This is a genomic window from Apilactobacillus intestinapis, assembly GCF_049166695.1.
Lineage (GTDB): Bacteria > Bacillota > Bacilli > Lactobacillales > Lactobacillaceae > Apilactobacillus > Apilactobacillus kunkeei_C.
In genome coordinates, this window is sequence record NZ_JBMHFD010000007.1 from 1 (window position 1) to 57,671 (window position 57,671).

The window sequence follows — 57,671 nt, forward strand, 5'->3', positions numbered from 1 at the left end:
CTGAATAAATTGTTATTTTATAAGCGAATTGACTTCGCAATGTTTAATTCTTACAACCAAGTTGTAAGTTCCTTACACATCATCGATTATCAATCTTGTTCAGTTTTCAAAGATCTACCTTTTATTAACTTGCTGTCTTAATTGACAACTCATTAATCATAGCAAATTATCAACACAGTGTCAATAACTTTTTTTATTTGCCAACGCTTGAAATCAACTGATTTAACGCGACTTGATTATGATATCAAAATCATCAATCACTGTCAACATCAATTTTTCAAGGTTATTTGAGAAGACTAAGTAATCTCTCTCAACAGCAATATTTATACTACCAGGAAGTCTTTTTACGGTCAAGTACTTATTTGAAAATTTCTACTTTGTTTACTAGAACATCTTCAACGGGTTTGTCACTTGCATCTACTTTAGCATCTGCAATCTTATCAACGATATCCATACCCTTAACTACTTGTCCGAATACAGTATGTCTGAAATCTAGCCATGGTGTTCCACCATTCTTAACGTAATAGTCAATGATTTCTTCAGGAAATCCTGCTTCATTCATTTGATCCATTAGTGTTTCAGGAAGTGTCTTATTTTGTACAATAAAGAACTGACTACCATTGGTGTTTGGACCAGAATTAGCCATAGACACAGCTCCACGTACGTTGTATAAGTCTTTAGAAAATTCATCATCAAATGGACGGTTCCAAATACTTTCCCCTCCTGCACCGGTTGCTGTTGGATCACCACCTTGAATCATAAAGTCTTTGATAACTCTATGGAAAGTTGTTCCATCATAGTAACCAACTTCTGCTAATTTCATGAAGTTTTCTACTGCTTGAGGTGCTTGTTTTTCAAACAAAGCTATTTGAATGTCACCATAATTTGTCTTTAGAATAGCCATCGGCTTATATTTATCATCTATACTTAATTGTGGATATTGAGTCATTTTGTCCTCCAAATATTTAATTGCTATATCTATTATAGCTAACGAAGTAAAAATGATTAAGTGTTTTTACTAAATTATTTTAAAAAAACTTTAATGTAAATCATGTAAATTTGTTAAAATATAGTTAAACAACAAAAGGAGAGAGAAATGCAACTTTTAATAGATTTTATATTACACATTGACCAACACATCATTAACTTGGTTAATTATTTTGGTGATTGGACCTACCTACTACTATTTCTAGTAATCTTCATTGAAACTGGAATCGTAATTATGCCCTTCCTACCTGGGGATTCATTACTATTTGCAGCAGCAGCTATCTCTGCAAATCCAAAATATCACCTAAGTATATTCATATTTATCATCCTATTCCTAATTGCTTCAATCGTCGGTGACTCATTAAACTTCTTCCTTGGTGAAAAAGTTGGTAATAAACTTACTAAACAAAAACATATTGGTAAGTTCATTAAACAAGAACAACTAGACAAAGCAAAAACTTTCTTTGATAAATACGGTATCTTAGCTATATTTATTGCTAGATTCATGCCAATCATTAGAACATTCGCACCATTCATTGCCGCCTCAAGTGGTTACAAGTACAGCAAGTTCGTTAAATATAACGTTGCTGCTTGTATCGTCTGGGTACTACTATGTTGTGGTGGAGGATACTTCTTCGGAAACATCCCATTTGTACAAGAACACTTCTCAGTGGTTGTACTTGGTATCATTCTGGTAACTTGTATCCCTGCTTTAGTAGCATTGTTCAAAAAAGAAAAGAAAGCATAATAAAAAGGACTCCTATGTTGGGGTCCTTTTTTATTGTGTTGATCTATTAATACATCGTAATAGGATCAAATAAAATACTGTTACAAATATAAATATAAAAGCAAATCCAATCATAAAGTACTGATCTGGAAACAGTATGATGATTGGTTCTTTTTTTGCATTAAAAATCCAATCATTGTTTCTAAATAGGATTTTATGGAAGAAGATAAACGCATCATTGAAATCAATTAAAGCAAACACAAAAAGAAATACAAAACATCCGTATATTTGCCTAAAAGCTGATTTTAAAAGCCATAAAAGGCGATTTTTCCTTAATCTAATCAATATTTTTATGACTATTGGCGTCATAACTACCATAAAGAGATTATTTAAAAGAATTAACCTTCTCACATCACCAAAGTGTACCTTTACCACGTTATTAATTGGCAACGTTGTTTGCATATCACTAATAAAGAATGACTGTAAATATCTAATAATCAATAAGTAATTATCACTGATTTGTCCTGAACTCATTTTAATGTCATGTTGTACGTTTAATACGTGGGCAACTGACGTATATATAAATGGCATGTTCATAAATAAAAATATCGAGCAAGTTATAAACCACAAGATGATTACTAACGACAATGCTCGATACTTCATAAATTCAATATTCAAATTAAACTTCCCAGTCATCCAATGAATCAATTTGATGAGTTGGTTGAACTTCTTTTTGTGCCACTTGTTCCTTGGTAGATAAACCAGTGTAGACAATTAAGGTATCCATGCCAAAGTTAATACCCGCTGAAATATCAGTCATGTAGTTATCTCCCACCATGACTACGTCAGACTTGCTCAAACCAATCTTATCCAATGCGTTTTGCATGATAATTGATTCTGGTTTACCAATTAAAACAGGTTTTTGTTGGGTTGCGTATTCAACAAGTTTTACTAATGAACCTGCTCCTGGTTGCATCCCTTTTTCAGTTGGAATATTACTATCTGGATTAGTACCAATAAACTTAGCACCATCCCTTACTAATAGAACTGCCTTACTTAATTGATTGTAAGTAACTGAACTATCTAATCCAACAATTACATAGCTAGGCTTATTATCAGTAATTTCAAAACCGTTATTTTGAAGAGCAGTGATTAATCCTTTTTCTCCAACTACATAAGCTGTCTTGTCTAATTGGTTGCTTTCAGCATCTTTTTTTACATAATCAGCAGTAGCTAATCCGGCAGTGTAAACGTTATCGACACTCACATGGATGTCGTGGTTATCACCTAGGTTTTTAACTACATCCTCAGGCATCTTAGTTGTGTTATTGGTTACGAAAAGAAAATCAATCCTGTTTGATTGTAGTCTTTCGATAAATCTTTTGGCAGCTGGAATTCTCTTACTTCCGGCATAAATTGTGCCATCAAGGTCAATGAAATAACCCTTATACTTTGTCATTAATATTCTCTCCTAGTCCGTTCTCTGTTTGATTGTAAAGTGTCTCTTGCCATGTCCCTTGGATTGGGTCACTGTCACGTGTTCTCTTTTATCTACACGAGGCTTTTCGTTAGTAACCTTTTCTTTGATAAAGGCATGACGGTTATTCTTATTGGAAGAACGACGGCCTCTTCTCTTATTGAAAGAACCGTTTGGTTTAGTCTTCACTTCTAGGTTATGCAAAACAAAATAGTCCGCACCCATGTTGGCATACTCATATAAATAATCTTGAATTGCCATGAATTGGTTTTGTAATGGTGTGTTACTACCATCGTCAGAAAATCCCTTTAGTCTTAATACGCCGTATCCGTAATCACCAACGATAAAGCTGTATCTGCTAAAAATGGGATTGTAACTAGCAGTGAAGTCATCAATATTAAAACAGTTATTACGATTACTGATGATTTCATATTTATGGCCATTAATTAAAATGGTCTTTTCGTCTTCAAGTTTTATGTTAGCTAGTGGTTTATAGTTACTGTTCTTTTCTTCGACTAGCTCTTCAATACTCTTACGATCCAAAATTATCCTCTCCTATTCTAGCGGATATTTCTTTGATAAGTATGATGCGAACACTTCTCTAAGTGTTTGATCATACAAGATATTATTATCACCCTTAATTGCAACCGTTGGGAAGAACGGAATGAAGATGTAATGATCTAGTAATGCAATTTCGTAGTTTTGATCAAAGTCAATCAATTTACCATCGAAGTAAACATTGTTTTGATCATCTACATCGATTCCATCATAGTTCAATTGGCCAAAGTACTTTCCTCTAAAGCCCATTCCCTTTTGTTCATATGCAATTAGGAATTTCCAATTCTTTTGCATTTCCATTACCATGCGCCATAAGTCGCTACCTGATAATGTTGTCTTAATTACATGCATAGAATGTGGCAAGATTTGGTGTAATTGGTTCTTATCTACAATGCCTTTTGGAAGAGCATGTAAGAACAATCCGTTATTAACGATTGCTGCTTTAGTTCCAGCTTTTTCTTTCATCGCAGATAGAAATTCGCTAACCATTCTTGGTTTACCACGAAGACCATTATCCATTTTTTCATCTAACTTAGCAACTTTAGATTGAGCTAAAATGTCTTGACCTCGTTTTTCTAAAGCATCAAGCCACTTACTGTCTTCTGGTTCAACTGGTAAGTCACTAGTTTTAACAACACTAGCTTCACTATTGATAACGTGATCATCTTCAACTTCTAGTGTTACCTTTCCAACATAGTATCCATACTTGCCGGCAGCAGCCAATAATGATTGATTATCTTTTTCACCATGTTCAAACAAATGGTGAGTATGACTTCCAATGATAACGTCAAAACGTGGAAATTTCTTAGCAATTAATCTGTCTTGAGTAACCCCTAAGTGGGATAACAATACTAATACTTCATCATCCTTATCATTATCCAACAATTCCGGAATCTTTTCTTGGTCGTCAATTGGGGTCCATCCCTCAAGGGTATATGTTGATTGATATGGAGCTGTTAAACCATAAATCTTAATATGATTACCAGCTGGGGTATCAATCATCTTAGTTTCATGAGCCCAATCCGGTCTCTTCTTAGTATCAGAATCAACAATATTAGCTAAAACGACGTCAAAGTTGGCGTCATCATACAAATGATTTAACTGTTCTTTACTATTGGTTAGACCTTCATTATTACCGATTGTGGCAGCATCATAGCCGATTTCATTTAATAATTCAACATTGGCTTTACCGTTGGTAGCATCGGTCAATGGATCAGCTCTATCTAAGGCATCTCCTAAATCAACTGTAATGACGAAATAACCTTGTTTTTCCAGTTTTTGTTTTTCGCTAATTAAATATCTTTTTATTCTTGGCCAATTTTCAAAGTGTGAATGTAAATCATTGGTATGTAAAATAGCAATTTTTTCCAAACTTACTTCCTCCTTATCGTCTTTTGGCAAAATCAATTTTCTTTTGTTCCACCATCTTAAAAATATCCTGTTCACTAAACGGAGCACCGAATGGCTTCTCATAGCCTAAATAGTCCTTTTCTGGACTATCTACCCCAACATTGATATTTTCCTTTACCGGCACTGAATAGTGATGAATATGCCCGTGGAGATCAATAATCGGTCCAACCTGGCCCATCATCAAAGGATAATGGGTCATATAGTATTGGGCATGATTCAGCTTAATCAATGCTCCAACATCGTGGAAAGAAAACTTTGGTTTCCCATTCAATTCATAGTTATTTTTCTCAATGAACTTAAACAAAGCTCTACTATCATGATTTCCTTTAATAAAGACAATTTGTCCATTCAATTGTTTTAAAATATCATAAATTTTTTCATGTGCTTTTCTTTGGGGCTTTTCATGACAGACTGCGATATCACCTAAATGATAAACAATATCACTGTCAGAAACTTCTTCATTCCAATTTTTAATGATATCGTTATCCATCTCATCCACAAAGAAATATGGTCGTGGCGCGAAATTCTTATTTCCTATCATGTGTTTATCAAGAAAATGCGTATCCGCTATAAAGTATTTCATTCTTGCCACCTACTTCCTTACTAATAGAATAAACTATTATTGAGCAAATGAAAAATAAAAAAACAGCTTCAAGCAAACTAACCACTTAATTAAGTAATTAGTTGTTGAAACTGTTTTATTTTTTATACGCGGTCTTTAACAACCTTAAAGATGTATAGGAATACAATCCATACGATTGATCCAATTAATGGAATCATTGTGTCTACTCTAAATAGCAATACAACTGCTACGAATAGTAGGAATGCTAATACGAAGTAGCTTGAAAGTGGGAATAAAGGCATCTTAAATGTTAATTTGTCTTCTTCCTTGTTCTTCTTAACAGTCTTTCTGTACTTGATGTGAGCAATTACGATTAATCCCCAAATGAATAGGAAGCATGTGGTAGCCACACTTGAAATTAATTGGAAAACACCGTTTGGCATAAATGCGTTTAAGATTAGTGAAATTGCGATAACAGCAATTGAGAATACAATTCCTGATGCTGGTAAACCGTTCTTAGTTAATGAACCAATCTTCTTACCAACCTTATTATCAGTACCGTAGCATAGTGAGTATGCCATTCTACCAGTTGTGAAGATTGATGAGTTACATGCAGAAACAGCTGCTGTCAAAACAACAAAGTTGATGATTGACGCAGCTCCGGCAATTCCAATGTTTTGAAATACTTGTACGAATGGACTTGATGAAGCATTGATGTAGTTCCATGGGTAGATGCACATTAATGCTACTAATGAACCAATGTAGAAAATTAAAATTCTTGAAGGAACTTCGTTAATAGCCTTTGGAATAACCTTTTCAGGATCGTGTGTTTCTGACGCAGTCATACCGATCATTTCAATTCCGGCAAAACTAAAAATTACCATTTGGAAACTCATTAAGAATCCTGAGATACCGTGTGCAAACATCTTGTGACCAAATAGGTTTGAAAGACTAGCGTGACCCACTGGAGTCTTGTAATTCATAATTACCAATATAATTCCTGTTGCGATTAAGGCTAAAATAGCAACAACTTTGATTAATGCAAACCAGAATTCAGTTTCACCAAATGCTGATACATTAATCGTGTTCAATAGGAACAAAATTATAATAAGAATTAATCCAGTTATCCATTGTGGCACACTTGGGAACCAATACTTTATGTACAAGCTGGCAGCTGTAATTTCAGCCATGGCAATTGTTATCCAGCAGGCCCAATAAGTCCAACCAGCAACAAATCCCATCTTTTCGCCTAAGTACTTTTCAATAAATTCGATAAATGAATGACAATCAACGTTTGATAATAATAATTCGCCAAGTGATCTCATGATAAAGAATCCTGCAATCCCAGCAATTAAGTAAGCTAAAATAATTGATGGTCCCGCAAATTGAATAGATTCCCCAGCTCCTAAGAACAAACCAGTTCCGATTGTTCCACCCAAAGCGATTAATTGAACATGACGATTTTTTAAACCTCTAGAAAGCTGTTGGCCTTCTTGTTTCGGTGATTCTTGCATTTCATCACCCTCCTCTAAATATTCTATGATTTTAATTATACATATTTTATTCGAACTGCAATACGTCCGAACCTTTATACAATAGTACTTAGCGACGTTTAATCCCCGACGTTTCAACGTTTGTTCATGTTATTTATATTTAATTGAATTATTTTCATCAATCCATGAAAATAAAAAAGAGACCTTATTCGGTCTCTTTTTCTTTATTTTTTAAGACGTTCGATATCTCTAACAATCATTAATTCTTCGTTTGTAGGAATTAATAATGTCTTAATCTTAGCATCGTCAGCACTGATATCTCTTTCAACGGCACGAATGTGGTTCTTTTCAGGATCGACCTTAACACCGAAGTAACTTAACTTATCAGCAACTTCTTGTCTGATACCAATATCATTTTCACCAACACCGGCTGTAAATACGATACCATCAACACCGTTCATTTCAGCAACGTATTGACCAACGTATCTAACGATTCTGTTCATGTACATGTTACGAGCTAGTTCAGCTTGGTGGTTTTCATCCTTAACTGCTTCTAGATCTCTCATATCAGCAGAAACTTCTGATACACCAGCTAAACCTGACTTCTTGTTTAGGATGCTAATCATTTCGTTAATATCTGAAATGCCTTCTTTTTCCATAATGTAAGCAAGTAGTGAAGGGTCAACATCACCAGATCTAGTAGCCATCATGATACCAGTTAATGGAGTGAAGCCCATTGAAGTATCTAATGACTTACCATGGTCAACGGCACAGATTGAAGCACCGGCACCTAAGTGCATAATAACTAGTTTTAAGTCTTCTAGTTTTTTGCCCATCATAGCAGCAGCACGGCCTGATACGTAACGGTAACTAGTACCATGTGCACCATATTTTCTAGCTTTGTGATCACGGTAGTACTTGTATGGTAAAGCATACATATAGTTTTCTTCTGGCATTGAAGTATGGAATGAAGTATCGAATACAGCAACACTAATTACATCTGGCAAAATCTTCTTAAATGCTTTGATTCCTAGAATGTTTGCTGGTTCATGAAGTGGAGCTAATTCTGATAGTTCTTCTAACTTACTTAAAACATCATCATCAATAACAACTGAGTCAGTGAAGTATTCACCACCGGCAACAACACGGTGACCAACACCTGTGATTTCGTTGTAATCAGCAATAATGTTTAGGCTTAGTAGTTTGTCTAATACAAGTTTGATGGCTTCTTCATGGTTTTGGATATCCATTGTCTTTTGGAATTTTTCGCCATCACCATATTTAATTTCAACATCTGATTTAGTTAAACCAATTCTATCGATTGCCCCGCTTGAAATTAATTTTTCTGAAGGCATTTCGAATAATTTAAATTTTAATGTGGAACTTCCTGCGTTAATTGCAATTGACTTTCCCATAATAGTTCTCCTAACTTTTTTTAGATAATAAATCCTTTTCTTCCCACTCAACTAGTTCTGCTAAGAATTTTTGGAAAGCAGATACTTCGTTAAATGATGGGAACTCACCAATCATAATTTTTTCAACTTGGTGGGCATCTTCACCATGCTTTTGTAGAATCAAAATTGCTTTTTGAGCATTTGCATTGTTAAAGATTTCTTTTGGTAGATTCAATAATGCTTGAAGATAAGCATTATCTTGAATCCATTTTAACAATGATTTTGATTCCGGCGTGTTAAAGATATTACTTGGTACTAAGAAAACCCCATAACCACCTGGTTTGATATGGTTCATCCCTTGTTCGATTAACAAGTGGTGAGCATATGAATGACCATCTGTTGATCTTGTCTTATAGTTAGTGGTATTTTCATCAATCGGATAATACCCAATTGGTAAATCAGAAATTACTAAATCTGCATCATCTACCAAAATATTGGCAACTGAATCTTGGTAAATAAGTTCAGTATTTTTATCGTTTCTTTGCATTTGTGTACTTATGCTTGAAACGGCTAACATGGAATCATCATTATCGATTCCAATAGCATGCAAATCAATATCCTTAACTGCATCCTTCAATTGATTCATAACCGTAGTTAATAGGTTACCCATTCCAACGGATAAATCCAGAATCTGTAGATGCTTGGCATTCTTAACTAATCTAATAACCAAATAACCCATGATAGAAGCTATTGTATCAGGTGTTATTTGGTGATTTGCTTGAATTGCATCCTCTTTGGTTGCTTTAATCATGCAAATTTGAATTGCCTTTCTTACAGTTTCTGCATCCATAGATTGATAATCTACGTCTCGGTATAATCCTTCTAACTTAGAAACTGTGTCACTATCTGGTATATCATCTTCAACATGAACTTGTCCGTCATTGATAAGGTTATCTCCAGTCTCGATAAATGCATCAAGATATGATACCCCTAGCTTGTCTTTCAAGATTTCAGCTGAAGAATTGAAAACTTTAAACAGAGTTTCTGTATCTTTCTCAGTCAGCACACTCAACTCCCTTAAAAGTATTATCACTTAATAACAACTTTCATATTACCAGATTTTTACAAGAAAATTCAAGATAAACCATTAATAACTTGCATATAAATTATCGTTATTCATAACTTTTTATCAATTTATCTATCGTCTGCATTTCAGCATTATATTTTTCATATTTTATCAATAAGAAAATTGATAAAACCGATAGAACGACAATTGCAATCAATGTCGCTGATCCACATTTTTTACTCATAAGATATTGAACTCACATCCTCATAACTTTCACCATTTGTAAATAACACATTTATTGCTAAATGCTTCTTTACTTCTTTAAAACTAACACTTTCAACATCATCTAAAAGCGGATAAAAGCCTCCATTGATTCCGGTTAAGATTATCATTTCGCCATTTTTATACATTTGATATTCTTTGGAGGACCTTTTACTCCCCATAGATAATAATTTCCCACCCACAATTTTATATAAAAAGTAGTGTTTTTTAGTTGATTCGATATTATTTAGGAATAGCTGAAAGTCCACCGCATGCATATTTTTTTGATTATATGATTTTTTCAATGGATTAATCATTGTAATCGTAAATGCAATCAAACCAAGTATCGTTAGTGCGATAATTGTTTCAATAATCGTAAAACCCTTTTCTCTTTTCATAGTCTAATCTCTTTTGTATCAAAGTTCTTCTAGCTTTATCGAGATTGTCATACATGTGTTGATTTGATTCACAGAAGAAAATCATCCCTACAGAAATTAAAGTCAATGCCGTAATCGAATCAATCATAATAAAGCCTTTATTCATAATACTTTTCATATATTTTATAAGTACCTCCACCAAGTTGTACTTTTAAATAGTAACGGGTATGTGTTTTATTGGAATACCACTCATAGGTTTGTGGTGGAACATATCCATCATTGTTAATAATTATTAATAAATTATCTTGCGAACGCATACCGTTGGGCATTCGGAGTTTATTATAATTGCCATCGTTCAAAAAGATAATGTCATTATTTTTCTCGTAAATATATGTCCTTAATCCGCTATATTCACTACTCTCAATTCCATGTTTCCAATACACATTAAAGTTTTCCCAAAAATCTTTTTCTAACTCTTTATCATTAATGTGAACACCTTGATATAAAAATATACATAACGACATAAAAATCGAGCTAATGATTAATACAATCAGCATCTCAATTGTAGTAAACGCCCCCTTATTCTTTTGCCACTGCTTTATTGTCCACAATTTGAATGCCTTCTTCTTGAGCTTGATCAGCTTGTTTTTGGGTTAGGTAACCATTTTTAACAAGAGCATCCATACTTACGTCTCCTTTATTTTCATCCGATGCAAATGAATCAATTTGACCTTGGACTAATGTTTGCATTGCATGGACGTGTACGTCTGTTGCATGTTTTCTTTGCCCTGAAACATTTGGTACAACAATTAAAATTAGTAGTGAAATAATAAATAATACAATTGTCATTTCAATTAATGTGAAGCCTGATTTTTTCTTGTTCATTTTTTAAATTCCTTTCAATGATGAATAAATTGGCATAAGAACAACTAAATATGCCAAAACAATACAAATTCCAATAAATAAAAATAATAGCGGTTGAATTAGATTAATTAGTTGATTTGAACGACGATTCATTTCCTCAAATTTAATCTGTGAAAAAGCCTCTAATTTGATTAATATTTCAGACACCTTTGACCCATGATGAAAAAATCCGTTAAATTCTGCTGGAATAAACGAATACATTCTAGTTAATTTACCAACGTCTTCACCATGATCAGCCAGTCGACGTGCCTTTTCTCCTAACATATACATAATCGTATTAGGTTTGAAGTCTTTTAAAATGCTTAGGATATTCTTTAAATCAATTCCGTTTTGAATCAACATTTTTAATTCAAGCGACAATATATATCCCATATAAGCTTTGTAAATTTTTCCGATAAACGGAATCCTCGATATAACGTCTCTTTTTCTGAGTAATGGTAATCGTTTGTACATTAGAGTTACGATTAAAATCCCTATAAATAGGCAGAATAAAATTATATATAGCCAACCTAAATCATAATGTTGCATAGAATTAATCGAACTTAATTGTGGTAGCACAAAGGCATTGATTGCATAAACAATCCCTATCAAAATAATCACTAATACAATTGGGTAAAATAATAAATCCTTTATTTTGGACTTGTTTTTTAACTTAATTTCAATAAAGTGACTTAACTCGGCTAAACAAGATGAAAGATCACCATATTTCTCACTAATCATGATCTGATTATAAAAATCGTTATGAACCAAACCAACAATGCTGTCACTGAAGCTATTACCTTCACTCAACTTATTAGCAATTTTTTTAATCGTTGACTGCCTACCACCTACTTCAGATAGAAATTGAAGAGATTCCTTAATCGTGAACCCCGCACTAAACAAATCACTCAAATTCTTAAATAGATAGTACTGTTTATTCAGCGATAGTTTTTCCATTGCCAACTATCCTTTCTTTTAAACCTGCAAAATCATTTCTAATATCCATATTCACTGAAATATCTCTTTGATTTCTTACGGACAACTTTTGAAATACAACTGAATTTAAACAGTTAAATAGATCACCATAATCACAACCCAATTGACCTAGTCTATTAATGACCCCGTCAATATCCCTGGCATGGATGGTAGTTAGCACCAAATGTCCTGATAGTGCGGCACGAACTGCGGATTTTGCGGTACTAGCATCCCTAATTTCACCAATAATAAAAATATCCGGACGGCTTCTTAGTCCGACCTTAATCAACTCGTCGTAACCCATATCAGCTGACTCATTAACCTGTAGCTGAAGAAAATTGGGATTAATAATTTCTACTGGGTCTTCAATGCTCATGATCAACTTATTGGCACTCATCGAATTAGCTAGATGATAAATTGACGTTGTCTTTCCTGAGCCAGTTTTACCAGCGAAAATAATCATCCCATTTTGTTTTGATAATTCCTTCAACCGATAAAATTGATTTTCATTGTCATAATTAATTGTCTCGTCATCCAATGAATAAATAATCCTAATCACCATGGATTCGTGATTTTTATAGTTTCCAACTGAGGAAAACCGTAAGAAGAATTTCTTTTGGTTATTGATAAACTCAAATGAACCAATCTGTGGTCTTCTACGCTCACTGATTGACATCCCACCAATATATTTACAGTAATTAATTAATTTGTTTGCTTTTTCATAATTAATACAATCATGATTCTCAATATTTAAGCCTGTGTGTTCCCTAACAATATAATTTTCGTTAATCGGCAGAAGATAAATGTCTTTAATTTTGTCTTCAATTGCTTGATTAATTAGATTATCGAAATAATTTGAAATATTCATAAAAAAACCTCCACTTTTTATATTCGCAAAAAGTGGAGGTTTCATTTATTTTTATACAAAAAAAGATGCACATATGTGCATCTCCTTTAATTATTCAGCTGCTTCAGGTAATTCAGCTGCTTCATAAACGTCTTGAACGTCATCGTTTTCGTCAAGTTCGTCAATTAGACCAGTGTATTGTGAAACTTTGTCACTTGGTACAGCAGTCTTGTTTTGAGGGAACATTGTAACTTCAGCAGTATCTAAATCATATTTTTCTTGTAAAACATCTCTAACAGCAGTTAGATCTGAAGGTGCAGTGAAGATTTCAAATTGGTCGTCATCTGACTTCATGTCTTCTCCACCAGCATCTAAAACATCCATTAACATACTGTCTTCATCAACGTCTAAACCGTCACGTAGGATAACGATGTATCCTTTACGGTCAAACATGTATGAAACAGAACCATTTGATCCTAGTGAACCACCATGGTGACTGAATGCTGAACGTACGGCAGCAGCAGTACGGTTCTTGTTATCAGTTAAGCAAGAAACCATGATAGCTGTACCAGCAGGTCCATATCCTTCGTAAGTAATTTCTTCGTAGTTTGCTCCACCTTGACCAGAAGCCTTATCGATAGCACGTTGAATGTTATCCTTAGGCATGTTGGCAGCATGAGCTTTATCAATCACAAGACGTAATTGTGGGTTACCATCTGGTTCTGGACCACCAGCTTTAGCAGCTTGGTATAAATCACGAGACAATTTTTGGAAAATCTTACCACGTTTTTTATCTTGGGCACCTTTACGTCCTTGAATGTTATGCCATTTTGAATGTCCTGACATAATCACAGCACTCCTCTCGAATTCTATTGTTTCATTAGTTTACAAACATATCAATTATATCAATCAGTATATAATTAATCAAGTTACTATATCAGCTATTTAGTTGAGTCGCGTTCAACTATTTCATAGCCTAAAACCACATAACGGTTATCAATCTCTTCTTTGTTCATAATCTTAGTCAATAATCTCATCGCTACCGCACCAATATCATACAAAGGTTGAGTGATTGAAGACAATTGTGGTCTCATCATTTTCGCTAATTTTGTATTATTACTTGTGAATAATTCAAAATCTTGTGGCACTGAAACTCCTCTATCGGTCATTCCATTTAAGATTCCGGCAGCCAATTCATCATTAGTGGCTACAGCTGCAGTAATCTTATCATTGATGATTCGTTCAGCCAAATCATAACCGTCTTCATATGTTCCTTTTGTTTCGAAAACTAACTTTTCATCAAACTTGATTCCGTTGTTTTCTAATGCTGAAACATATCCTTTTAGTCGGTATTCTTTATTAACATCTTGTTTCATTGAACCAGATGCAAAGGCAATTCTAGAATTACCATTTTTGATTAAACGTTCTGTTTCATTCTTTACAGCATCTGTATAATCGATGTTTACGCTAGGTACAGAGTTGTTAATATCAACTGAACCCGCAAGCACGATTGGACAGTCAGAACGCTTAAAATCAGCTCTTAAATCGTCATTAATTTCATTACCCATGAAGATAATTCCATCAACTTGTTTACTTAACAATGTATTTAATACTGATGCTTCCTTATCGGGATTATCATCCGAATTGGCTAGGATAATATTGTACTTGTACATAGTAGCAATATCATCAATTCCACGAGCTAGTGAAGAAAAGTATCCATCGGTTACATCGGGAATGATTACCCCAACCGTTGTTGTCTTCTTACTTGCTAGTCCCCTTGCCACAGCGTTAGGGCGATAGTCCAGATCATCTATGACCTTCAACACTTTTTCTTTGGTTGCTTGTCGTACGTTACTGTTACCATTTAAAACTCTGGAAACAGTAGCCATGGAAACACCAGATTCTCTAGCAACATCGTAAATAGTTACATTTTGCTTTTCCATTCTCTCAAACTCCTCTTTAAGTCCGCCTGGTTTGTTTTCATAGCGCTTTCAATATGTTTACAAATATATCAGATAAACGATGATTTAACAAGACTACCACCTCTTGAAAACACAAAAGAGGCCTAACAAAGTCAGGCCTCTTTTACAATTTAAAAATTATTTACTTAAATTGTCTTCTTGTTTTAAAGCATCTGGATCGATGACGATATCTTGGCTATCATCAGCGTTTTTTCTAACTTGGTTTCTCAAGTTGTCAGCTGCTTTGTGGAATTGGGTACTACCTTCATCGTAGTAGTATTGTGCTTTGTTAACTACATTGTCGTTAACCTTACCAGCAGCGTCTTTAATCTTTGACTTTGCATCTGAGGTCTTGTATTGTAGTTGTTCTTTTACGTCATCAACAGAATCTAAAGCGTAAAAAGCATAGTCTAATGCACGATCCTTTAAGTCGTTAGCAGTCTTTACAGTACTGTTAACAAATTCCTTTGTCTTTTCATCATCCATCTTACGGTATGCTAAATATGCAGCAGCGGCTGCACCGGTAGTTAATCCTAATAAAAATAGTCCTGTCTTTTTCATAAAAAACACTCCCTTTTATTTTTTAAACATTCTAAAGCCAGCACCTGCGGCTTTTTCCATAAATGATTTCTTGTTTCTGTTTTGGAACTTTTTGGCTAAGTTTTGAGTTGCGTTATTTAAATCGCTAACGCTTTGTCCAACATCTGCAGCAGCTTGATAAACTGGATCCAAGGTGTTGATTTTTTCATTAACATCCTTAACTAATGAATTTGAGCTAGCTAAAATATCTTCGGCCTGTTTTGATATTACATTAATATCTTGAGAAATAGAATTAATATTCTTATTTACCTCGTCAACAGTCTTAGATAACTTGATTAGTAGAACCGCAACACAAATTGCAATAATGAAAAATGCAACTGCAGCAATCAAACCAGCTAATCCTCCAATTGTCATGCAACCCCTCCTCATACGTTTATATGATTATAATAGCATTTACTATTTAATCTTACAATTAGTTTAATCTTAAGCCTTCCACCATTCATCAAACTTACTATATAGTTGTTTAATCGCATTTCCACGATGGCTTATCTCATTTTTTTCATGATCAGACATTTCTGCCATGGTCTTCTTCTTACTTGGTACATAAAATAATGGGTCGTATCCAAAACCATTATCACCTCTTGGGGCTTTTAAAATGGTTCCCTCTACAGTTCCATAAACAACGAATTTTTCACCATGTTGATTCAATAATACTAAGCAAGTTACAAATTTAGCGTCACGTTTGTCACTATTACCTAATTTTGCCAATAGCTTCTTATTATTTGCTTCGTCATCATGATCTCCAGCATATCTAGCTGAATGAATTCCGGGTTCATTATTTAATGCAGGCACTTCCAAACCAGAATCATCAGCTAAAACGGCTAAGTTAGTTCGCTCGAAAATGGCTTGTGCTTTAATGGTGGCATTTTCTTCAAATGACTCACCATTTTCAATAATTTTACCTAATTCTGGAAAATCTGCAAGTGTTTTAAAGTCGATATTTTTATCGCCAAACATTTCGCGAAATTCGCGGGCTTTATTTTGATTGTTAGTCGCAATTACAATTGTTTCCATAATCATAGCTCCTCTAGTTTTTTAATTGGTAGGTGTTTTGCGTGAACTTCGTAGTTAAGCCACTCGTTTGCAACCTGATTGAAATTGTCCGCATCCCCAGTAGTATAGAAGGAATACGTAGTATCACCCTTTTCATCATTTTCAAGATGATGTTGTTGTAAAATCGTCTTAATTTGTTTTACTGTTTCATATCCAGGATCAATTAGTGTAACGGAATCACCAACAGATTTTTGAATCATTTCGCGCATTATTGGGAAATGAGTACATCCAAGAATTAAAGTATCAACGTTATCTGTCTTGATAGTTGATAGATCATAATCGACCACTTTTTGTTTTTTTGCGTCTTTGTATTCTTGGTTTTCAACCATTGGGACAAATCTAGGACATCCCTGACTAAATACTTCGATATTATTATTAATCTTATTAATTGCTTTTTCGTAAGCACCACTCTTAACAGTTCCATTAGTGGCAATTAATCCAACACGATTGGTCTTTGTATTATTGACCGCTGCAATGCTTCCTGGGTTAACAACACCAATTACGGGGATAAGAAGATGCCCTCTCAAATAATCTAATGCGTATGAAGTTGCTGTATTACATGCAATCACCAGCATTTTAATATCTTCTTTTTCAATTAAGAAGTTTGCTATTTGTAATGAATATTGTTGAATTTCTTCTTTAGATTTTTCACCGTATGGTAAACGGGCTTCATCGCCCAAATATGCAATGTTTTCGTTTTGCAATTCTTTCATCGCCAGCTTAGCAACAGTTAAGCCACCAACTCCAGAATCCATAAAACCAATCGCTTTTTTGCTCAAAATAGTAACCCTCTTTTCAGTTCCACTACTTTTATATTACCATTTTTAGACCTTCCTGACATTTATTAAGGATAAACATTTTCTTTAATTTTACTTGGGATATATAAATTATGATAAATTTATAATATAATGTATTTGTATATAAGGAATTGAGGTTAACAAGTATGGATAATAATAATCTTTACAATAAAATAATTGATAATGATTCTACTCGTCCTCTATGGGGTCAAGAATTATTAAGAGACGTATTATTAAACGATTTATTGGGAAGTGATACCCACAGCATCATGTACTGGGCTGGTAAAAAAATTGCCAGAAAGTTCCCGTTAAAAGACGCTTTGGATACTGTCCTATTTTTCAAACAATCAGGTTTAGGCGACTTATCTGTTTCTTCTGAAAACAAGCACGAAATCAAATGGACATTGAGCGGAGATATCGTTGCTAAACGAATCGAAGCAGATCCAGATGCCGACTTCATGTTTGAATCTGGTTTCTTAGCTCAAATTGCTCAACAACAATTCGGAGTAATTTCTGAAGCTGAAATGAATCCTAAAGAAGAAAAAAATGGAACCGTCCTTATTAGAGTACATATGGATCCAAAGCATCCTGCTCCAGTAATTGAAGATTCCGTTAAAGAATTTGATTTAAAACAATAATAAAAAAGAACGCTTAGCGATATGCTAAACGTTCTTTTTTATTGTCTTATAGGTATTGGTTTAAGATCTTAGCAAGTTGTTCTTTGCTGTGGTAACCCACGATGCTATCTACAACTTCGCCATCCTTCTTTACTAATAAAGTAGGAATACTCATAATACCAAATTTTTGTGGTGTTTCTGGGTTTTGGTCAACATCCATCTTGTTGAATGTTACCTTGTCACCCATTTCTTCAGATAATTGGTCTACAACTGGTGATTGCATACGGCAAGGACCGCACCAAGTTGCCCAAAAATCAGTTAAAGTAACACCTTCGGCAGTATCTTTTTCAAATGTCTTATCTGTTGTTTCTGAAACCATATTAATAGCCTCCTTATTTTTCTTACTGAAAGTAAGTTTAGACTGTTTAGTAATTAAATGCAAAGAATAAGTCTTATACGATTTAATTTTCTACCTCAATTTTACCACTGTGGAACCGTCTCCTCCAGCATTTGCTGGTGAATAATTAAAGGAGTCAACTCGTCTATCACTGGAAAGCATATCTGTAACACCTTGTCTAAGTGCTCCGGTCCCCTTTCCGTGAATAATTGTGACGGAAGGATATCCCGCAAGCACGGCAGAATCCAAGTATTGATCAACTTCATGCATTGCTTCTTCATAGCGGTGACCACGTAAATCTAGTTTAGCAGACACACGTTTGGAAGAAGTTCTCTTAACCTTGGTATTAAATCTTTGTTCATCATTATCAACTTTGATTTTTTCAAGGTCACCTTCGGCAATTCTCATCTTAAGAATTCCTAATTGAACTTCCCATTCATTATCATCTAACTTCTTAACCAACACACCACGTTGTCCATATGACTTAACCATAACGTCGTCACCCTTATGGAAATCGTGTTTAGCTTTCGCCTTCTTTAATACACGATTATTAACCAGGTTAACGTCATGACGTAGTGAGTTCAATTGACCTTGAGCATCAATTAATTCATTTTCCTTGATGGTAACTTGGCCAACTTTACGTTGCTTTTCATGAAGATCCTTGATAATTGCGTCCGCCTTCTTCTTAGCAGCTTCAGCAATTTCATTTGCTTGTTGCTTAGCAGCAGTCACCAATCGATCCTTTTGGTTCTTGTACTTAGCGTATTCTTCACTTAAATCTTCATGTAACTTTGTAGCATCATCCAATTGAACCTTTAGTTCATCGGCTTCAACTCGAGCACGTTTAGTTTGTTCAGTTAATTCAACAATCATTGTGTTTAAATCTTGGCTGTCTTGGTCAACCAATGATCTAGCTTCTGTAATGATTGATTCATCCAAACCAAGTCTAGATGCAATATTCAAACCATTACTTTGACCAGGAACACCCATCATTAAATGATAAGTTGGTTGAAGGGTTTCACTATCGAATTCCATAGATGCGTTAATCGTTTGTGGACGGTTGTAAGCATATACCTTTAATTCGGGATAGTGGGTTGTAGCAACAACATCACAATCCTTTTCGGCAATCTTGTCGAGAATGGCGATGGCTAAAGCAGAACCTTCCTTAGGATCGGTTCCGGCACCCAATTCATCAAGGATTACCAAACTCTTCTTAGTAATTCCATTTAAAATATCAACGATATTATCCATATGTGATGAGAATGTACTTAAGTTTTGTTCGATTGATTGTTCGTCACCAATATCAGCGAAGACATTATCAAATACAGCAACGGATGAACCTTCGTTGGCTGTCACGAATAAGCCAGATTGAGCCATCAATTGAAGTAGTCCTAATGTCTTGATAGTGATGGTCTTACCACCGGTATTAGGACCGGTAATAATGATTGCCTTGTTATCTTTACCAATGTATAAATCATTAGCAACAACCTTATTCATATCAATTAAAGGATGTCTAGCTTGCTTTAAGTTAACATGATTTTCGTTTGATACAACTGGTCTGGTTGCTTTTAAATCTCTCGCGTATTTGGCCTTGGCATTAATCAAATCCAAGTGTCCTAATATCTTAGAGTTATTGATAATTTCACTTTGGTAAGGACGAATCAAATCAGATAATTCGATTAAGATACGTCTTTCTTCATGACGTTCTTCAATTTGTTTTTGACGAAGTTCTGTATTCAAACCAACTGTTGACGCTGGTTCAATATACAATGTTTGGCCAGAGGAACTGCGATCGTGCACAATTCCACCAAACTTATTTTTGTTTTCAGCTTTAACTGGTAACACCATTCTGTCTTCTCTAATTGTGACGATTGGTTCAGTTAAATCTTTACTGTGTTTTTGAGTGAATTGATTCATAATTGAACGCACTTCACCCTTAATAACATCCATTCGACGTCTGATTGCATTCAATTCCTTTGAGGCAGTATTCAATAATCTTCCATCGTCGTCAATTGAATCAGATAGTCGTTGTGAAATGTTTGGGACTGCCTGGATTTCATTGATTAGTTTATACAAACGATTCAATGATACTTCATCGTCTCTTAGGTTATTAAAAAATCTAACTAGATAGTTAGATGTCTTTAAAATCTTATTTATCTTTGATAATTCACTACCATTTAATGAGGCGTCGATCTTTAAACGCTTCATGTATGGAGTGACATCATCAAGCTTGGGAATAGAAATTTCTTTATCTAAACGTAAAATATGCGCCCCATCATCAGTTTCATCAAGCCACATATTAATAGTGTTAGGATTATCTACCGGTGATAGTGCAGCTAGTTCCTTTTTCCCGTTTCGAGTCGTTAAGTATTGCTCGATTGAGCTCTTAACTTTTTCATATTCTAATGTTGATAGAACTTTTTCATTCATTTATTTAATCACCTTATCTTAGCCATTTTTCATATAAATCGTGTGAAATAATTGGTGTTTTATGAACAATAAACTCAGCAACTGATGACTGATGATATTGTTTAGTTATTTGATTACTTGGTAGAACAGAAATCACATTTAAAATAAATAGAATTGATACGTAAGCAATTATCAATCCAATAACAGTTCCACCCAATGCATTAAGTTGGTGAATGACTGGGATATGTGTAATCTTATCTACGATTGAGATAATAATACGCACAAAAATCCCAGAAATTAAGAAAATAATGAAGAAGCTGATACTGTTACATAGGATTTGATCATTAATCAAACTACTGTTTGCAAAGATAGCTTGGCTCAAATCTCTAGCAAAGTATAGCGAAACAAATAGGCTAAACAAAAAACCAACAACACGTAATATTTCTTGTGCTAATCCACGGTGATATCCATCATATGCGCCATAGATAAGTAGTAGAAAGATAATAATATTAAAAAGCATTAGTTCATGTTTCCTTCTTCTTCGTTATTTTCGGTTAATTCATTTAATTTTTCTTGTAACTTAATTTGTTCTGAAAATGCGTTGAACGCCAATAAAATAGCAGCATCTTCGTCATTAATATCTGGTGACATTTCTTTTAATTGAACCAATTGACGATTCATTAATTCAGTCACTGTCTTCATGTGGTCTGCGGAACTCTTTCCTACAAATGTGTAGTTCTTTTTTCCAATACTAGCTTTAAAGCGTTGATTCGTGTCGTTCATTTTCGATAAACCTCCATTAACTTCATCACTATTTTAGCATGAAAAGGCAGACTATAACCAGTAAAGAACACAAAAAAAGACGCCGTTGCGGCATCTTTTTAGTTATTGTTTATTCTTCTTCATCGTCACCGTCATCGGTATCTAATAAAGTGTTTAGCACTGATTCAACCATTTCCCATTCTTCATCAGTTTCGATTAATTGTAAATCTCCACCTTGTGGGTCCATTGGATCATCGCCTTCTGGTAAGGCATATGCTTCAATGTTAACTTCTTCATCATCTGCTTTACCGGCTGGGTAAAGTAAGATGTATGATTTACCAAAATCATCAGATTCGAAAGTGAATAAAACATCGTATAGTTCTTCGTTTCCCTTTTCGTCAACTAATGAAATTTGTTGTTGTTCTTCTTCGTTGTTGTTGTCCATTGCTAACCCCTCTTTTCTTTATCTTGTTAGTTTACCTTTACCATCTAAATAGGTCTGTAAAATCAATTCAGAGGCAATTTTATCGATAACTTTTTTTCGTTTTTCTCTAGAAGTGTCCGCTTTTTCAATAAGCATTCTTTCGGCTTCAACCGTTGTTAATCGTTCATCAACAAAGTCTACTGGTAGGTTAAACTTTTCCTTTAACATTTCACCATATCGTTTTGAAGCTTCAACCCTAGGTCCTGAGGTATTATTCATGTTCTTAGGTAATCCTAGAACAAACCCCGTAATTTCATATTTTTCGACTAATTCGGCTACCCGATCTAATCCAAATTGTTCTTCGTCTTCATTAATTGGAATGATTTCAACACCTTGTGCTGTCCATCCCAATAAATCACTAACAGAAATCCCAACTGTCTTAGATCCGACATCCATCCCCATTAATCTCATATATTAATTTTCCTCACGATCATTATTCTTGTCCAAGTAAAAACGAACCAACTCTTCAATAATCTCGTCTCTTTCGTATCGACGAATTAAATTACGAGCATCATTAAATCGAGGAATATATGCAGGATCTCCTGAAATTAAATATCCGACAATTTGATTGTATGGATCGTATCCTTTTTCCTCCAATGCCTTAAACACGATTAATAGTGTATCATGAACATTCTTTGGAGTATTATTACTTAAATCAAAATACATTGTCTTATCTGAAGCACTCATTTATAACACCTCTAAATCTATGATGTAGGTTTATTATAATTCTACTTGGAACAAAATAAAACTTAAATATTAATTAATTTTAAAAGTTTTCTAACCAAGCCACTGCTGCTTCCATTGCCTTAGGTAATCCCTCAGGCTTTGAACCACCCGCTTGAGCCATGTTTGGACGGCCACCACCGCCACCATTAATTTCCTTAGAAATTGACTTAATGATGTCTCCGGCCTTCATGCCATCCTTAACCTTTTCATCACTAACAGCAACAATTAGGTTAGCCTTTTCACCACTTTGAGTTCCAAGAACTAATACGTCTGATAGGTTCTTGCTTCTCCAAGTATCAGCTAGTTGTCTTAATTGATCCATTCCTGAAACATTTAAGACACCAGTGATAATCTTGTTTCCGTTAACTTCTTTAACGTCATCGAAAACTGAGTTAGCTTGTTGGCTAGCAATCTTTGATTCTAACTTATCTTGTTTTTGTTGTAAGTCCTTGATTTGTTCTTGTAATTGAGCAACCTTGTTAGGAACTTCCTTAACTTGGATAGTCTTAACTTGATCAGCAACTTGTTTTAGAAGTGCTTCTTCATTGTTAAGGTAATCAAAAGCAGCCTTTGAAGTTACGGCTTCAATTCTTCTAACACCGGCACCAACACCTGATTCAGAAACAATCTTGAACAATCCAATTTGGCTAGTATTGCTTACGTGGTTACCACCACAGAATTCAACTGAGTAGTCACCGGCACTAACAACTCGAACCTTATCACCGTACTTACTATCGAATAAGGCGATGGCACCCATCTTCTTACCAGTTTCTTGGTCCGTTTCAACAGTTGTAACTGGTTCTGCTTTGAAGATTTCTTCGTTAACTAGGTCTTCAACCTTTTTTAGGTCTTCCTTAGTAACTGAACCGAAGTGAGTGAAGTCAAATCTTAAGTAGTTTGGTTCAACTAATGAACCAGCTTGTTGAGTATGGTCACCTAAAACGTTTCTCAATGATTGGTCCAATAAGTGGGTTGCAGTATGGTTGTGTTCAACCAATGCGTGGAACTTACGATCAACACTTAGTTTGTATTGATGGTCTTTTGAAAGACTAGTAATTACTTCAACAGTGTGTAGGTTTTGACCATTTGGTGCGTGTTGGACGTCAGTAACCTTTGCACATAAGTTACCATCTTCATCAACAATGGTACCTTGGTCAGCTACTTGCCCACCCATTTCAGCGTAGAAAGGAGTCTTATCAAAGATAACTTCAGCTTCACCGGCACCTACTTGATCAACTAGTTTTTCATCAACAATAATATCTAGTAATTTGGCGTCATCAACTTCTAGTTGTGAGTAACCAACGTATTCGCTTGGTGTCTTGATGTCGATTAACAGATCACGTTGAACACCCATTGACTTATCGTTTCCACGAGCATTTCTAGCACGTTCTTTTTGTTTTTGCATTTCTGCCTTAAATCCAGTTTCATCAACTGAGAATCCTGCATCTTCTAGGTATTCCTTAGTCATTTCTAATGGGAAACCGTAAGTATCGTATAGCTTAAATGCATCTTTTCCTTCGACAGTCTTTTGGTTAGTCTTCTTCAAGTTGTCCATTAATTCACCAAGAAGTTGCAAACCATCAGATAATGTTTCGTTAAAACGTTTTTCTTCAGAATGAATAACCTTTTCTAGGTAATCCTTTTGTTCCAATACTTCTGGGTAATATGACTTCATTATTTCACCAACAACTGGAACTAATTGGTATAAGAAGTCGTCCTTGATGCCTAAACGGTGACCTGACACAATCGCACGTCTGATTAAACGTCTGATAACGTATCCTCTACCAACGTTTGATGGAAGAGCACCGTCACCAATAGCGAAAGTAATTGCACGAGCGTGGTCAGCAATAATCTTAAAGTCGATATCGTCTTGAGCATTTTCACCATACTTCTTACCATCACTTAGTGATTGAGTCTTTTCAATGATTGGCATGAACAAGTCTGTTTCAAAGTTAGTTGGTGCGTCTTCGAAAATTGAAACAACACGTTCTAATCCCATCCCCGTATCAATGTTCTTTCTTGGAAGTGGTTCGTAAGTATCATCTGGTTTGTGGTTAAATTGTGAGAACACAATGTTCCAAACTTCAAGATATCTTTCGTTTTCCCCACCAGGGTAGTTTTCTGGATCATCCGGAGCTAAATTATCGTATTTTTCTCCACGGTCGTAGAAGATTTCAGTATCTGGACCTGAAGGACCCTGACCAATATCCCAGAAGTTGTCATCCATGTCGATTAAGTGGTCAGGTGCAACCCCTGCTTCTTGCCAGAATTTCTTAGCATCAGTATCTTCAGGATATACAGTCATGTATAGCTTTTCTTTGTCCCAACCAAACCATTCTGGTGAAGTTAGTAATTCAAAAGCCCATGTAATTGCTTCTTTCTTGAAGTAATCTCCAACTGAGAAGTTACCTAACATTTCGAATAATGTGTGGTGACGAGCTGTCTTACCAACATTTTCGATATCGTTAGTTCTAATACTCTTTTGTGAACTAGTTAAACGGTGGTTCTTTGGAACAACACTACCGTCAAAGTATTTCTTCATTGTGGCAACACCAGAGTTAATCCATAGAAGTGATGGATCATCCTTAGGTACTAATGAAGCACTTGGTTCAATTGTGTGACCATGTTGTTTGAAAAATTCCAAATACATAGCACGAATTTGACTACTATCTAATTTTTTCATAGAAATTCCCTCCAATAAGCACAAAAACACCGTTGCTAGTAAAGACGCTATATGCGCGGTACCACTTTACTTGCAACGATGTTTTTCGTATACCTCTTTAAGTCTCAATAACGCTGAGAAAGCGATTTAATTATTACTCGAGATAGCACTTGATAAACCCAATCATCTTTTTCACCAACCAAGATGTCTCTTAAAATGAAATTATACAAGCATGTTCTCTAATTTATATCTAAATTATATGGTTTATTAAAACCGGTGTCAAACGTTATCTATAACGTTGTGAACTGTTCTTCTTGGACTTTCTCTTACGACGTCCTTCTTCTCTTTGTTGGATACGACGATTCATTTCATCGTTTCGCTTAAGCTCTTGTTTAATCTTGTTCTTGTAACCAGGCTTAACGTTTCTCTTCTTCTTTTTAATCATACCAATCATGGTTGGTTCTAGCTTGTCATGACCACGACGGTGTGACTTTCTACGGTTACGATCATAAGTGTCTTCAACACGGCCACCACGAATAACCTTTGGCTTAAATGAAATGCCCATCTTTTCTAATGCATCAATTTCATCTTCTTCATCAGGTGCATAAAGTGTAACCGCAGTTCCAGGCATGTTATTTCTACCTGTTCTTCCAACACGGTGAATGAAGTATTCCAAGTCTTCTGGAATATCATCGTTAATAACATCAGAAACACCTTCAATATCAATTCCACGAGCAGCTAAATCAGTAGCTACAACGTATTGGAATTCAAGATTTTGAATTTGTTTCATAGTTCTCTTACGTTCACGTGGTGTTAAATCACCAGAAACAATTCCCACCTTTAATCCTTGGTTACGTAAGAATTCGTAAATTTCTTCGACACGTTTTCTAGTGTTAGCAAAGATTAATACAAGGTAAGGTTCACCCATGGTGATTAACTTGTAGATTAAGTCGTTCTTGTTTTGACCCTTAGTTGAAATTAACCAGTTATCAATTGTTGGACTGATAACAGTTCTGTTTGGAATGTTTTCAACGTATGGATTTTCTAGATACTTCTTCAAGAATGGTTTTAATTTTTGTGGAATGGTTGCTGAGAACACCATCATTTGAACATCCTTACCAAAGCTAGCAGCGATGTTGTCGATATCGTTTAAGAAACCAAGGTCTAGTGTCATATCGGCTTCATCAATTACTAGTTGAGTAGCTGTATGAACTTGTAGATGTTGACCCTTGATCAAATCAGAAATACGGCCTGGAGTTCCAATAACGATTTGTGGTTGTTCATTCTTTAGCTTTTCAATTTGTCTAACCTTATCAGTACCACCAACGTAGTTAGCGATATGAATGGTCTTGTCTGAATGCTTAGCTAGTTGCTTAGCATTGTTGTAAATTTGGTAAGCTAATTCACGACTTGGTGTGGTGATAACAGCTTGGACTTCCAAAGTGTCAACGTCTAAGTTATCAAAAATTGGTAACAAGAACGCATGAGTCTTACCACTACCAGTGGCTGATTGACCAACAACACTTCTACCCTTACGGATTTCAGGAATAATCTTTTCCTGAATAGCAGTTGGTTCTCTAAAGTTTAATTCATCTAAAGCATCCATGATGAATGGCTTTAAATTGTATTGCTTAAATGTACTTGGCATTTATTATTCTCCTTTGTAACTAGCGACTAATTCGTCTAATTTACTAATTACCGACTTGATTTCATCTTCGTCTTTAGCAGCGGCACCACTTGCCAAATCATGACCGCCACCGCCAAATTCTTTGGCTAATTCATTAATAGCTGGTCCTTTGGATCTCAAGCTAATCTTGTATGTGCCATCTTCTTTTTGAATAAAGATAGCCCAAGCGGTTACTTGATTGATATTGCCAGGAAGTGGCACAACGGCTGAAGTTCTTTCATTGCCTAAATTGAATGGTTCCAAAACTTCATCGCTTAATACGATATAAGCGGCTCCACTATCGGTAATGCTTAGATTTTCATATACATATGCGGATAGTCTAGCCATTGGTAAGTCAATTGATGATTCAATTGTGTTAACTTCACTAATTGAGAAGTCTAACTTAGCCAATTCTGATGCTACCCTAAATGTGTTTGATGAAGTAGATGGATATTTGAAACGACCAGTGTCACCAATAATACCAGCGTATAATAAGCGACCAGCATTTGCGTTAATCTTTAACTTCTTTGAGGATTCAAACAAATCATAGATTAATTCAGATGTACTTGATGCTTCTGGTTCTACCCACATAATGTCCCCAAATTTGTCATCATTTGGATGATGGTCAATCTTAATCATCATCTTTCCATGGGTATATCTATCATCATCAACTCGAGGTTGGTTAGCGGTATCAACAACAATAACCAATGCATTCTTGTATACATCGTCATCAATTTCGTCGGTTGTTCCTAACCAATCAAAACTTTGATATTGCTTTCCAACACAATAAACCTTCTTTTTTGGAAAAGATGCCTTGATGATGTTTGCTAAACCCATTTGAGAACCATATGCATCTGGATCTGGTCGTTGGTGTCTATGGATAATAATTGTATCAAAATCGCAAATGGCTTTGATAATCTTACTTTGCGTTGATAATTTGAAAAAATTAAACATTTTACTCATAATCGCTCCTAATATCCTTCTATAAATTCATAACATAATTATATCATATGGTCATTTATGTTGTTTAGGCCTTAACAGACAAAAGAGACAACCTTCAGCACTGCTGAAAACTGTCTCTTTCAACTTATTATTTTTCTTCTTTAGCTTCTTTGGCTGAGTCATCTGACTTAGCGTCAGCAACACGATCAGTTACCTTTGCGATTGCGTTTAGGTCAAATACTAAGTAAATGCCGTCACAGTCTAAAGTAACAGTCTTTTCTTCTTCGTTGATATCGTCAACGATACCGTGTAAGCGACCGATAGTTGTTACGTGGTCACCCTTTTGAAGTTGTTTTAATGTTTCTGCGTGTTTTTGTTGTTGTTTCTTTTGTGGTCTAATAACCAAGAAATACATAATCGCAAATAATACGATTAAAATAATAAATCCACTGTAGTTACCCATTATAGTTCACCGTACCTCTCATAATTTAATATATATCTTATCAAAATTATCATTAATAGTCCAGTCCCTAATTATCTCTATTAATTGGATAATTAAGGTGATGATAACCATTATCGGTTACCACTCTACCCCTGGCAGTTCTTTTAATGTAACCAATTTGAAGAAGATATGGTTCATACATTTCTTCAATTGTATTCACTTCTTCTCCAATATTAGCAGCAAGTGTCGATACACCAACCGGTCCACCATTGTAAAACTCAATCATGGTCTTTAACAACTTAATATCAGTTGCATCCAATCCTTCGTTATCAACACCCAACATTTTAAGTGAAGTATCAACGATATCGACATCAACGTTTCCATCGTTAGATACTTGAGCAAAGTCACGAACTCGTTTTAATAAACGGTTCGCAATTCTAGGTGTTCCTCTTGAACGTCTAGCAATTTCATGTGCACCTTGATCGTAAATCTTAGTATGGAAAATGTCAGCTGAACGTAAAACTATATCTTGTAAATCTTCGGTATTGTAGTACTTCATGTGTTCAACGATTCCGAAACGATCTCTAAATGGTGCTGATAGCAATCCGGCTCTGGTAGTTGCACCAATCAAAGTAAATGGTGGCAATGGTAAATGAACAGGATGCGCTGTTGGACCTTGACCCACAACGATATCAACACTGAAGTCTTCCATTGCTGAATAAAGCATTTCTTCGACTGTCTTTGGAAGACGATGAATTTCATCGATAAATAAAATATCACCAGGTTGTAATTCGTTTAGCAGTGCTGCTAAATCACCAGTCTTTTCAATTGCTGGACCACTGGTTGTTTTGATGTTTGCTTCCATTTCGTTTGCAATCACCATCGCTAAGGTAGTCTTACCTAACCCTGGAGGTCCGTACAACAGAACGTGGTCTAAAGTTTCTTCACGTTGTTTGGCAGCCTTAATGTACACTGACAACTCTTTCTTTAAGTCGTCTTGACCAATGTACTCTGATAAGTATTGTGGACGGAGTGATTTTTCAAATGTTTCTTCAGTTCTACCTTCACTATCGCCTGAGATAATGCGGTTGTCATCCATTTAATACTCCTCCTTAAAATTTAGTTACAGCACTTAATCCTTGTCTTAAGTAATCTTCAGTAGTTGTAACTTCAATATCTTCTAAGGCCTTTCTAGCCTTCTTAATGTCACGTGCTGAATATCCCAATTCACTTAGTGCTTCTAATGCATCTTCAAGTGCTTGGTTGTCTGATTTATCATCTGATACAGGTTGATTTTCAGCAGTAAAGTCATCGAATAATGATGGTGCAATGTCATCTAGCTTGCCCTTCAAATCAAGAATGATTTGCTTAGCAGTCTTTTGACCCACACCTGGGAACTTAGTTAAGTAATTAACGTTTTCTGTATTAATTGCGCTTAGTAATGATTGTGGATCGTTTCCAGCAATAATTGCTAATGCACTCTTAGGACCAATTCCTGAAACGTTTAGCAATTTTTCAAAAATTGATTTTAATTCTCGGCTGGAGAATCCATAGAGTAGTTGTGATGAATCAGTCACGGCTTGGTGAATGAATACCTTCACTTCTTCATTACTATCTACTTGGTATACATATGGATTAGATGTGTATACCAAGTATCCAACTCCGTTTACATCAACTACGATATATCCGGGTTGGACATCTTCGATGGTTCCTTTTAAATATTCAAACATAGTCTATCCTCGATTACATAAAATTGTCGTTAGTATGTGGGTCTTGAATTCGTTTGAACATCTTTTCCATATCTGTATTAGAAAAAGATACTAAAACGGGTCTGCCATGAGGGCAATTAAACGGATTGTTAACAGTCGCTAATTCATCAAGTAAATGAACCGCCTGTTTTCTATCCAAGTGATGGTTAGCCTTAATTGCTTGCTTACAACTCATCATAATCGCTGTCTGTGCTCTAAATGAAGCTACCGAGATATTCTTATGATTAATGACCCAATCAATCATTTCTCGAATGGTTTCTTCCTCGTTACCTTCTTCAATCCATGTTGGATGTTGCTTTACTACGAAGCTGTTCTTCCCAAATGGTTCAACATTTAGGCCAACTTCTTGTAACATCCCCAACTTTTCTTGAATGATTAACGCATCACGATTAGGATAATCCAAGACTAGTGGCACTAACAAACTTTGTTGGTCGTTAGATACCTCTCCAATCTCAGTTCTCAATCGTTCATAGTTAATTCTTTCTTGAGCAGCATGTTGGTCGACAATGTACATACCATCGTCTGATTCAGCAATTAGATAAGTTCCGTGAAGTTGACCAATATACAAAAGTTTAGGAAAACGTGGTTGATTATCGTTGTTTGATACCTCATCATCAGTCACTTCATCTTCCCCAAATGGAGTTACGGGGTGTTCGTAGCGATGAGCAAAACTTTTTACATCTTCATCATTTAATTGTGCCTTATTACTGATGTAAATAGCATCAATATCAGAAGTCTTGATGTCTTCCTTAGGTGTTGCTTCTTTTTCTTCTGCTTGAGGTTGTAAAACGGGCTCAACATAATCGTTAACTAAAGGTTCACTCTTTGGTTCTTCCCTTGTCTGAGAATATTGATTGATTTGCATTTGCAACTGTTCATTAGTGTATCTTGGTTGAACAGCACGGTCTCTAGTCATCACTTCTGGAATTAGATTTTCTTGATAAATCGTATCATAGATTGTTTTTGCGACCAAATTACATAACTGATCTTCCTTGCTAATTCTAACGGTTTGTTTGGTTGGATGAACATTGACATCCGTTAAAACCGGATCCAATTCGATATTTAATACAGCAATTGGATAACGACCAACCATTAGCTTAGAACCATAACCATCGGTGATTGCTTTGAATAAAGCATAGTTTTTAACGTATCGACCATTCAAAGTGATGGTGACATAGTTTCTAGAAGCTCTTGTTAATTCAGGCAAACTTACAAAACCACTAATCTTAAAGTCATTATCAGCATTTTTAATCTTAATAATATGCTTTAAGTTCTTGGCACCATAAATATCACCAATCACCTGTTGCAGTTGGCCTCTACCTGATGTTCTTAAGATTTCTCTTTGGTTATGAACCAAAGAAAATGCGATATTAGGATGGCCAATTGCTAAACGATCAACAATATCAGAAATCTTGGCTAATTCAGTCTTGATGGTCTTCATGTATTTCAATCTAGCAGGTGTATTAAAGAATAAGTCCTCAACGCAGATGCTTGTTCCTCTTCTAGCTTCTGCTGGTTTGATTTCTTTAATTTCGCCACCCTTGATATGAATCTGAGTTCCTTCATCCCCAGTCGATGTTTTCAAATGAACATCTGACACTGAAGCGATTGAAGGCAAGGCTTCACCACGGAAACCTAAGGATTGCACCTTGAATAGATCTCTTTGGTTAGTAATCTTACTTGTTGCATGACGTTTAAAGGCGATTTCGACATCATCGTGATTAATCCCAATTCCATCATCGATAATTTTGACTTTCTTTAATCCTGCATCTTCAATATTGATATCAATTTGCGTACTTTGCGCATCAATTGAATTTTCAACTAATTCTTTTACAACCGAAGCAGGTCGTTCAACAACTTCACCGGCTGCAATTTGATCAGCAAGAATTGTTGATAACTCATGTATTTTATGCAAGATTAATCACCTCATTTATTTATCAATTTCGCGTTTCCATTTATATACTTCATTCATAATATCCATTGGTGTCTTAGACATCAAGTCTAAGTCCTTAAGAGCTTTTAGAATCTTATCTTCGCCACTCTTACGTTTTTTCTTTTGGGGTTCTTTGACATCCCTAAACAATGAAAGTTGTTGTTCTGGTTCATCAATTTCATCTTCAACGACTGGACTTGATTTTTCTGCCATGACAACATTGTCGGTATTAGTCTTTTCATTGTTGTTTTCCAAGTCACTTAAGATGACGTCTGCTCTGGATAATAATTCATTTGGTAAACCAGCTAATTTTGCAACGTGAATACCATATGACTTATCGGCAGCACCCTTCTTCACCTTGTGTAGAAAGACTAGTTCACCGTTTTTTTCAACCGCACCAACATGAACGTTTTGTAGTTCATCCAATGAGTCGGCTAGTTCAGTCAATTCATGGTAGTGAGTAGAAAATAGTGTCTTAGCATGGATGTGATTGTGAACATATTCAATGATTGATTGAGCTAACGCCATTCCATCGTATGTGGCTGTCCCTCTACCAATTTCATCGAATAAGATCAAACTGTTATCGGTAGCATTTTGAATCGCTTCGTTTGATTCCTTCATTTCCACCATGAAAGTACTTTGTCCAGAAATCAAATCATCAGCAGCACCAATTCTGGTAAATATTTGGTCAAAAATTGGCATTTCGGCAGACTTAGCAGGAACAAAACAACCAATTTGTGCCATGATGACTGTTAATGCCAATTGACGCATGTAGGTACTCTTACCAGACATATTAGGACCTGTAATTAACAAGACGTTTGTTCCTGGATCCATAATCACATCGTTTGGTACGTATGATTGATGACCCATAACCTTTTCAACCACCGGATGTCTACCATCAATGATTTCTAGCTTGTGTTCTTCATTTAAAGTTGGACGAACCAATCTGTATTCATCTGAAATAGATGCAAAGCTTTGCATTACATCCAAACTGGATACCGCATTGGCTAGTTTTTGTAGTCTTTGAATTGCACTCTTAACAACATCGCGGACTTCACTGAATAATTCATATTCTAAGGTCTTGGATTTTTCTTGTGCTTCAATGATTAACTTTTCTTTTTCCTTTAATTCAGGAGTAGAAAATCTTTCAGCATTGGTAAGAGTTTGCTTTCTTTCATATCTATCTTCTGGCAACTTGCTTAGGTTGGCCTTTGATACTTCGATGTAGTAACCGAAAACGTGATTGTAACCAATCTTTAGGTTATTGATACCGGTAAGCTCACGTTCTTTGCTTTCTAGTTCAGCAATCCATTGTTTTCCGTTGTTCATTGCATCCCTGTATTGATCCAACATTTCGTTGTAGCCATCTTTAATAACTCCACCATCAGTGACTGAGATTGGTGGTTCTTCAGTAATTGCCTTTTCAATCAGTTCTGACACTTCATCAACTGGGTCTAAATCATTGTTAATTTCATCAAATGATTTTGTATCCATTTCATCCAAGATATATTTAATCTTTGGAATTTGTTGTAATGATGTCTTTAATTGAACTAAGTCACGACCGTTAACTGAACCAAAGGAAACCTTACCGGCAAGTCTTTCCAAATCGTAGACCTTCACTAACATGTCAGTGATTTCACTACGTTCATAGTAATGGTTTAATAAATCATCGACTTGGTTTTGACGATTTTCGATGGATGATTTATCAATTAGTGGATGGTCAATCCATTCACGTAATTTTCTACCACCCATCGCTGTCTTGGTTTCATCCAATAACCATAGTAAACTACCTGACTTCTTGTTGGTTCTAAGGTTCTTGGTTAATTCAAGGTTGTATTGTGAATTATGATCCATCTTCAAAAATTCAGCTGGCTTGTATGCAACGGCTGCCTTCATGTGAGAAAGGCTACGTTTTTGAGTGTCCACAATGTAAGTAGTTAGACGATTTACGACCTTCTTTTCTAGGTCTTGTCTTAAGCCTTCTGAAAGATATCTCATATCATCTAATTCTTTAATGTCATCTTGATATGAAACTAAGATTCCAACTTTATTAATTAGTGCGACATCTTTTTCAGGAATTTCACGGTTAACGATTACTTCCTTAGTTTGTAGAGTCATCAACTCGTTTAAAACACTGTTCATATTACTTAAAACAGTGGTCTTTAATTCACCGGTAGATAGTTCAGCGTATGCAAAACCATAACCAGCATCTGAATATTCAATTGCTGTTAAGTAGTTATTATCCTTAGCATTTTCGGCACCCATTGTAGTTCTGGTACCTGGAGTAACTAATTGGGTAACGGCTCTTTTAACCATTCCCTTTGCCAATTTAGGGTCTTCCATTTGTTCTACAATTGCGACTTTGTACCCCTTATCGATTAAGGTATCGATGTATGATTCAACCGCTTTGTGTGGCACTCCACACATTGGAATTGGATTGTCGGCATTCTTACTTCTAGAAGTTAATGTTAGTTCAAGAATTTGGGCACCCTTTACCGCGTCTTCATTGAACATTTCATAAAAGTCACCAAGACGATAAAAAACAAAAGCATCTGGGTATTGATCTTTTACTTTCTGATATTGTTCCATCATTGGTGTTTGTTTAGTTTTACTAGCCATTAAAACAATATCCTCCTTTGCTACTAACCCTTATATGGGTGATTTGGATCAATTAATATTTTTTCAATAGATCTGGCAGTGCCATCATCTCTTAAATCGATAACACATCCGGAGACGATTCCACGTCCCTTTTCTTCAACTTCAAATCTAGTTGGACGTTGGGTAATGAAACGATGAATGATATTTTCATACTTCATTCCTAAGACACTATCAAATGGTCCACACATTCCAACGTCAGAAATGAACGCTGTGCCGTTTTTTAGAATTTGGTCATCATTGGTCTGCACATGTGTATGAGTTCCCACAATCGCAGAAATTTGACCATCTAGATACATCCCCATTGCTTTCTTCTCACTGGTTGTTTCAGCGTGAAAATCAACAAAAATTGCATCCGCTTCTTTTTTAATTTCACTGATAAGTTCGTCAATCTTTTGGAAAGGATCATCGATTGGATCAATAAAGATTCTTCCTTGTAAATTAACAACCGCTAATTTCTTATTATTAACGTTAATAATTGTATATCCACTACCCGGTACATCCTTACCAGGATAATTAAGAGGACGTACTAATTTTTTGGTATCATCGATAAAATCGAAGATTTCTTCGTTATTCCATGCATGGTTTCCTAATGTAATTACGTCAGTCCCTGCACTCATAATTTGTTTATATACTTTTTTATTAATTCCGCGACCAAATGATGTTGAATTTTCACCATTTACAATCGTTACCTGTGGCTTGTAGTCTCTTTTTAGAATTGGTAGATACTTGCTTACCATCTCTACCCCCAAGTTACCTACTACGTCACCTAAAAATAGTATTCTCATTTTCGTCCTCAATTCATTATTATATATATACTATTTTACATCGTTTTACATAAAATAAAAAAGGGCAAAAGCCCTTTTTTTATTTTGCATATTCGATTGATCTTACTTCTCTAATAATTGTAACCTTGATATGACCAGGATATTCCATATCCTCTTCAATCTTATTTTTAATATCTCTAGCTAAAACAACTGCTTGAGTATCAGAAACTTTTTCTGGTTTTACAATCACTCTAATTTCACGTCCGGCTTGAATTGCGTAGCTCTTGTTTACTTCTTCGAAGCTATCACTAATTGTTTCCAAACTTTCTAGACGATGAACAAAGCTTTCAAGAGATTTACTCTTTGCACCTGGTCTAGCAATCGCAATCTTGTTTGCGATATTAACTAATTCAGAAATGATGTACTTAGGTTCACTGTCTTCATTATCGGCTGCAATTGAGTCAATAACAACTGGACTTTCTTTGAACTTCTTGGCTAAGTCAACACCAAGGTCAATGTGAGAACCTTCTGTTTCATTATCTGCAGAGCGACCAATTTCGTGCAACAATCCTGCGCGTTTTGCTAATACGACGTCTTCGCCTAATTCTGCGGCTAAGACACCTGACAACTTCGCAACTTCAATAGAATGGCTCAAAACATTACGACCATGGTAAATCTTGAACTTCAATTTACCAATCATCATAATCATTTCAGGACTCAATGAATGAATTCCTAAATCAAATACTGTTTCTTCACCAATTTCTTGAATCTTTTCATCAAGTTCTCGACGACTCTTATCTACCATTTCTTCGATTCGAGCTGGGTGGATACGACCATCCTTAATTAGGCTTTCAAGTGCCATCTTGGCAACTTCTCTTCTAATTGGATCAAATCCACTTAGCACAACTGCTTCTGGAGTATCATCAATAACCAAATCAATTCCTGTTAGGGTTTCAAAGGTTCTGATGTTTCTACCTTCGCGTCCGATGATACGACCTTTCATATCATCGTTAGGTAGGTTAACAACTGAAACTGTGGTTTCAGATACGATATCAGCAGCACTTTGTTGAATCGCTTCAATAACTAGATTCTTGGCATTCTCAGAAGATTCCTTACGAGCTAAGTTATAACTATCTTTAACCATTTTGGCACGTTCGTCAGCTAATTCTTTCTTTGTTTCGTTAATAATTAGCTCTTGTGCTTCTTCTTGAGAAAGTGAAGAGATACGTTCTAACTCATCTTGACGTTGTTTAACTAGCATATCAGCTTGCTGTTGCTTTTGTTCAAGTTTCTTTTGGTTTGAATTAAGCTTTTCTTCACGCTTATTCAATGAATCTTCACGCTTATCAAAAGCGTCATCTTTACGATCTAAAGAATCTTCACGTTGAATTAGACGATTTTCTTGTCGTTGAACTTCAATTCGTCTTTGCTTAATTTCTTTTTCGATGTTTGAACGATAATGGTTACTCTTTTCTCTAGCTTCAAGAATTGCTTCCTTAGCTGAGGTTTGAGCTTGTCGTTTAGCATCTTCCAAAATATCTTGTGCACTCATGTGGGCCTTTGTTAATTTCTTATCAACAATTTTCTTGTTAGAAAACATTCCCACAGAGATACCAACTACAAAAGCAGCGATGATTGCGAGGATCATAGGTAAAAAATAAGTCATAGGCTTATTGCACCTCCACATCATCTAATTTAATTAAGTTTTTGATAATTGCGCATTGAATGATTTATTAGTCATTTTGCGAACTAAATAAATAGTTCAATGTACATTACTATATTTTAAATTTTAGTTGTGAAAGTGTCAACACATGTTATTTTCTTTTGCAAAATAAAAAAGCCTTTCGGCTTCTTTATCGTTATTCTTCACCAGTGTCCAAACTTGTTTGTTCGGCTTCACCTGATTCAGAATCATCTTCGCCCATGCCATATGCAGCACGAACTTTTTTGTTAATTTCTTCCATTTTGTCCGGATTATCTTGTAAGAATTGTTTTGCGTTTTCACGACCTTGACCAATTCTTTCTTCACCGTATGAGTACCATGAACCAGACTTACCAATGATATCTTGTTCAACGGCCATATCAACTAATTCACCAGTTTGTGAAATACCTTGACCGTACATGATATCAACTTCGGCACGCTTGAATGGAGGAGCTACCTTATTCTTGGCAACTTTGATCTTAGTTCTGTTACCAATAATGTCAGTACCATCTTTAATTTGTTCAGCTCTTCTGATTTCTAGTCTGATAGTTGAATAGAACTTAAGAGCACGTCCCCCAGGTGTAGTTTCTGGGTTACCAAACATAACACCAACTTTTTCTCTAATTTGGTTAATAAATAGAGCTATAGTCTTAGTCTTGTTAATTGATCCAGATAACTTACGTAGTGCTTGTGACATTAAACGAGCTTGCAAACCAACGTGAGCATCACCCATTTCACCTTCAATTTCAGCTCTAGGTACTAAAGCCGCAACTGAATCGACAACTACGATATCAATGGCACCACTTGATACAAGGGCGTCACAAATTTGTAAACCTTGTTCACCAGTATCAGGTTGTGATAGAAGTAAATCATCAATGTTTACCCCTAGGTTGGTAGCATATACTGGATCCAAAGCATTTTCAGCATCGATGTATGCCGCTGTTCCACCTTGTTTTTGTACTTCTGCGACAGCTTGTAGCGCGATGGTAGTCTTACCTGAACTTTCAGGTCCATAAATTTCAACAATTCTTCCTCGTGGGAATCCTCCAACACCTAATGCATTATCAAGTGCTAAGGAACCTGTTGGTACAGTGGAAATTCTAGTATCTCCACGGTCTCCCATTCTCATGATTGAACCCTTACCGAATTCTTTTTCAATTCGTTTTAAGGCACCATCTAGAGCCGCTTTTCGTTCATCAGCCATTAATTTGACCTCCCTTTGATAACTATTCGATATTTATACTATACTAATCTCTCATTAAAAAAGCAAGTAAAAACAGAACAAAAGTTCGCATTATTTAGAATACTCATTTTCAATCATTTTCAATGCAGCTTGTACTGACTGTTCACGCACTTCTTGACGTGATCCACTAAAATGAAATTCTTTTGCAAATTGATTTTCCTTGTAATCTAATCCGATAAATACAGTTCCCGCTGGTTGTCCTTCCAAACTATCAGGACCAGCAACACCGGTAAATGATACCCCTACGTCTACATTCATGATTTGCTTGGATTGCTTAGCCATCCAAATCGCCACTTGTCCAGAAACAACACCATATTCATCAATTACTTCCATTGGAATTGATAATAGCTTGGCCTTTGCTTCATTTGAATAAGTAACAAATCCACCATAGAAGATAGCAGAAACACCGGGGACTCCACCAATAGTGGATTGAAACATCCCTGCCGTTAAACTTTCTGCTCCGGTTATGGTGATTTTATCGTCAATAAGCTTGTTAACAATAGATGTATCAATTTGCATACATAATCCGACCTTTCTTATATATATACGATAATTAAATCGATTTACTTGAAAGAATCTGCAAAAATGAAACGACTCTTCCAGAAGTATTCAACACCTGAGTAAACAGTGAAGAATAAGCAGATGTAAAGTAATAATGTACCAAAACCAATGGTTGTAAATGGAATGAATAAGAAATCATTCAATAGTAATAAGATAATGGCAATCATTTGACTGAATGTCTTAATCTTACCAGGCCATGCAGCTGCAATTACTTGGCCATCGTTTTCAACAACGATTAATCTTAGACCAGTAACGGCTAGTTCACGACATACGATTACAGCTGCAACCCATGCTGGAACAAAGCCAAATGAAACTAGGATAATGAATGCTGACATAACAATCATTTTGTCTGCTAATGGATCAGCAAATTTACCGAAGTTAGTAACTAAATGTTGTCTTCTGGCAATTTGTCCATCTAAAAAGTCTGTAATACATGCAGCAGCAAAAACGATTGCTGCAACGATTCTGGTTACTTGGATACTTGTACCTAACCAGATAACTGTTCCCATGTTAATGTCACATGAAAGCAAAATAATGAATAATGGAATCATTATTATTCTAATTAATGTAAGTTTGTTTGGTAAATTCATAATTTCCTCCATAGAAATAAAAAAGGGCTTTAACAAAGCCCTCTTTTTTATTTACTAAATTCTAATGTAATTTGTGTAGTTAAAGGTGTGCTCTTGTCGTATTTCAATTCAGTACCATTAACCAAGATCTTAGCACCTTGGGTGTTACCTAGTGAAATGTTAACACTCTTAGTGTCAGCTGGAAGCTTAACATCCTTCTTATCACCACTGTTTTGTGAACCTTGGAATAGAGTCTTGTTATCAGCCATGATTGATGACCATGCTCTACCAGTAGCCTTTAAAGTAACAGTGTTTTCTTTTTGACCAGTTACATTATACTTAGTAGCGCTAACTTCCTTAATGGTAGTCTTAGTGTCAGTGGACTTCTTATCTTCTTTCTTCTTGTCATCAGCTTTGCTGCTTGATGAACTTGATTCTGAAGAACCAGTAACTGAAACAGAACTGCTACTAATGCTAGTTTGAGAAGAACTATTAGTATGTACAACGACTGCCCAAATACCGCAAACAACTACTAGAATTGCAACGATAATTCCGATGGTTGGAATAACCTTACGGAATGAGTCTTTTCTTTGTTCACGACTACGACTAGCTACACGGCTATTAACGTCATCCTTTGATACTTCATCAGCGTATTCTTCGCTTTGAGTATCAGGTAGACTATCGTCATGTTCATTCAATAGTTCAATACCGTTAACGCCAACAGTGTCAGCGAATTGCTTAATAAACGCGCGAACGTAAAAATCACCAGGAAGTTCAGCAAAGTTCCCCTGTTCGATTGCTTCAAGGTAATGTTTTTGGATTTTGGTAATCTTTTGAATATCGTCAATGGACATTCCCTTGGCGACACGTGCTTCGTGTAGTGATTTACCAATTTCTACTTGTTTTCCATTGTTATTTTGCATAGGTATTACTCCACTTATTTATTATTTTACATCTACAGTATATCATAATTAGCTATATTATCTAGACATCTAAACTAATTAATTTTTAGGAAAAATCTTGTTTTTCACTATCATGTCAGGTTTTAAAAATAATTTTCCATAACGAATTAAATCATCTAATTCTAATTGTTTAATCATTTCAATTTCATCATAGATATTTTCAAAATCATGATCTTCATCTGACATGTTATTTGCAATTGCTTCAATGGAATTCATCATTGAAACATGTTGACCAATTTCTTCTTTTTTAATTAATTCAAACTCATCAGATTTATCTGAAATATAGTCGGCAAAGTTAACCAATACATCTGAAATTCTATCAATGAACTCATCAATCTTTTCAGTTTCACCCGCTAATACCGCAAAGTTAAACTGATCTTCGCAATCAAAGTCAAAACCAAATGAGTCATCGATAATTCCATCGTTATACATCTTTTCATAAATCTCAGAACCTTCTGATAACAGAAGTTGTAGCAATAGTGAAATGGATAGTTCATATTTAATATCACCATTGTATTTAGAATTACCTTTAATTCCTAAAGCCACTTTAGGACGGTTTACATCCATATAATGGGTGGTTTCCCTCACAATTTCAGAAGATTGAATTGTCGTTCTTTTGACATCTTTAGGTTCGTTAAAACTCTTTTTACTTTGGTTATCGCTAACCCACTTAAAGATATCTTCAGGAACAACGTTTCCAACAACTGTAAGTTGCATGTTTTGAGGTTGATAGAAGTAATTATAAGAGTCATACAAGTCTTGCTTGGTAATCTTATAGATTGAATCCTCTGTGCCGGCAATATCAACATTCAATGGCGTATCTGGGAACATGTTTTGAACTGTCTTGAAGAATAAAACAGCTCCTGGTTCATCATCATACATACTAATTTCTTGGCCAATGATGCCCTTTTCTTTTTCTACCTTTGCGTCACTAAAGTATGGTTCTTGCACGAAATCCAATAACTCAGTTAGGTTTTCATGAACATTATCAGTGGTTGAAAATAGGTAACTTGTTTTATTAAAACTAGTAAATGCATTAGAGCCTGCACCATATTTAGAGAAAACATCCATAGCATCATAATCTTTTTTATCGAACATCTTATGTTCTAGAAAATGGGCAATTCCTGCTGGATAAGTCTTTCCATTAATGTTGGTATCGATAGATCCATATCGTACGGAAAGCGTAGCATAAGTCTTTTGGTAGCCCTTCTTGGGAACAACTACCACAGACAACCCATTATCCATCTTTTCAATATATACTTTTTCATTAAACTTACGATACTCTTTAATTTGCATCATCAATCCTCCCATCTAAGAAGAAAATTGAATTCAATTCGACCTTTTTAGCAACCTCAGCAATTTGGTCGATTGTCACATCATTAACCCGTTGTTTCCATTCATCAAATGATAGAGCTCGGTTCAACAATCCATTAACGAATTGTTGTTCCATGTTTTGACGAGGACTGTCCAAAACAGCTTTTTTGGCGTTAATCATTTCAGCCTTAATACTGTTTAAAACATCGATGTCGACATTTCCATTAGCGATATCGTTTAATTGTTCCCTAACAATTGCTAAGACCTTATCCTTATTGCTGTAATTGATACCAGTGCTTACCATTACAAACCCATTGATAGAATTGTATGAACTACTTGCACTGTATGCCAAACTGTTCTTTTCTCTCACATTTTTGAATAGTTTAGATTGTGGTGTCCCACCAAAAATAGCATTGAACAATACCGCTGCCATCGCTTCTTTATTATTGTAGAAAATCGGCAAACGGTAACCTAAATTCAAACAACTTTGTGATGATTGAATCTTCTTATCGACCATTTCAACATCATCATTCATCTTAAATGAAGTTAGTGGTGCTAATTCATATTCTACACTTCGATTTAACAATTTAAATTGATCAAACAAGTTATAAATTCTTTCTTCCTCAACATCCCCGATAACAGAAATCTTGATATTATCGTTATTTAAAACGTTTGAATAGTATTCATATTCATTTTGACTATCTATTATGTCATAGTCATTTGGTGTTCCAAATATAAAAGAACCACGGTTTAGGTAGTCCTTGTAAAATAATTTCTTCAATTGAATTGAAGCATAGTACTGTTTGTCATCTGCCACTGATTCAACATACTTTTTCATGTTGTTTCTTTGTAAGGTAAACGTGTCTTTATCAAATTGGCCATCAGTAGCCAATGGCTTGAATACTACACTATGAATAAAACTAACAGCCTGTTGTAATAAATCATCTTTTGCATCCACAAATTTTGGATTTGGGATACTCAAGTTAATTCTTAGAACTGACAAATTACCATATCTCAAAACGTTGGTTCCAAAACTGGCTCCATACATTGATGATAAGTATCTTGCTAATTTGGATTGCGTTGGATAATCTTGATTACTAATTTCCATCAATTCTGCAAGTACTGCTCGTTTAGCAAAATTTTCTGGAATAGCCTCGCTAACTAGATCAAAAGTAAATGAAATTGTTTTGAATTTATCTTCTAAAATAACATTTAAGTCTACTCCATTGGCTAATTTCTTATGCAACAAAACCCCACCTCTAGTTCTTATTTCGTATTATTTGTTAATTTCATTAATGGTGAGTTGTAGTTCTTACCGAACCACTTCTTACAAATCTTTTCTAATTCACCATTCTTTGCTAGCTTCTTGAATGCAGCATTAATCTTAGCTTGCATTGTCTTATCACCTTTGCGGATTCCGACACCAAATTCTTCTGGTGGGAATTTACCTCTAACGACCTTGTACATGTCAGGGTTAGGTTGGTGTGCAATGTAATAGTTTGCATATGTGCTATCAATTAACAATCCACTAATTCTACCATGATTCAAGTCAATAAATGCATTAGTAAATGAATTGTATAGAATTGGTGATTGTTTTTTAATATATTGTTTCAATAATTTTGGTTGATCGTCAATATCATTTAGACCAGCTGAACCATTTTGGGCACCTAAATACTTGCCCTTCATATCACTAAATTTATTAATGTGAGATGATTTCAAAGTAACTAGTTCTTGGTCATTTGCCAAGTAAGGCTTACTGAAGTTAACAACAGCTTGTCGTTCGGGAGTAATTGTGAAACCATTCCAAATTAAATCGATGGTGGTATTTCTCAACTCGGTTACGTTCATTGACCAATCGATAGGTTGAAAGACTGGCTTAATACCATATTGTTTAAACACAGCCTTGGCTAAGTCGACATCAAAGCCGACGATTTTACCGCTTTGGTTTTCAAACCCCATCGGAACGAAGGTAACATCTAGACCAATGGTAACTTGCTTGTTCTTTTCAATGCGGCTCCATGTATCTTGATGATCTGCTTTTTGTGTAACAGATTCACAACCAGATAGCATGATAACGGCCATCAAACAAACACTAATAATTCCAACCATTTTTAAAACTTTGGTCTTCATAGACTACCCCTCCTCTTTAAATGGTCTAACTTCCTTTACCTTGTCAGCAACTTGTTTTGCAAATGCCACATCGTGGGTAACCACAAGTTGTGTGATATTTTGTTTCTTTAAATCTAAAATAATCTTTCCGACTTCTTCACTTAACTTAGGATCCAATGCAGATGTTGGTTCATCGTAGCAAATAATCTTTGGGTGCATTGCCAAAGTTCTAACAATTGCCACACGTTGTTTTTGTCCACCAGATAATTGGTATGGGTAAAGTGATTCCTTACCAGTTAAATCTAGCTTGTCGATTAATTCTTGTGCTTCTTTTAATGCTTCTTCTTTTGACTTTTTTAACACTAATTGTGGTGCCAAGATGATGTTTTCAATGACAGTCAAGTTTGGGAATAACCCAAAGTCTTGGAATACTACCCCAATAACTGATTTTGAATCATCAGTTGGATCAATTTCTTCGCCATCCAAGAAGAACTTACCTGAATCGGCTTTTTCCAAACCAGTGATACATCTTAATAGTGTTGTCTTACCAGCACCGGAAGGACCAACAATACTTAGGATTTCGTTATCAGCAACATCTAGGTTCATGTCCTTGATGATGGTTTTACCTTGAAAACTCTTATTTAAACTTTTTACTTGAAACATGTTAATCCCTCCTATCTCCAGTAATCAAAACGTTGTTCGATTTTTCTTAGTACCAATGTTAATACCGCTGTTAGTACTAAGTAGAATACAGCAACTAAAATTAATGGAACTAATGTAACGTCACGTGCTGTTGCAATATTTCCAGCTTGTAATAAGTCACCAATACCAATTACGTATACTAATGATGAATCCTTAACTAGGTTAATTACTTCGTTTCCGATTGAAGGTAACACAATTTTGAAAACTTGCGGAATGACAATCTTACGAAGAGTTTGCCAACGAGTTAAGCGTAGCATCTTAGCACTTTCGAATTGGTTCTTTGGAATGGATTGAAAACCACCTCTAAAGATTTCAGCAAAGTAAGCTGCATAATTTAAAACAAAGGCGATAACAGCTGCTTCAAATCTTGGGAATACAATTCCGATAATTGGTAAACCATAAAAGATAAAAATCAATTGTAATAATAGCGGAGTTCCACGCATGATCCAGACATAAAATTCAAAGATTGCTTTGATAATATTTTTTCCGGTTAATGCTAGGGAAACTAAAATTCCTAATGGGATTGATAAAACGATTGTTAATGCGAAAATCTCTAATGTGGTTACTACCCCAGAAAATAGTGAAGGTAATATTTCTAAAATATATTGCATTAATTATTCCTCCTTTGATAAAAAAAACGCCCTTTTAGCAATATGCTAAAAGGACGTTGAAAACGTGGTGCCACCTAATTTCCTATTCTGCTCGCGCAAAATAGCTCAGTGAGTCTATTGACTCGCAGATAACGGCTGCACCGGTTTATTCCTAATTACGTTCAGAATAACAACTCACAGATGTGAACACCTGCTGTAATTACCTAGCTTTCACCTGTTACTAGGATCTCTGTGAATTACATACAAATGCATTTCTGCTCAAAGTCTTTTAATAATTAATAAAATAACTTAATTTCAATCGTAAGTCAATAATAAAGTTTAGTTACGTTTAAATAAATGCTTAAACTTATCCCATGCACTTTCCTTTTTGACATCAATCTTCATCAATGGAACTGTTTCACCTTCAAGTCTTCTAGCTACGTTTCTGTAACCTTGGGCTGTTGGGTTGTCTGGGTTCATAACAATTGATTCACCGTTATTTGAGGTACTAATAACCTTGTCATCATCTAAGATGATACCTAATAAATCAATTCCTAAATGGGTAGTGATTTCATCAACATCCATATAGTTGTCATCTTGCATCAATGATTTTCTGATACGATTAATGATTAATTTTGGTGTTTCTTGAAGTGGATGTTGTTCTAATAAACCAATTACTCGATCGGCATCACGAACGGCTGAAATTTCTGGAGTGGTAACAACGATTGCACCATCAGCACCAGAAACGGCGTTAATGAAACCTTGTTCGATTCCGGCTGGACAGTCAATAAAGACATAGTCAAAATCTGGTTTTAATTCATCAACAATGCTCTTTACTTGTTCTTCGTTTAGAGCTGTCTTATCAGTATTTTGGGCTGCAGGTAATAGATATAATAAGTCATCAAAACGCTTATCTTTCACCATTGCTTGAACTAGCTTTACTCTACCAGTTGCAACATCTACGATATCGTACATAACACGATTATCTAGACCCATAACAACATCTAGGTTTCTTAGACCAATATCTAAGTCAATCAAACACACTCTTTTTCCCATCATTGCTAACGCAATTCCAATATTAGCACTTGAAGTTGTCTTTCCAACTCCACCTTTACCTGATGTAATTACAATGGCTTTTCCCATTATTCAATACCTCCAATTCGATTAAAGAACTTCGGATTAATCTCTTTTAGATTCTTTATTTTACCATAACTTAGCACGTGTAGGTCGTTTACATATACTACTGTCTTTTCAGAATCCTCAATTGGACGATCCGCTACAATATCGTATTGTTCTCCTACACGAACTTGTTGTGCTGTATGTAAATTACCGATGATTAACTTACTTTCGTCATCAGGAAAACCTGCTTGAACAATTCCTTCGATAACTCCCATATTAAACACATTACCAGTGGCAATTAACTTTCCACCTTCATGAATCTTACCAAAGAATAAAACATCACCATCGACGTTTACTTCCTGACCATTTCTAATCACTCTGCTCATCACTTCAACATTGTTTTGTGCCATGATTTTAGCAGATTCTTCCTTGGTAATAACGTTGGATAAAAAGTTATCGATAACTAGATTTTCGTAGTCATCAACTAACTTAATGATATCATTTTTATCTTCTTCTGACATCAATCTGTTACCCATCTGAACATTCAAATGTAATTGGTCTTTGCCTTTTTCACTTTCTTCGCCAAGGCCTTCTAGTAGTTGTTTCAAATCAACTAGAATTTCTCTCACACTAGCTGTTTCTTTTAGGATTAACTCATATCCGTCTTTGGTTCCTTTAAGTACTACAGATTGCATTTATAGATACTCCCTCTTATCTCTTTTATTACTCTACTCAATTCGATCAAATAATACCCCGATTGGCACGTACAAAATTAAGAATAACACTGAGTTAAACAATACAGTTGGAATCACTGCATGAATTAAAAAGTACCCAGCTGCCATGTTAGTAGCATTCATTAAACGATTTAATCCATAAGCCAAAACATTTATTAGTGCAATGTTAAACGCAAATGAAAATAACCCGGTCACAATGTTCATTGGTAAGAAACGATATAGCTTTCTACCGATGATGATTGCTAGTGGAAAGACAATTACGTACACCCCTAATATACCGGTATAGAACAAATCAAACAATAATCCGGCAATTGCTGCCCATATTTCAACGTGTTCGTTTGTTCGATTAATGAAGTACATACCAAAGAATAACCATGCAAATGTAATGCTTGGGACTAGCATATATTTTCCATATAGAAGGTGACTAAAAATTAATGAAATTGATCCATCCAAGAACAAAGAAATGAACAATCCAATTATGAAAACATATCTAATTGGTTGGTGTTCTCTCATCCTAATCACCCCTATGATGTTTTATCTACAACTGTAACAACCTCTAGATCATTCATGTTTGCTGGAGTTTGAATGTACAACTTAGTAGCAGTTCCATAATCATCAGTTGTTACCTTTGCAACTTTACCTACGTAAATACCCTTTGGTGTAATTCCACCAAGACCATTTGTAGATACTTTGTCATTTACCTTAATCTTTACCTTGGTATTTAAATGACCAACGATTAATTGACCAGTCTTTCTGTCATAACCGTTAATAATTCCGTTAACAGTTTCACCATTTGAATTGGTAGCTTCAACCGGGAACTTATTGTCAGAATCAACAGTGTTAGAAATTAATTCTACTTTACTGTTACTGTTATTAACTTCGATGACACGTCCGATTAATCCTTTAGCGCCAAGAACGGACATATTCTTCTTAACCCCAGCAGATGAACCCTTGTTAATAACAAATTGGTCGTTCCATGCTGATGGAGTTCTAACTAAAGCTTCAGCAACAATTGGATTGTAATCAGCTAAACCACTTTTAATTTTAAGTTCACGTTTTAGTTGATCATTTTCGCTTTGAATAGCTTGGTCTCTAACCTTGGTTGCTGTAATTGTTTCTACTTGTGCTTTTAGCTTTTGATTTTCTTTGTATGTGTTAATTAGATTGTTTACAGTTTCTCCAGCATGTCTAACTGAGTTTGCAGGAACAGCAACAGTCCAACTAGCAATTCCAACCACGTCATTTCCAAAACGTTGGATAAACGGTGGCATTGATTTGTTATTTCTGGTTGAAACAGAAACGGAAATGAAACCTAAACAAATAATAAAAATCAAAATGGCAGTTAACCACTTTCGATTGGAGAAAAACTTACGCATTTTTCAATCCTCCGAACTAGTAAATAAGCGGGAAGATAACCTCCCCGCTTATTTAATCTATTTTCTCTTCATAATATCAATGCTCTTTAATGATTCACCAGTTCCGATTGCAACACAATCTAGCGGGTTCTTAGCGATTGAAACTGGAACCTTAGTAGCTTCTGAAATAACTTGTGGCAAGTTCTTCAATAAAGCACCACCACCAGTTAAGACAATACCATGATCGATAACATCGGCAGAGATTTCTGGAGATGTTTCTTCAAGGGTTTCCTTAACAGTTCCAATGATTTCTTGAATTGGTTCTGAAATAGCGTTTGCTACGTCTTCAGCAGTAATTTCCACACTCTTTGGTAAACCAGTTAGTAGGTATCTACCACGAATAGTAACGTTTTCGATATCTTTAGCACCTTCAATTGAAGCTGAACCGATATCCCATTTTAGCTTTTCAGCAGTTCTTTCACCGATTAGTAGGTTGTACTTCTTTCTGATGTAAGCGGCAATTGCGTCGTTTAGACGGTCACCGGCTACACGAAGTGATCTACTTGATACGATACCACCTAATGAGATAGTAGCAACATCAGTAGTACCACCACCAATATCAACAACCATGCTACCAGTTGGGTCCATGATTGGTAGACCTGCACCAATGGCAGCTGCAAAAGGTTCTTCAATTACGTAAGCATCCTTTGCACCAGCAACACGAGTTGCATCGATTACGGCTCTCTTTTCAACAGCAGTAATACCACTTGGTACACAGACCATAACGTAAGGCTTACCTGAAGCATGTCCTACAGTCTTGTTAATGTAGTATTTTAGCATTGTAACAGTAGTTTCGTAGTCAGCAATTACCCCATCTTTCATAGGTCTAATTGCAGAAATACTAGCAGGAGTACGACCAATCATATCTCTTGCTTCTTGTCCAACTGCAACGATTTCTCCAGTTTTTGTATTCTTAGCAACAACTGAAGGTTCTCTTAACACAATTTCTTTACCATCAACGTAAACAATTGTGTTGGCAGTTCCTAAATCAATTCCAATATTTTTAGTTCCAAATCCAAACACAGTTTTTCATCCCTTCATAATTACATTTGGCTGGCTATTTTTAATTTCACCTTTTTTTGCATACTTTCTTAGTATACCATAGTTATTTTTTTATTTTTAATAACACTCTCTAGTGTATACGATTTTGCAACATTTATCATTAAAGAATTTAAAATTTAACAATTTTTTATTCTAATTTGAATAATTTTCGCACATCTGAGATGAAATATAGCGATCCAGTGATTAAAATCATGTCATCTTCTGACATTTCACCAGCAGTTTGAGCAATTGCTTGCTTCCAATCATCAATAACAGACACTGGATTTTTAGCCTTAATCTGACCGCTTATCTCATCTACATCGACACTTTGTCTTGAACCGTAAGCCTCAAACTTAGTTAATACTAAATGAACATTCTTAATACTACCTAAAATATTCAACATATCCATGTAATCTTTATCGGCTAAGATACCGATAATGATGTAAATTTCGTTTAAAGCAAAGTCCTTGATTAATAATTTCTTGATTTCGTTAACGGCATCGATATTGTGGGCACCATCTAGGACGACTAGTGGTTGATCATTAACTCTTTCAAAACGACCTGGCCAGGTTGTCTTAGCAATTCCACTAATAATTGCTGAACTATTTACTTCTTTACCTTTATCTTGTTGATGTAAAACATATGCCTTAATCGCACATGCCGCGTTGTGTGGTTGGTAAAAGCCTAACAAGCTGGTCTTGATGTTTCGGACCAAGTTATCATCATCTTCATAATCAAATGATTGTTGCCATTTGTTGCTCATGACTGGTTTAGAAGTATTAAATTCACTGCCGTAAGCATATAATGGTGCATCAAGTTCTGAAGCCTTATTTTTGAACACTTCCATCGCGTCGTCATCGACCTTACCAATTACAACCGGACGGTTTTCTTTAATAATTCCCGCTTTTTGACTGGCAATCTTTGGAATCGTATCACCTAACAACTTCATGTGATCCATCCCAATTGTTGTAATCACTGAGACAGTTGGTTCAAACACGTTGGTAGAGTCCAAAATACCGCCAATTCCGACTTCCACAATCACAACATCAACTGGATGCTTGGCAAAGTATAAAAACATCATAGCGGTGATGATTTCAAACTCAGTTGGACCACCGCCTTCAATAGTCTCATCCATTTCTTCAGCAATTGGTTTAATCTTTTCCACTAATTCAACCAACTCAGCATCTGAAATTGGATTGCCATCCACACTAATGCGTTCGTTGAACTTAATTAAAAATGGTGATGTAAACGTTCCAACAGTTTTATGGTCTGCTTGGAAGATATTTCTAAGGTAGGCTACCGTAGACCCCTTCCCGTTGGTTCCAGCGACATGAATAGCATTAATGTCTTTTTGTGGGTTACCTAAACGGTTCAAAAGGTCCTTGATAATGTCTAAGCTTGGATGCTTTTTAAATTTATATCTACCATGGATAAAGCTAAGCGCTGTTTCATAATCCATCTTTGTCATCCCTTCAAAAAAGAGCCGGGACAATATCGCCCGACTCTTTAATTAATCTAAATTACTTTTGACTCTTAATTTCTTCTAGTCGTTGCTTTGCAGCATCTAACTTAGATTGGTTATCAGCTTGCTTTTCTTTTTCAGCGTTAACAACTTGTTCTGGAGCATTGTCAACGAACTTCTTGTTAGCAAGTTTCTTTTCGGCACGTTGTACCTCAAATGTGTAGTTTTCAATTTCTTTTTCGATTCTAGCGATTTCTTCGTCTAAATCAACTAGTTCGGCTAAAGGAATACTAATTTCTGCATCAGTCATGATTCCAGTCATAGCTAACTTAGGAGCTACAACATCTGAACCAATTGATAATTCCTTTGGATGACAGAAACGATCGATGTAATGCTTGTTTTCTTCGAAGATGTTCTTCAAGTCATCATTATCAGTCTTAATCAATAGGTCGATTGATGATGACATTGGAGCATTAGCTTGTGATCTGATATTTCTAACTACCTTAATCAATTCGATTAATGCAGCCATGTCTTTTTCTGCCTTAGCATCCTTGAATTCGTCATGGTTAACTGGGTATGGAGCAACCACGATTGATTCACCTTCATGAGGCATTGTTAACCAAATCTTTTCAGTAACAAATGGCATCATTGGGTGCATTAGTTTCAAAATCTTGTCTAATGTGTAAGCTAGGATGTTTCTAGTGTTATTCTTAGCCTTTTCATCGTCACCAGTTAGAGTTTCTTTACTCATTTCGATGTACCAGTCACAGAAGTCATTCCAAATGAAGTCGTATAATGCACGGCCAGCTTCACCAAAGTTGTACTTTTCAAAGTGATCAGTAACTTGGTTTACCACGCTGTTTAACTTACTTAGAATCCACTTGTCTGCTAAGTTCCATTCAGATGAATCAGGTAATTCTGGTTTTTCCATGTCGCCTAGGTTCATGATTACGTAACGACTAGCGTTCCATAACTTGTTAATGAAGTTCCATGCAGCTTCAATCTTTTCGTAACTGAAACGAACGTCTTGTCCAGCTGTATTACCAGTAGCTAAGAACCAACGCAATGCGTCAACCCCGTACTTATCGATAACATCCATTGGATCAATACCATTACCAAGTGATTTACTCATCTTACGGCCTTGTGCATCACGCATTAGTCCGTGAAGTAAAACATCCTTGAATGGACGACGGTCTGTAAATGTTAGACTTTGGAAAATCATTCTTGATACCCAGAAGAAGATAATGTCGTAACCAGTAACTAAAGTATTAGTTGGGAAGTAACGTTTGAAGTCTTCTGAGTTTTCATCAGGCCAACCTAGAGTTGAGAATGGCCATAATGCAGATGAGAACCAAGTATCTAGAACGTCAGGATCTTGTTCCCAGTTTTCAGCATCCTTAGGAGCTTCCATTCCAACGTACATTTCGCCTGTTTGCTTGTTGTACCATGCTGGAATTCTGTGACCCCACCATAATTGTCTTGAAATAACCCAGTCATGAATGTTATCCATCCATTGAGTAAATGTGTTTTCAAAACGTTCTGGCACGAAGTTAACCTTATCATCAGTTGATTGGTTCTTAACTGCGCGGTCAGCTAGTGGTTGCATCTTAACGAACCATTGAGTTGAAAGTCTTGATTCAACTTGAACACCGGTTCTTTCTGAGTGACCAACTGAGTGAACAATTGGGTCAATCTTTAGCATGTAACCTTGGTCTTCTAAATCAGCAACCATTGCTTTTCTAGCATCAAAACGATCCATACCAACGTACTTACCGGCATTTTCGTTCATAGTTGCGTCACCATTCATAGTGTTAATACGTTTTAAGTCATGTCTGTTACCAACCTTGAAGTCATTAGGGTCATGGGCTGGAGTAATCTTAACCATACCAGTACCGAATTCAGGGTCTACATATTGGTCAGCAATGATTGGGATTTCTCTTTGTACTAGAGGAACCATAATCTTCTTACCAACGATGTCTTTGTATCTTTCATCACTTGGGTTAACAGCTACGGCAACATCCCCAAACATAGTTTCAGGACGTGTAGTGGCAATTTCAATGTAATCTTTACCATCAAAAGTAGTCCCGTCTACAAATGGGTACTTAACATGGTAGAAAGCACCTTTATCATCTTTATGAATAACTTCGATATCTGATAAAGCAGTTTGTGCTTGTGGATCCCAGTTGATAATGTATTCACCACGGTAAATTAAACCTTGGTTGTATAAATCAACGAAGACTTTACGAACAGCTTCTGATAAACCATCGTCTAAAGTGAAACGTTCACGTGAGTAATCAAGTGAAAGTCCCATCTTAGCCCATTGTTTCTTGATAGTTGCTGCGTATTCATCTTTCCATTCCCAAACTTTGTCAACAAACTTTTCACGACCTAGATCGTAACGAGAAACGCCTTGGTCTCTTAACTTAGCTTCAACCTTAGCTTGAGTAGCGATACCAGCATGGTCCATACCAGGAACCCATAGGGTATCGTATCCTAACATTCTCTTTTGTCTGATTAACATGTCTTGTAAGGTTGTATCCCATGCATGTCCTAAGTGAAGCTTACCAGTAACATTTGGTGGTGGTAAAACGATTGAATAAGGTTTTGCCTTCTTGTCACCACTTGGTTTGAAAACGTCTTGTTCTATCCATTTTTCATAACGACCTGATTCAACGGCGTCATGGTCATACTTTGTAGACATTTCAGTTTCTTTTGCCATAGTCCATCCCTCCAGTAAATAAAAAGAGCACTCCATCCAATAGGACGAAGTGCTCGCGGTACCACCTAATTTAAAGCATTAAAAAAATACTTTCTCTTAATCCAATTAACGATGGCCCGTTCATATCTAAATTATCAATATCAATATGAATGCTCACAAGCTACCTTCGTTTTGATAACGGAAAGATGTCTCACCTAATCATCTTTTCTCTGATACTCATCACCAAAACTACTCTCTTGATCTTCGCATTTGTAATCTATATTGATTATATTAGACAATTTTTGGAAAATCGTCAACTCTATTTGTTTAATTTTTCAACAACTGCTAGAGCTTCTTTGAAATCTGGTTGTGAACCAATTTCTTCTACGACTTGACGGTAAACAATTTCACCATTTGCATCGATGGCAAAAACCATACGTGCTAATGCGTCAATTTCCTTAACGTAAGTACCTGATTGGTTACCAAAGTCTGTGTCAGCATCTGATAATAAATGCATGCTTTCAACACCCTTAGCTGCACACCAATCTTTTTGTTCTTCAACTGAGTTCTTTGAAATCGTGTAGAATTCAACATTTTCATACTTGTCAGCGTTTCTGTTGAACTTCTTAGCTTCTAGACTACATACTCTTGAGTTAACGTCTGGAACAGTTAAAATCAATGCTGGCTTACCAATTAATTCCTTGTTAGTGAATTCGTTGTTGTTAGCATCTAGGACTTTGAAATCTGGTAGAGCTTGTCCCTTATCCATTGGTTCTTTAATTGTTTCTACTGGTTTGTCTAAAAATTTTAATTGCATGTTATAAATCTCCTTAATTGGTAGTTGCTAGTTATTTAAAATACAACTTACACGATTGATTTGCAAGCAAAAAGAAAAGAGACCATCAATAAAGATGATCTCTTTTTTATAGATTATAGTAATTCAGCGAAAACATCTTCTTGAGCATTCAAGAATTCTTCCCCTGGTTTAATGTCGATAATCTTAACTTTGTCTAATGAACGTTGCATTAATCCTTCAACATCAATTAACTTTTCACATGCTCTAGTCTTTTCTAGATCAGGCTTAGTCTTTGGTGCAGGAGGAGTAAAGACTGTACAACAGTCTTCAAATGGCATAATTGATAGATCGTAAGTATCAATTCTTTCAGCAACCTTAATGATTTCTGTCTTATCCATTGAAAGTAATGGTTTCAATACCGGAACAGTAGTTACGTCATTGATTGCCATCATACTTTCAAGAGTTTGTGATGCAACTTGACCTAGTGATTCACCAGTGAAGACACCCTTACAGTGTCTGTCTAATGTCAACTTAGCGGCCAATCTTAACATCATACGACGTTGAATAGTCATTAAGTATCCTTCAGGAACCTTTTCCTTAATTTCTTCTTGAATTTCGGTAAATGGAACTTGAATGAATTGAATGTTACCACCAAAACGAGTTAACTTAGCAGCTAATTCTTTTGCCTTAGCTAATGCTTGTTCACTTGTGTATGGAGGACTGTAGAAGTGAACCATATCTAACTTCACTCCACGTTTCATTCCCATGTATGCTGCAACCGGTGAATCAATTCCACCAGAAAGCATCATAGTAGCACGTCCACCAGTACCAACAGGTAATCCACCGGCACCGTCAATGGTTTCACTCGATAAGAAGATACCGTTCATACGAACTTCAACTCTTAACTTGATGTCAGGGTTCTTCATTTGAACCTTGATGCCATCAACGTTGCTCAAGATGTATCCACCTAGAGCATCGTTAATGTCGTGAGTGTCCATTGGGAAATGCTTGTCTTGTCGACGAGTGTCAATCTTAAAGGTCATACCGTCTTTGAATTGGGATTTAACCATTTCAACGGCGGTTTCTTTAACCTTATCGATGTCCTTTTCTACCTTGATTGAAGGAGAAAAGTTTTCAATTCCAAAAACATCCTTTAAACGTTCGATAACTTTATCTGAGTCATCACCGTTCAAAGTAACGTGCAAACGATCTCGCTTAGCACTTACCTTTAGGTTTTCGAAATCATGCAACACTCTGTCAACGTTCTTGCCTAGTTGCTTAATGAAGTCTTTACGGTTCTTACCCTTTGTGGATAATTCACCGTATCTGACCATTATTTCAGTATATTGCATTCACGAATTTCCTTTCTATGAGTTAATCTTTTTAAATCTTTCATAAAGTTCGTCAAAGACTTCGTTAAAACGATCTGCTTCTTCCATTGTGTTATGTTCATCTAATGAAACACGCACAGCACTAGTTGCTTCGTCTTCATCAACCTTCATGGCAGATAAAGTACCTGAGGCAACGTGACGTTTAGAAGAACATGCACTTGTAGTTGAAATAAAGATTCCATGACTTTCAAAAGCATGGACGATTGTTTCACCACGAACACCTAGAATTGCAAAACATAAAATATGTGGTGCAAAGTGTTCGTTATCCTTTGAGAAGACCTTTACTTTATCAAATTTAGAAATATGTCCTAAAATATTTTGCTTGATTTTACGTTGTTTTGCAACCTTTTTATCTTCATCATCTAATAATAGACGTAAAGCGCGTGCCATTGCGGTAATGGCAGGTAGGTTTTCTGTACTACTTCTTAGGTTACGTTCTTGGCCCCCACCAGTAATTAATGGAGCAATCTTCTTACCACTTCGTTTGTACATAAAACCGACACCTCTTGGTGCGTGGAATTTATGACCTGAGAAAGTGGCAAAGTCAACACGATCATTGAAAATCAAATCTTGGATACCCTTACCAATTCCTTGAACGGAATCAATGTGGTAACTGATGTTAGGATAATCCTTTAAAAGGTCCCCGACTTCTTTAATTGGTTGAACTGCACCGATTTCATTATTTACAGCCATGATTGAAACCAAAATTGTACTTGGTCTAATTGCCTTCTTTAAATCATCGACAGAGATACGTCCTTCATCATTTACTGGTAAGTAAGTAACTTCGAAGCCCAATTGTGTTAATTGTTCAACGGAGTTCTTTACTGCAGGATGTTCAACAGAACTTACGATAATGTGATTTCCGTAGGCACGCTTTTCAAAGGCAGTTCCCTTGATTGCCCAGTTGTCACCTTCTGTTCCACCACTGGTAAATAATATTTCACTTGGTAAAACACCTAGTAATTTAGCAATTTGTGCTCTAGATTGTTCCAACAAATTGAATGATTGTTCACCAAATTGATGTAAACTAGATGGGTTTCCCCAAAATTCTTTGCTTACTTTATCGTAAGTTGCTACAACAGAATCGTCAGGTTTTGTTGTGGCACTATTGTCAAAGTATATCATTATTACCCTTCTTCATTTTTGGATTTGTCCGACTCAACTATATTTGACATTATAACAGAAAAAAAGAAGTAACGTTTGAATGACATCAAAGTTACTTCTTTATTTTATTTAGTTGTTTTCTTTTCGTTATAGTATTCAGTTTCCATTTGCTTGTATGCACCTGGATTAACCTTTTCGATTGCAGCAGCCATAGTAGCTAGACTCTTTTCGTATTGGTAACGATTATCAAAGTAGTCCTTTGCTTGTGCACAGGCAGCGTTTAAATCTTCATTGGCATTCTTATAACGGTTGGCGAATTGCATCAAACGTTCTGATAGCATTGCACTATCAACAATGTTTTCTGTATCGGATAGCAAGTGATCCATTGTGTCTGAAATGTTAGCCAATTTTTGGTTAATTTCATCCATACTAATCTTCACTTGGTTGATTGATGCTGATAGATTTGAAACTTCGTTGTAT

General features: G+C 35.6%; 59 protein-coding genes and 1 other annotated feature (1 of these 60 running past the window's edge). Of the genes, 2 read left to right on the plus strand and 57 right to left on the minus strand.

The features are described 5' to 3' along the window. Nucleotides 1-358: 358 nt before the first annotated feature. Nucleotides 359-949: a peptidylprolyl isomerase gene (locus ACOMA7_RS05220; RefSeq protein ID WP_034530939.1), complete on the minus strand. Its 591-nt coding sequence runs from the start codon at nucleotides 947-949 to the stop codon at nucleotides 359-361. Nucleotides 950-1,096: 147 nt separating this feature from the next. Between ACOMA7_RS05220 and ACOMA7_RS05225 the strand changes: the two genes are divergently transcribed. Beyond that, nucleotides 1,097-1,735, plus strand: coding sequence for a VTT domain-containing protein (locus ACOMA7_RS05225; RefSeq protein ID WP_034530938.1), 639 nt, complete (start codon nucleotides 1,097-1,099; stop codon nucleotides 1,733-1,735). Nucleotides 1,736-1,765: 30 nt separating this feature from the next. On the opposite strand, the gene ACOMA7_RS05230 is transcribed toward ACOMA7_RS05225, so the two are convergent. The 19 genes from ACOMA7_RS05230 to racE all read right to left on the minus strand — a co-directional run bounded on the left by ACOMA7_RS05230 (nucleotide 1,766) and on the right by racE (nucleotide 17,430). Further along, the gene (locus ACOMA7_RS05230; RefSeq protein ID WP_081006884.1) at nucleotides 1,766-2,410 is read right to left on the minus strand and encodes a TIGR01906 family membrane protein; all 645 of its coding nucleotides are present in this window, start codon (nucleotides 2,408-2,410) and stop codon (nucleotides 1,766-1,768) included. After that, a complete protein-coding gene (locus tag ACOMA7_RS05235; RefSeq protein WP_421392423.1) occupies nucleotides 2,394-3,173 on the minus strand; it encodes a TIGR01457 family HAD-type hydrolase in 780 nt (259 codons plus the stop codon). Before ACOMA7_RS05235 ends, ACOMA7_RS05230 begins: the two co-directional genes overlap by 17 nt. Nucleotides 3,174-3,185: 12 nt before the next feature. Further along, a complete protein-coding gene (locus ACOMA7_RS05240; RefSeq protein ID WP_034532203.1) occupies nucleotides 3,186-3,734 on the minus strand; it encodes a YutD family protein in 549 nt (182 codons plus the stop codon). A 12-nt stretch (nucleotides 3,735-3,746) separates the two neighbouring features. Then, nucleotides 3,747-5,120, minus strand: a complete 1,374-nt coding sequence (locus tag ACOMA7_RS05245) for a bifunctional metallophosphatase/5'-nucleotidase (protein WP_421392426.1) — start codon at nucleotides 5,118-5,120, stop codon at nucleotides 3,747-3,749. Between the two features lie 13 nt (nucleotides 5,121-5,133). Beyond that, nucleotides 5,134-5,742 (minus strand): metallophosphatase, encoded by a 609-nt coding sequence (locus ACOMA7_RS05250; RefSeq protein WP_421392428.1) that lies wholly within the window; start codon nucleotides 5,740-5,742, stop codon nucleotides 5,134-5,136. A gap of 122 nt (nucleotides 5,743-5,864) precedes the next feature. After that, nucleotides 5,865-7,235 (minus strand): amino acid permease, encoded by a 1,371-nt coding sequence (locus ACOMA7_RS05255; protein ID WP_421392431.1) that lies wholly within the window; start codon nucleotides 7,233-7,235, stop codon nucleotides 5,865-5,867. A 203-nt stretch (nucleotides 7,236-7,438) separates the two neighbouring features. Then, nucleotides 7,439-8,629, minus strand: coding sequence for an acetate/propionate family kinase (locus tag ACOMA7_RS05260; protein WP_054608076.1), 1,191 nt, complete (start codon nucleotides 8,627-8,629; stop codon nucleotides 7,439-7,441). Between the two features lie 10 nt (nucleotides 8,630-8,639). Continuing rightward, nucleotides 8,640-9,674 carry a class I SAM-dependent methyltransferase gene (locus ACOMA7_RS05265; protein WP_138741715.1) on the minus strand — a complete coding sequence of 345 codons (1,035 nt, stop codon included), beginning with the start codon at nucleotides 9,672-9,674 and terminating at the stop codon, nucleotides 8,640-8,642. Between the two features lie 236 nt (nucleotides 9,675-9,910). Further along, the gene (locus ACOMA7_RS05270; RefSeq protein WP_054608075.1) at nucleotides 9,911-10,333 is read right to left on the minus strand and encodes a competence type IV pilus minor pilin ComGF; all 423 of its coding nucleotides are present in this window, start codon (nucleotides 10,331-10,333) and stop codon (nucleotides 9,911-9,913) included. Between the two features lie 137 nt (nucleotides 10,334-10,470). Further along, entirely contained in the window at nucleotides 10,471-10,923 is a 453-nt protein-coding gene (locus ACOMA7_RS05275) for a hypothetical protein (RefSeq protein ID WP_421392436.1), read from the minus strand. Further along, nucleotides 10,892-11,197: a competence type IV pilus major pilin ComGC gene (gene comGC, locus ACOMA7_RS05280; protein ID WP_054608072.1), complete on the minus strand. Its 306-nt coding sequence runs from the start codon at nucleotides 11,195-11,197 to the stop codon at nucleotides 10,892-10,894. Before comGC ends, ACOMA7_RS05275 begins: the two co-directional genes overlap by 32 nt. A 3-nt stretch (nucleotides 11,198-11,200) precedes the next feature. Next, nucleotides 11,201-12,172 (minus strand): type II secretion system F family protein, encoded by a 972-nt coding sequence (locus tag ACOMA7_RS05285; RefSeq protein WP_421392440.1) that lies wholly within the window; start codon nucleotides 12,170-12,172, stop codon nucleotides 11,201-11,203. Continuing rightward, nucleotides 12,150-13,058: a competence type IV pilus ATPase ComGA gene (gene comGA, locus ACOMA7_RS05290; RefSeq protein ID WP_054608070.1), complete on the minus strand. Its 909-nt coding sequence runs from the start codon at nucleotides 13,056-13,058 to the stop codon at nucleotides 12,150-12,152. Before comGA ends, ACOMA7_RS05285 begins: the two co-directional genes overlap by 23 nt. A 90-nt stretch (nucleotides 13,059-13,148) precedes the next feature. Continuing rightward, a complete protein-coding gene (locus ACOMA7_RS05295) occupies nucleotides 13,149-13,883 on the minus strand; it encodes a YebC/PmpR family DNA-binding transcriptional regulator (protein ID WP_421392443.1) in 735 nt (244 codons plus the stop codon). A 95-nt stretch (nucleotides 13,884-13,978) separates the two neighbouring features. Continuing rightward, nucleotides 13,979-14,980: a catabolite control protein A gene (gene ccpA, locus ACOMA7_RS05300; protein ID WP_054608069.1), complete on the minus strand. Its 1,002-nt coding sequence runs from the start codon at nucleotides 14,978-14,980 to the stop codon at nucleotides 13,979-13,981. Between the two features lie 156 nt (nucleotides 14,981-15,136). Then, nucleotides 15,137-15,559, minus strand: a complete 423-nt coding sequence (locus ACOMA7_RS05305; protein WP_034532178.1) for a YtxH domain-containing protein — start codon at nucleotides 15,557-15,559, stop codon at nucleotides 15,137-15,139. A gap of 15 nt (nucleotides 15,560-15,574) precedes the next feature. Beyond that, on the minus strand, nucleotides 15,575-15,952 hold the full coding sequence (locus tag ACOMA7_RS05310; RefSeq protein ID WP_421392446.1) for a DUF948 domain-containing protein: 378 nt from the start codon (nucleotides 15,950-15,952) through the stop codon (nucleotides 15,575-15,577). Between the two features lie 69 nt (nucleotides 15,953-16,021). Then, a complete protein-coding gene (locus tag ACOMA7_RS05315) occupies nucleotides 16,022-16,612 on the minus strand; it encodes an XTP/dITP diphosphatase (protein WP_054608067.1) in 591 nt (196 codons plus the stop codon). 2 nt (nucleotides 16,613-16,614) lie between these two features. Continuing rightward, nucleotides 16,615-17,430: a glutamate racemase gene (racE, locus tag ACOMA7_RS05320; RefSeq protein ID WP_054608066.1), complete on the minus strand. Its 816-nt coding sequence runs from the start codon at nucleotides 17,428-17,430 to the stop codon at nucleotides 16,615-16,617. Between the two features lie 164 nt (nucleotides 17,431-17,594). On the opposite strand from racE, the gene ACOMA7_RS05325 reads away from it, so the two are divergent. Continuing rightward, a complete protein-coding gene (locus ACOMA7_RS05325; RefSeq protein WP_054608065.1) occupies nucleotides 17,595-18,086 on the plus strand; it encodes a YslB family protein in 492 nt (163 codons plus the stop codon). A 46-nt stretch (nucleotides 18,087-18,132) separates the two neighbouring features. Here ACOMA7_RS05325 and trxA read toward each other — a convergent pair whose 3' ends face one another. From trxA to ACOMA7_RS05510, 37 genes are all read right to left on the minus strand, one after another. After that, nucleotides 18,133-18,450 carry a thioredoxin gene (gene trxA / locus ACOMA7_RS05330; RefSeq protein ID WP_272946541.1) on the minus strand — a complete coding sequence of 106 codons (318 nt, stop codon included), beginning with the start codon at nucleotides 18,448-18,450 and terminating at the stop codon, nucleotides 18,133-18,135. 84 nt (nucleotides 18,451-18,534) lie between these two features. Next, a complete protein-coding gene (locus tag ACOMA7_RS05335) occupies nucleotides 18,535-20,892 on the minus strand; it encodes an endonuclease MutS2 (protein ID WP_421392449.1) in 2,358 nt (785 codons plus the stop codon). A gap of 13 nt (nucleotides 20,893-20,905) precedes the next feature. Further along, a complete protein-coding gene (locus tag ACOMA7_RS05340; protein WP_034534301.1) occupies nucleotides 20,906-21,391 on the minus strand; it encodes a CvpA family protein in 486 nt (161 codons plus the stop codon). Next, on the minus strand, nucleotides 21,391-21,654 hold the full coding sequence (gene zapA, locus ACOMA7_RS05345; RefSeq protein ID WP_034532166.1) for a cell division protein ZapA: 264 nt from the start codon (nucleotides 21,652-21,654) through the stop codon (nucleotides 21,391-21,393). The genes ACOMA7_RS05340 and zapA overlap by 1 nt, the downstream gene beginning before the upstream one ends. 109 nt (nucleotides 21,655-21,763) lie before the next feature. Further along, the gene (locus ACOMA7_RS05350) at nucleotides 21,764-22,078 is read right to left on the minus strand and encodes a DUF1292 domain-containing protein (RefSeq protein ID WP_034532164.1); all 315 of its coding nucleotides are present in this window, start codon (nucleotides 22,076-22,078) and stop codon (nucleotides 21,764-21,766) included. 18 nt (nucleotides 22,079-22,096) lie between these two features. Further along, the gene (gene ruvX / locus ACOMA7_RS05355; protein ID WP_034532162.1) at nucleotides 22,097-22,528 is read right to left on the minus strand and encodes a Holliday junction resolvase RuvX; all 432 of its coding nucleotides are present in this window, start codon (nucleotides 22,526-22,528) and stop codon (nucleotides 22,097-22,099) included. Nucleotides 22,529-22,531: 3 nt separating this feature from the next. Next, entirely contained in the window at nucleotides 22,532-22,804 is a 273-nt protein-coding gene (locus ACOMA7_RS05360; protein ID WP_034532160.1) for an IreB family regulatory phosphoprotein, read from the minus strand. Nucleotides 22,805-22,883: 79 nt separating this feature from the next. Then, complete coding sequence (alaS, locus tag ACOMA7_RS05365) at nucleotides 22,884-25,526, minus strand: alanine--tRNA ligase (RefSeq protein ID WP_414827408.1); 2,643 nt, start codon at nucleotides 25,524-25,526, stop codon at nucleotides 22,884-22,886. Nucleotides 25,527-25,791: 265 nt separating this feature from the next. Further along, complete coding sequence (locus tag ACOMA7_RS05370) at nucleotides 25,792-27,153, minus strand: DEAD/DEAH box helicase (protein WP_053791660.1); 1,362 nt, start codon at nucleotides 27,151-27,153, stop codon at nucleotides 25,792-25,794. 3 nt (nucleotides 27,154-27,156) lie between these two features. Further along, on the minus strand, nucleotides 27,157-28,125 hold the full coding sequence (locus ACOMA7_RS05375) for a DHH family phosphoesterase (protein WP_301945563.1): 969 nt from the start codon (nucleotides 28,123-28,125) through the stop codon (nucleotides 27,157-27,159). A 136-nt stretch (nucleotides 28,126-28,261) separates the two neighbouring features. After that, on the minus strand, nucleotides 28,262-28,576 hold the full coding sequence (yajC, locus tag ACOMA7_RS05380) for a preprotein translocase subunit YajC (protein ID WP_080695532.1): 315 nt from the start codon (nucleotides 28,574-28,576) through the stop codon (nucleotides 28,262-28,264). A 67-nt stretch (nucleotides 28,577-28,643) separates the two neighbouring features. Further along, on the minus strand, nucleotides 28,644-29,654 hold the full coding sequence (ruvB, locus tag ACOMA7_RS05385) for a Holliday junction branch migration DNA helicase RuvB (protein ID WP_053791659.1): 1,011 nt from the start codon (nucleotides 29,652-29,654) through the stop codon (nucleotides 28,644-28,646). Nucleotides 29,655-29,667: 13 nt separating this feature from the next. Beyond that, on the minus strand, nucleotides 29,668-30,285 hold the full coding sequence (ruvA, locus tag ACOMA7_RS05390) for a Holliday junction branch migration protein RuvA (protein WP_421392455.1): 618 nt from the start codon (nucleotides 30,283-30,285) through the stop codon (nucleotides 29,668-29,670). A gap of 13 nt (nucleotides 30,286-30,298) precedes the next feature. Next, a complete protein-coding gene (gene mutL / locus ACOMA7_RS05395) occupies nucleotides 30,299-32,239 on the minus strand; it encodes a DNA mismatch repair endonuclease MutL (protein ID WP_421392457.1) in 1,941 nt (646 codons plus the stop codon). 15 nt (nucleotides 32,240-32,254) lie between these two features. Continuing rightward, entirely contained in the window at nucleotides 32,255-34,876 is a 2,622-nt protein-coding gene (mutS, locus tag ACOMA7_RS05400) for a DNA mismatch repair protein MutS (RefSeq protein WP_421392459.1), read from the minus strand. A 23-nt stretch (nucleotides 34,877-34,899) separates the two neighbouring features. Continuing rightward, nucleotides 34,900-35,700, minus strand: a complete 801-nt coding sequence (locus ACOMA7_RS05405) for a TIGR00282 family metallophosphoesterase (protein ID WP_041152719.1) — start codon at nucleotides 35,698-35,700, stop codon at nucleotides 34,900-34,902. A gap of 79 nt (nucleotides 35,701-35,779) precedes the next feature. Continuing rightward, nucleotides 35,780-37,345, minus strand: coding sequence for a ribonuclease Y (gene rny / locus ACOMA7_RS05410; RefSeq protein WP_034532139.1), 1,566 nt, complete (start codon nucleotides 37,343-37,345; stop codon nucleotides 35,780-35,782). Between the two features lie 193 nt (nucleotides 37,346-37,538). Next, complete coding sequence (gene recA, locus ACOMA7_RS05415) at nucleotides 37,539-38,585, minus strand: recombinase RecA (protein ID WP_034532137.1); 1,047 nt, start codon at nucleotides 38,583-38,585, stop codon at nucleotides 37,539-37,541. Between the two features lie 90 nt (nucleotides 38,586-38,675). Then, entirely contained in the window at nucleotides 38,676-39,143 is a 468-nt protein-coding gene (locus ACOMA7_RS05420; RefSeq protein WP_421392463.1) for a CinA family protein, read from the minus strand. 44 nt (nucleotides 39,144-39,187) lie between these two features. Continuing rightward, on the minus strand, nucleotides 39,188-39,775 hold the full coding sequence (pgsA, locus tag ACOMA7_RS05425; protein ID WP_034532136.1) for a CDP-diacylglycerol--glycerol-3-phosphate 3-phosphatidyltransferase: 588 nt from the start codon (nucleotides 39,773-39,775) through the stop codon (nucleotides 39,188-39,190). Nucleotides 39,776-39,822: 47 nt separating this feature from the next. Then, nucleotides 39,823-40,677, minus strand: coding sequence for a helix-turn-helix domain-containing protein (locus ACOMA7_RS05430; RefSeq protein ID WP_054608059.1), 855 nt, complete (start codon nucleotides 40,675-40,677; stop codon nucleotides 39,823-39,825). 78 nt (nucleotides 40,678-40,755) lie between these two features. Continuing rightward, entirely contained in the window at nucleotides 40,756-42,012 is a 1,257-nt protein-coding gene (gene yfmH, locus ACOMA7_RS05435; RefSeq protein WP_421392466.1) for an EF-P 5-aminopentanol modification-associated protein YfmH, read from the minus strand. Then, the gene (yfmF, locus tag ACOMA7_RS05440; RefSeq protein ID WP_301945566.1) at nucleotides 42,002-43,276 is read right to left on the minus strand and encodes an EF-P 5-aminopentanol modification-associated protein YfmF; all 1,275 of its coding nucleotides are present in this window, start codon (nucleotides 43,274-43,276) and stop codon (nucleotides 42,002-42,004) included. Before yfmF ends, yfmH begins: the two co-directional genes overlap by 11 nt. A gap of 20 nt (nucleotides 43,277-43,296) precedes the next feature. Further along, a complete protein-coding gene (locus ACOMA7_RS05445) occupies nucleotides 43,297-44,160 on the minus strand; it encodes an amino acid ABC transporter substrate-binding protein (protein WP_421392469.1) in 864 nt (287 codons plus the stop codon). A gap of 3 nt (nucleotides 44,161-44,163) precedes the next feature. Further along, on the minus strand, nucleotides 44,164-44,802 hold the full coding sequence (locus ACOMA7_RS05450) for an amino acid ABC transporter ATP-binding protein (RefSeq protein WP_301945567.1): 639 nt from the start codon (nucleotides 44,800-44,802) through the stop codon (nucleotides 44,164-44,166). 11 nt (nucleotides 44,803-44,813) lie between these two features. After that, nucleotides 44,814-45,452: an amino acid ABC transporter permease gene (locus tag ACOMA7_RS05455; protein WP_034534329.1), complete on the minus strand. Its 639-nt coding sequence runs from the start codon at nucleotides 45,450-45,452 to the stop codon at nucleotides 44,814-44,816. A gap of 318 nt (nucleotides 45,453-45,770) precedes the next feature. Beyond that, entirely contained in the window at nucleotides 45,771-46,574 is an 804-nt protein-coding gene (minD, locus tag ACOMA7_RS05460) for a septum site-determining protein MinD (RefSeq protein WP_034534331.1), read from the minus strand. Continuing rightward, entirely contained in the window at nucleotides 46,574-47,245 is a 672-nt protein-coding gene (locus ACOMA7_RS05465) for a septum site-determining protein MinC (RefSeq protein WP_034534333.1), read from the minus strand. Before ACOMA7_RS05465 ends, minD begins: the two co-directional genes overlap by 1 nt. A gap of 33 nt (nucleotides 47,246-47,278) precedes the next feature. Further along, nucleotides 47,279-47,797: a rod shape-determining protein MreD gene (mreD, locus tag ACOMA7_RS05470; RefSeq protein WP_301945569.1), complete on the minus strand. Its 519-nt coding sequence runs from the start codon at nucleotides 47,795-47,797 to the stop codon at nucleotides 47,279-47,281. 11 nt (nucleotides 47,798-47,808) lie between these two features. After that, entirely contained in the window at nucleotides 47,809-48,660 is an 852-nt protein-coding gene (mreC, locus tag ACOMA7_RS05475) for a rod shape-determining protein MreC (RefSeq protein ID WP_054608053.1), read from the minus strand. Between the two features lie 57 nt (nucleotides 48,661-48,717). After that, on the minus strand, nucleotides 48,718-49,722 hold the full coding sequence (locus ACOMA7_RS05480) for a rod shape-determining protein (protein WP_034532118.1): 1,005 nt from the start codon (nucleotides 49,720-49,722) through the stop codon (nucleotides 48,718-48,720). 166 nt (nucleotides 49,723-49,888) lie between these two features. After that, nucleotides 49,889-51,199, minus strand: a complete 1,311-nt coding sequence (locus ACOMA7_RS05485; protein ID WP_054608052.1) for a bifunctional folylpolyglutamate synthase/dihydrofolate synthase — start codon at nucleotides 51,197-51,199, stop codon at nucleotides 49,889-49,891. A gap of 61 nt (nucleotides 51,200-51,260) precedes the next feature. Further along, nucleotides 51,261-53,921 carry a valine--tRNA ligase gene (locus ACOMA7_RS05490; protein ID WP_421392476.1) on the minus strand — a complete coding sequence of 887 codons (2,661 nt, stop codon included), beginning with the start codon at nucleotides 53,919-53,921 and terminating at the stop codon, nucleotides 51,261-51,263. Between the two features lie 37 nt (nucleotides 53,922-53,958). After that, nucleotides 53,959-54,174 (minus strand) — a binding site (T-box leader). Between the two features lie 45 nt (nucleotides 54,175-54,219). Beyond that, nucleotides 54,220-54,717, minus strand: a complete 498-nt coding sequence (locus tag ACOMA7_RS05495; protein ID WP_421392478.1) for a thiol peroxidase — start codon at nucleotides 54,715-54,717, stop codon at nucleotides 54,220-54,222. Between the two features lie 113 nt (nucleotides 54,718-54,830). Continuing rightward, a complete protein-coding gene (thiI, locus tag ACOMA7_RS05500) occupies nucleotides 54,831-56,048 on the minus strand; it encodes a tRNA uracil 4-sulfurtransferase ThiI (RefSeq protein WP_421392480.1) in 1,218 nt (405 codons plus the stop codon). A 15-nt stretch (nucleotides 56,049-56,063) separates the two neighbouring features. After that, nucleotides 56,064-57,212 carry a cysteine desulfurase family protein gene (locus ACOMA7_RS05505; protein ID WP_054608050.1) on the minus strand — a complete coding sequence of 383 codons (1,149 nt, stop codon included), beginning with the start codon at nucleotides 57,210-57,212 and terminating at the stop codon, nucleotides 56,064-56,066. 104 nt (nucleotides 57,213-57,316) lie between these two features. Continuing rightward, nucleotides 57,317-57,671, minus strand: the 3' end of a protein-coding gene (locus tag ACOMA7_RS05510; RefSeq protein WP_054608049.1) for a septation ring formation regulator EzrA. It continues 1,355 nt past the right edge of the window; only the last 355 of its 1,710 coding nucleotides appear in the window; its start codon lies off the right edge, out of view; the stop codon is at nucleotides 57,317-57,319.

Bases quoted from the DNA above. Each gene is read 5' to 3' on its own strand.
- recA (WP_034532137.1), bottom strand. From the start codon at position 38,585: ATGGCTGATGAACGAAAAGCGGCTCTAGATGGTGCCTTAAAACGAATT.
- ACOMA7_RS05230 (WP_081006884.1), bottom strand. From the start codon at position 2,410: ATGACTGGGAAGTTTAATTTGAATATTGAATTTATGAAGTATCGAGCA.
- ACOMA7_RS05305 (WP_034532178.1), bottom strand. From the start codon at position 15,559: ATGAAAAAGACAGGACTATTTTTATTAGGATTAACTACCGGTGCAGCC.
- ACOMA7_RS05420 (WP_421392463.1), bottom strand. From the start codon at position 39,143: ATGCAAATTGATACATCTATTGTTAACAAGCTTATTGACGATAAAATC.
- ACOMA7_RS05350 (WP_034532164.1), bottom strand. From the start codon at position 22,078: ATGGACAACAACAACGAAGAAGAACAACAACAAATTTCATTAGTTGAC.
- ACOMA7_RS05235 (WP_421392423.1), bottom strand. From the start codon at position 3,173: ATGACAAAGTATAAGGGTTATTTCATTGACCTTGATGGCACAATTTAT.
- ACOMA7_RS05220 (WP_034530939.1), bottom strand. From the start codon at position 949: ATGACTCAATATCCACAATTAAGTATAGATGATAAATATAAGCCGATG.
- ACOMA7_RS05335 (WP_421392449.1), bottom strand. From the start codon at position 20,892: ATGAATGAAAAAGTTCTATCAACATTAGAATATGAAAAAGTTAAGAGC.
- rny (WP_034532139.1), bottom strand. From the start codon at position 37,345: ATGACTTATTTTTTACCTATGATCCTCGCAATCATCGCTGCTTTTGTA.
- ACOMA7_RS05450 (WP_301945567.1), bottom strand. From the start codon at position 44,802: ATGTTTCAAGTAAAAAGTTTAAATAAGAGTTTTCAAGGTAAAACCATC.
- minD (WP_034534331.1), bottom strand. From the start codon at position 46,574: ATGGGAAAAGCCATTGTAATTACATCAGGTAAAGGTGGAGTTGGAAAG.
- comGA (WP_054608070.1), bottom strand. From the start codon at position 13,058: ATGAATATTTCAAATTATTTCGATAATCTAATTAATCAAGCAATTGAA.
- mutS (WP_421392459.1), bottom strand. From the start codon at position 34,876: ATGGCTAGTAAAACTAAACAAACACCAATGATGGAACAATATCAGAAA.
- ACOMA7_RS05490 (WP_421392476.1), bottom strand. From the start codon at position 53,921: ATGGCAAAAGAAACTGAAATGTCTACAAAGTATGACCATGACGCCGTT.
- ACOMA7_RS05250 (WP_421392428.1), bottom strand. From the start codon at position 5,742: ATGAAATACTTTATAGCGGATACGCATTTTCTTGATAAACACATGATA.
- zapA (WP_034532166.1), bottom strand. From the start codon at position 21,654: ATGAACGACACGAATCAACGCTTTAAAGCTAGTATTGGAAAAAAGAAC.
- ACOMA7_RS05260 (WP_054608076.1), bottom strand. From the start codon at position 8,629: ATGGGAAAGTCAATTGCAATTAACGCAGGAAGTTCCACATTAAAATTT.
- ACOMA7_RS05445 (WP_421392469.1), bottom strand. From the start codon at position 44,160: ATGAAGACCAAAGTTTTAAAAATGGTTGGAATTATTAGTGTTTGTTTG.
- ACOMA7_RS05225 (WP_034530938.1), top strand. From the start codon at position 1,097: ATGCAACTTTTAATAGATTTTATATTACACATTGACCAACACATCATT.
- ACOMA7_RS05455 (WP_034534329.1), bottom strand. From the start codon at position 45,452: ATGCAATATATTTTAGAAATATTACCTTCACTATTTTCTGGGGTAGTA.
- ACOMA7_RS05405 (WP_041152719.1), bottom strand. From the start codon at position 35,700: ATGAGAATACTATTTTTAGGTGACGTAGTAGGTAACTTGGGGGTAGAG.
- ACOMA7_RS05285 (WP_421392440.1), bottom strand. From the start codon at position 12,172: ATGGAAAAACTATCGCTGAATAAACAGTACTATCTATTTAAGAATTTG.
- ACOMA7_RS05315 (WP_054608067.1), bottom strand. From the start codon at position 16,612: ATGGAAACAATTGTAATTGCGACTAACAATCAAAATAAAGCCCGCGAA.
- ACOMA7_RS05375 (WP_301945563.1), bottom strand. From the start codon at position 28,125: ATGTTTAATTTTTTCAAATTATCAACGCAAAGTAAGATTATCAAAGCC.
- ruvA (WP_421392455.1), bottom strand. From the start codon at position 30,285: ATGTTTGAATATTTAAAAGGAACCATCGAAGATGTCCAACCCGGATAT.
- ACOMA7_RS05505 (WP_054608050.1), bottom strand. From the start codon at position 57,212: ATGATATACTTTGACAATAGTGCCACAACAAAACCTGACGATTCTGTT.
- ACOMA7_RS05485 (WP_054608052.1), bottom strand. From the start codon at position 51,199: ATGGATTATGAAACAGCGCTTAGCTTTATCCATGGTAGATATAAATTT.
- thiI (WP_421392480.1), bottom strand. From the start codon at position 56,048: ATGCAATATACTGAAATAATGGTCAGATACGGTGAATTATCCACAAAG.
- ccpA (WP_054608069.1), bottom strand. From the start codon at position 14,980: ATGGAAAAGCAAAATGTAACTATTTACGATGTTGCTAGAGAATCTGGT.
- ACOMA7_RS05325 (WP_054608065.1), top strand. From the start codon at position 17,595: ATGGATAATAATAATCTTTACAATAAAATAATTGATAATGATTCTACT.
- ACOMA7_RS05295 (WP_421392443.1), bottom strand. From the start codon at position 13,883: ATGTCAGGACATTCAAAATGGCATAACATTCAAGGACGTAAAGGTGCC.
- mreD (WP_301945569.1), bottom strand. From the start codon at position 47,797: ATGAGAGAACACCAACCAATTAGATATGTTTTCATAATTGGATTGTTC.
- ACOMA7_RS05370 (WP_053791660.1), bottom strand. From the start codon at position 27,153: ATGCCAAGTACATTTAAGCAATACAATTTAAAGCCATTCATCATGGAT.
- ACOMA7_RS05465 (WP_034534333.1), bottom strand. From the start codon at position 47,245: ATGCAATCTGTAGTACTTAAAGGAACCAAAGACGGATATGAGTTAATC.
- ACOMA7_RS05360 (WP_034532160.1), bottom strand. From the start codon at position 22,804: ATGAGTGCTTCAGATAAGACAATGTATTTTGATTTAAGTAATAATACT.
- ACOMA7_RS05495 (WP_421392478.1), bottom strand. From the start codon at position 54,717: ATGCAATTAAAATTTTTAGACAAACCAGTAGAAACAATTAAAGAACCA.
- mreC (WP_054608053.1), bottom strand. From the start codon at position 48,660: ATGCGTAAGTTTTTCTCCAATCGAAAGTGGTTAACTGCCATTTTGATT.
- yfmH (WP_421392466.1), bottom strand. From the start codon at position 42,012: ATGCAAATTAAAGAGTATCGTAAGTTTAATGAAAAAGTATATATTGAA.
- ACOMA7_RS05430 (WP_054608059.1), bottom strand. From the start codon at position 40,677: ATGCAAAATAACAATGGAAAACAAGTAGAAATTGGTAAATCACTACAC.
- ACOMA7_RS05340 (WP_034534301.1), bottom strand. From the start codon at position 21,391: ATGCTTTTTAATATTATTATCTTTCTACTACTTATCTATGGCGCATAT.
- ruvB (WP_053791659.1), bottom strand. From the start codon at position 29,654: ATGGATGACAACCGCATTATCTCAGGCGATAGTGAAGGTAGAACTGAA.
- ACOMA7_RS05255 (WP_421392431.1), bottom strand. From the start codon at position 7,235: ATGCAAGAATCACCGAAACAAGAAGGCCAACAGCTTTCTAGAGGTTTA.
- pgsA (WP_034532136.1), bottom strand. From the start codon at position 39,775: ATGAATTTACCAAACAAACTTACATTAATTAGAATAATAATGATTCCA.
- ACOMA7_RS05270 (WP_054608075.1), bottom strand. From the start codon at position 10,333: ATGAAAAGAGAAAAGGGTTTTACGATTATTGAAACAATTATCGCACTA.
- comGC (WP_054608072.1), bottom strand. From the start codon at position 11,197: ATGAACAAGAAAAAATCAGGCTTCACATTAATTGAAATGACAATTGTA.
- yajC (WP_080695532.1), bottom strand. From the start codon at position 28,576: ATGGGTAACTACAGTGGATTTATTATTTTAATCGTATTATTTGCGATT.
- ruvX (WP_034532162.1), bottom strand. From the start codon at position 22,528: ATGAGATTAATGGGGATGGATGTCGGATCTAAGACAGTTGGGATTTCT.
- ACOMA7_RS05310 (WP_421392446.1), bottom strand. From the start codon at position 15,952: ATGACAATTGGAGGATTAGCTGGTTTGATTGCTGCAGTTGCATTTTTC.
- alaS (WP_414827408.1), bottom strand. From the start codon at position 25,526: ATGAAAAAATTAGATAGTAGTCAAATTCGTGCTATGTATTTGGAATTT.